Source organism: Micromonospora chalcea, assembly GCF_002926165.1.
GTDB classification, from domain to species: domain Bacteria; phylum Actinomycetota; class Actinomycetes; order Mycobacteriales; family Micromonosporaceae; genus Micromonospora; species Micromonospora chalcea.
In genome coordinates this window covers 1-56,036 of sequence record NZ_MAGP01000132.1, presented here as the reverse complement: position 1 = coordinate 56,036, position 56,036 = coordinate 1, and the positions used below count along the sequence as shown (strand labels likewise).

Below are 56,036 nucleotides of genomic sequence, written 5' to 3'. Positions count from 1 at the left end.
AGGTGGTCCACGTCGCTGATCAGTCCTGTACATCCCCTGCCCTCGAGACGAACCGGTGCGGGCGCATGCCGACCCGGCAGCCACGAAGCGCCTCGACGACAACGGTGTCGGAAGGAGCGCTGGTCTCGCGGCCGCTCCGAGGACTGGCCACCATCGCCACCAGGGAAGCCTCACCACCGGGAGTCTCAACCGCAAGTCGTAGGGTCATGCCCGGAAGCGCCGCATGCAGGCGTGCCGCCGTGGTGGGTAGGTGGATCCAGCTGTGGTCGATCTTGACCCAGTCGTCCGTCGCGCGGAACGACACGACGCCGGTCTCCGCGACGAGAGCGTCCGCGCTGAGCTCCGGTCGCAGGACCGCGGTGACGAGAATCGACTCGAACGCACGCAACCACTGCTCCGCCTCGGCGGGAGCGACATAGGCGGTGTCGACGAGCATCAGCACTTCGAGTATGTCGTCGCGGCGGTCCAGGTAGCAGAAGAGGGTGCTCGTGCTGCACTGGTCGCCGCCCAGCCACCGGACGGAGGTCCTGGCCGCTTCCTCCCGTATCCGCGCGGCGTTCGGTGCCTCCGCGGGGAGCGGCACGAACAGTCGGCTGTTGAGCCAGTAGGAGAGATCCAGCGGGAAGCCGCGTCGCTTCTCGACGCGCTCGCGCACCTCCATCAGGCCTCGGTGCGGGAAGCGCCCGGTCAGTGTCGCGTGGTGGATGGCGCCGGCGGATCGCCGCAGCAGTGCGTCGAAGTCGGCGTCGTCGATCGCCACGCAGGTGGGAACGTCCTGGGTGAGGCAACCCACCACGGCAGCCGTGTCCCGACCGGCCCGGTTGCTGACGCACACCTGGAGGTGGGCCCGGCTCAGCCCGCTGACGTGGGCCAGCACGAGGGAGAGGGCCGCGTGGCCGACCGCCGTCTCGCTGACCCCGTGCCGCTTGGCCAGGTGACTCAGGCACCACGCGCCGGCTGACGTCTGCATCACCACGTACCGATAGCGGGGATGCAACGGCTCGACCGGGAGCCGGGGCAGCATGCTCTGAGGCATGCGTGCAAGGCTCCGTTCGTGCCGGAGCAGCGCACGGGCCCCTTCCCGCCGGCCGGCCTCACTGCTCTCCCAGTGGCTGACATCGACGGGGTGGATCGCCGACGGCTCGCCGTCGGAGAAGTCAGCCTGGAGGACGTGGCGGAGGTGCCAGGTCATCCAGTGAGCGCCGAGGTAGTCCGACGCGAGATGGTTGATGGCCAGCAGGACGAAGGCCGGGCCACTCCGATCGGTCAGGATGCCCACGCGAACGGGGAGGTCGTCGGCCTCGAACGGGGTGCCCGCCAGCTCGGCTGCCGATTCGAGAGCCGATGTGAAGGTGGCTGTCACGGCGGTGATCACCGCGACGTGCAGGACTCCCTCGGTTGTGACCCTTTGCTGTGCGGAGGGCGCGTCCGGCTCGAACAGGGTTCGCGCGGACTCGCAGGCCTCGACCATTCCTCTGATGGCGGACGCGACCTCGTCGGCTTTCAGACCCGGCTTGATCCGGTGAGCGAACTTGAGGTTGAGCGAGGCGTTGTTCGGCTGGAGATCCGCCATCAGTTGCGCCATCCTCTGCTGTCCCCAGGTCAGATCGGCGGTTCGCCCGGACGGCGCACGAAAACGAATTTCCAATTTTTCTCCGTCCCGCAGTGACATCTTCTCCGTTGAACACAACACCGAAAACAATTCGATTCAGAGAGGGGCTCGCGTCGAAGGCTATCGCTGGCATCCGTGCGGGGCAAGGTGGTTGGCGCGGCGATGGAAATGGTGCATGCTCGTCCGGTGACATTGATCCAAGTCGCAGGACTGCGTAAGGTCTTCCGCAAGCCGGAGAAGGCGCCGGGGCTACGCGGTTCCCTCCGGCACCTGCTCCAGCGTAGATTCTCCGAGCACGTCGCTGTGGACGGCATCGATCTGTCTGTGGCACAGGGCGAGGCAGTGGCCTACGTCGGTCCGAACGGCGCCGGCAAGTCCACCACGGTGAAGATGCTTTCCGGGATCCTGGTTCCGACGGCTGGACAGGTCCTCGTCGACGGCTTGGTGCCGTACCGGGCGAGGGTGGAGAACGCGCGACGCGTCGGCGTCGTCTTCGGGCAGCGAACGCAGCTGTGGTGGGACCTGCCCGTACGTGACTCGCTCGAACTGCTGCGGGACATGCACGGTCTGGGCGCCGCGCGGTACCGGGAGACACTGGCCCGCCTCGACGACGTCCTCGGCTTGGCCGACCTTCTCCCGGTGGTCGCCCGTAAGTTGTCGCTGGGGCAGCGCATGCGGGCCGACCTCGCCGCGGCGCTGCTCCACGAACCCCGGATCGTCTACCTGGACGAGCCGACGATCGGCTTGGACATCGCGGTGAAGGACCGGGTGCGTTCCTTCGTGCGTCGGCTGGTGGCGGACGGGACGACGGTCATGCTCACCACCCACGACCTCGCCGACATCGAGGACATCTGCCGGCGCATCGTGATCATCGACGCGGGACGTGTGGTGTACGACGGTGACCTGCAGTCGGTGAAGGACACCCATGTCCGCGAGCGGTCGATGTCCTTCGAGCTGGCCGCCGGCTTGCCGGGCGTCGATCGGATCGCCGCGCGACTGCCGGGCGCTCAGGTCCGCGCGGGGTCGGACGACCGCGAGCTCACGGTCACCTTCGACCGGATGACGCTCGGCGCGCGAGAGGTGCTGGCGGCAGTGCTCGCCGAGGCGGAGATCGTCGACATGCACATCGACGAGCCGGCCATCGAGACGGTCGTCCGGAAGGTGTACGCGGGGCAGTTGCGGCCCGAGCCCGACGGCGGGGTCGATCGGGAGACCGTGTCATGACATTCGTGACCGCCGGTGCGGTGCCGTTGCCGGCTGATACCCGATCACGCCGGATACGTGCCTATCGGAGCATGGCCCGGATGGCGCTGAAGAGCCTTCTCGCCTATCAGACGAGCTTCCTCTTCGGCATGCTGGCCTCGGCGTTCGGGGTCCTGTCCATGCTGTACCTGTGGCGCTCGGCACTCGCCGCCGGCCCTCGGCAAGGATTCGACTGGCCGCAGATGAAGGCGTACCTGCTGGTGGCGTTCGTCGTCGGTTCGCTGGTGTCCAGCTATACCGACTATCGAATGGCCAACCGCATCCAGCAGGGCGACGTGGCCATGGACCTGGTTCGGCCGGTCGACTACCAGTGGTCGCGCCTGGCCGAGAGCGTCGGGTTCGCCGTCTACGAAGCCGGCACGGCGATCGTGGTCGTCCTGGCAGCCGCCGCGATCTTCGGCGGCATGCCGCCGCCGGACCGGGACACCGTGCCGCTGTTCATCCTGTCCGCCTTGCTGGTGCTGCCCCTGCGGTTCGGAATCGTCTACCTGAGCGGCCTGCTCGTCTTCTGGACACAGAACTACGTGGGTGTGCAGGCCGCCCGGATCGCCCTGATCACGCTGTTCTCCGGGGCACTCGTACCGCTGGCCTTCCTGCCCGAGTGGATGCGGGTCATCGCCACGTACCTGCCGTTCGTCGGAATGGCGTCGACCCCGGCGCTGCTCTACACCGGCTCACTGGACGGCAGCGACGCGACGACCGCCGTGCTGGTGCAGGCGGCCTGGGCGGTCGCGCTGTGGTGGCTGGCGCGGTTGATGTGGTCGGCCGCCGCTCGGAAGCTGACGGTCCATGGTGGCTGAAGCACGACGAGCGCTGTGGCTCTACCGCCGTCTGCTCGGTGCCCAGGTGCGCGCCACTCTCCAGTACGAGGCCGACTTCTGGATCATGAGCCTGTCGGCAGTTCTCGTGCAGGCCGTCGGCGTGGTCTTCCTGTGGGCGATCTTCCGGAGCATCCCGGAGATCAACGGCTGGCAGTTCTGGGAAGTCGTGCTCATCTACGCGCTCGTGGTCGTCGCGGAAGGGCTGAGCGTGCTGGTCGCGCAGGGAGCCTGGACTCTCGCGGTGACTGTCAACTTCGGACAGCTGGACGCGATGCTGTTGCGGCCCTATCCACCGGTCCTCCAGGTGCTCAGCTCCGCGGTGGGAATGAACGGACTGGGCAATCTCGTCCTCGGCACCGGTCTGCTGATCGCCGCGGTGCGGCACGTCGACGTCAGTTGGAACGTCGGTCGCGTCGCGCTCGGGCTGCTGCTCGTGGTTGCGGCGGCCGGTGTGAAGATCGGGCTCAACCTCCTCACGAACTGCGCCGCCTTCTGGTTGCGTTCCCCGTACTCCATGTTCGCGTTCTCCATGCACAGCTTCGGGGAACTGGCTCGTTTTCCGGTCACCATCTACGGCCTTGGGGTCCGGATCACCCTTACCGTCGTCCTGCCCTATGCGTTCATGAGCTTCTTCCCCGCCGCGGCTGTCCTCGCGCACGGGCCGGCTCGTTGGCTGGGGCTGCTGACGCCGGTCGTCGCCATCTACTGCCTGTGGATCGGGACGACCGTCTTCCGGTACGGGCTCTCACGATATGAAAGCTCCGGTCACTGATGTGCGAACACATCGGCCGCCACGCCGATTCCGTCGTCCAGTCTCTCGGAGCCCTCGGATGAGTCTCCTCGGAGGGCTGCGGGACGTCGTGCCGACTCCACCCGAGCACCGGGTGTGGATCAGCAGGGCCGAGGCGCTGGACACCTTGCGGTGTACGCCCGAGGAACTGGCGCAACTGGTTGCCGCCGGCCTCGTGGAGGAGGACGGCCGACACGACTACTGCGACGTGTGGAACGTTGGCCTGCTCAGCGGCACCGGACGCAGCAGTCCGGAGCGGATCATGATCTTCTTCGCGAGGATGCTGAAGTCGTACGGCGCGGACTGGGTCTCCGCGCGGGCCTACGAGATCGTCGGCTGGGCCCAGTGTCCCCGCGCGGAGCACTGCCCGTCGTCCGAGTGGAGCGCGCCTGTCCTACCGGACGTGCAGTGGCAGCATGAAGAGATCCAGGCCGGGAGGGCGGAGTGGCGCGGCAGGGTCGAACTGACCGGGAACACCGCCACGGTGCGAGATCCGAGGGTGCGGGAGGTCTGGGACGACCTGCTGCGGCGGTACCGCTTCCACTTCACACCCATGACCCTGTCCTCCGATGTCGCCGGCACCAGGCACCGGGGCGTCGGCGACTGCGACTCGCTGTGCCAGGTACTGATGTCTGAACTGCTGGACCGTGGTGTGGCGGCCGAGCAGGAGTCGGGTTACATCTTCGGAGGCGCACGCCTGGGCCTGCATTCCTGGGTACGGCTCGTGGACACCGACGGGGAGGTCAAGATTCTCGACCCGGCCATGGCCCTGTTGTCCGACCTCTTCTTCACGCCCGAGTACAAGGCGTTCTGCTGCGGGTCCGGCAGTAACCGGGTGCTACGTCGCGCGAGTCGCGAGGGCATGTTCGCGGCTCATCCGTGCGTCACCGAAGACGGCAGGATTTTCTACGAGTTCACGCTCCGGTCGATCCGCCCCGGTCGGGCGCCGGGCCCGCGGTGCAGTGAGGGAGCAGGATGAACGGTCCTGAGGTGGAAGTCGCAGACCATGACGGGACGCGCGGCGGAGCGGGGGCCGCTGCCGTCGGTCGTCCGGTCGTCATCGACGGCCGGTCTCCGCCGCTCACCTCGCACGACCTGCACGCTGACGTTCTCGGCCTGCGACGTCGCGTACCCCGGGGTGCGACCGTGGCCCTGGTGGGGCAGAGTTCCCGCCTGGTCGCCTCAGCCATCGTCGCACTCGAGGGCTGGGCCGCCCGGGTCGAGTTCGTGGGTGACCTGAGTCCGACCGTTGGCTCGGCGGAGGCGGTGGTCCTGCGCGAGGCCGGGGATGCTGCCCCAGCTGCCGGCCACGCATCCCACGGCGAACTGTCGGCCGGGGACGCGAGCACCGACGTGCGTACGCTCTGGCGTGTCTTCTCCTCAGGCACGACGGGGACGCCCACCCCGACCGACCACAGTCTCGACTCGCTGACGCGGCGGATTCGCCCGGTACGCCCGGCGCGGAATCCCGGCGACCGCGAGCAGCGGCGGTGGGGTCTCCTGTTCTCTCCCACCCGGATGGCGGGCATCCAGGTCGTCCTCCAGGCGATCCACGGCGACACCCTGGTGGACGCCCACCACGCCGCCGGGCTCGACGAGCGCCTCCAGCTGTTCGCCGGAGCCGGCGTCGACGCACTGTCCGCGACTCCGACGATGTGGCGGATGATTCTGCGCAGCAGGGCCTGTGACGACCTCCGGCTGCAACAGATCACGCTGGGTGGTGAGATCGCGACACAGTCGCTGATCAATGCGTTGCGGCGGCGGTTCGATGCGCGCGTCACGCATGTCTACGCGTCCACCGAGGCCGGCGCCGCCTTCTCGGTGAGCGACGGCAGGGAAGGTTTCCCCCGGCATTTTCTCGAGCCGGCTCCCGGCCGTGTGGCACTGGAGATCCGCGACGGCGTCCTGTTCGTCCGGGCGCCGGGAAGCAGCACGGCGCAGCCGGACGGATTCGTCTGCACGGGCGACCTCGTCGAGCCTCGCGGTGACCGGGTCTACTTCGTCGGCCGGAAGTCGCAGACGGTGAACGTCGGAGGGGACAAGGTCTCGCCGGAGCGGGTCGAGGAGCTGATCCGGCGGCATCCCGCAGTACATGATGCCGTGGTGACGCCCAGGCGCAGCCCGATCACGGGCTGGATCCTGACCGCCCGGGTTGTGCCTTCGCCTCTCGGCAGTGGGCTCGACCCCGACGAACTGCAGTCGGCCCTGCGGTCATTCGTCGCCGACCATCTGCCCCGGTCGCATACTCCTGCCTCGATCACCGCGGTAACCGAGTTCTTCTTGTCGCCCACCGGAAAGGTCAGCAGAGCGTGAACGAGGCGGAATCCCGCGGCGACTGCCCGTACGCGGTAGTGACCGGAACCAGCAGTGGCCTGGGGCGGGCGGTGGCCCGGCGGCTCGGCAGCGACGGATACCGGGTGGTGGGCCTGGCCCGCCGCGAGGTCGACCCGGACGAGGTGGGTCCGGGCTATGTCCACGTCCGTGCCGACTTGAGTGATCTGGAGTCCTTGCCCGGCCTGGCACGTGCAATCGTGGAGGCGCACGGCGCCCCCTACGCGTTGGTGAACAACGCCGCTCGCGGCACCGACGGTCTCCTGCCGCTGGTGAAGGACAGAACCATCTGGGAAACAGTGCAACTCGACCTTGTGTCGCCGATGGTTCTGACGAAGCATCTTGTCCGCTCGATGATCTCAGCGGGCCGGGGACGCGTCGTCAACGTCTCCTCGATCGTTGCCTCGACGGGATTCCGCGGTCTGTCCGTCTACGGGGCGGCGAAAGCGGGTTTGGAGGGGTTCACCCGTTCGCTGGCCCGCGACGTAGGGCGGCGCGGCGTGACGGTCAATGCGGTGGCGCCGGGCTTCCTTGACACCGAGATGACCGGCGCCCTGGGGGCGGAGAGCCAGGCGCGCATCAAGGGGCGCAGTCCGATCGGCCGGTTCGCACGTCTCGACGAAGTGGCCGCCGCAGTGACCTACCTTCTTTCCCCGGATGCCGCCGGTGTGACCGGAACGCTGATCACCGTGGACGGCGGCTCCACCGCATGAGGCCCGGACCGGAAATGTGGACGGACAAACACGTAGGGAAGGTGGCGCAGTGCTCGAGCGGGAACGTGTAGCGGAGATCGTTCTTCGTGAAGTGGTCAAGCTGATCAAAGAGGAAGGGGGCGAGGACGGCGACGTCAGCCTGCAGAGCGGCCTGGCCGACAGCGGCTTGGACAGTCTCGCCTTCGCCGTCCTCGTTACGCGGCTCGAACAGTCGATGGGATTTGATCCCTTCCTCGCGTTGGAGGACGAGATCTTCCCCCGGACGGTGGGGGAGTTGGTGGAGGTCTACGTCGGCAATCAAATGGAGAGCGTCCCACCTCACAGGTGATGACTGCCGCTCCCCGGCAGGTTGGACGACTTCCCAAGGGAGCCCATCGGCGCGCCGTCGTCACGGGCGACGGCCGGGCTACTCGGTGTCGCCGTCGCGGAGGTGGTCCAACTCGGCGAGGTACATCGCCTGCAGGCGGTCGTGGTGCCGGACCAGCAGCCGGACCTCCTCGGCGCTGTAGCCCTCGACGAGCCGTTCCGCCCGCTCGGCGAAACGCTCGTACGGCCGCTCCAGGTCGGCGATCCGTTCCGGCCGTATGGTGACGACGACACGCCGCCGGTCTGCCGGGTCGCGCTCGGCCGTCACGTAACCGGCCTGCTGGAGCCGGCGGAGCATGCTGGTGACCGCACCGGTGGTGAGGCTGGTCCGCTCGGCGATCTGCCCCGCGGTGGCGGAGCCGATGTCCGCCAGGTAGTCCAGGCACTCCAGGTCGCTCACGGCGAGGCCCAGCCGCTCCGCGATGGCGTACCGGAACACCATGGACAGCCGCGACGTCTCCCGCCCGGCGCGCATGAGGTCGGTGATCGCGGAGGCGCGGGCCGGATCGTGGGACATGCGGGCAATCATGCCTCCGGCACGGTGACCCGGTGCAGCCGAGGTAGCACGCGGGTCAGCACCCAGTGTGGCGCGGCCGCGCCCCCGGTGAGGCGGCGCATCAGTCCGGAGGCGGTGTCGACGGCGCGGAAGGCGTAGTCCGTCATCTCGTCCTGGTAGGCGGCGATCGCCTCCTCCGCCGAGGTGGCGCCCGCCCGCGCCTCGACCAGCCGGCGGCCGAGCAGGGCGGCGTCGCGGAGCGCGGTGTTGCCGCCGTGGGCGCCGAACGGTGGCATGACGTGTACGGCGTCACCCATCATCGTGGCCCGTGGCACCGCCCACCGGTGCGGCCGTCGGCCGGTGGCGAAGAGGTTGAGCACCGTGGCGTCCAGCTCGGCGGTGTCGACCAGGCGCCGGATGAGCGGATGGAAGTCCGTACTCAATCGGTCGGCCAGTTTCCACAGCGCCAGCAGGTTCCCGCGGACGTCGGCCGGCAGTTCCTCCTGCCGGAGCAGCAGGCCCCACATGACGTAGTCGTCGCCGCTGGGCGCGTAGTTGCCCGGGGCCAGGCGTGCGAACGCCGCCTGCGGGCTCTCGCCGAACCGCATGGAGGTGAAGAAGAAGGCGCTGCCGGGCCGGTCGGCGATGGCCAGGACCCCGCTGGTACGCAGTGCGTCGGGGATGACGCTCTCGCCGTTGCGTAGCAGGGGAGAGCGGCCGTAGATCCCCGCCATCGAGGTGTTCGCCGGGTCCGCGTCCGGCATGAGCTGTGGTCGCAGGGCCGAGCCGACGCCGTCCGCGCCCACCACGACGGTTGCCGCAGCGGCCTCGCCGTCGGAGAACCGCAGTCGAAGCCCTGCCGGGCCGCCGCTCTCCACCGCGACGGCGTCCTTGCCGTAGTGGATGCGCCCGTTCAACCCGGACTGCAGGATCGACCGCAGGGTCAGCCGGTCGACCTGGCGGGTCGCGCCCGGCTCGTCCTTGAACGTGATGGTGAAGGCGTCCCGCAGCCGGCTGTTGGTGAAGCGCAGGTGACCGCCGGGCTCGTCGCCGGTGGCCAGCGCCAGGTGGTAGAGCGAGCGGGGCAGGCTCTCGCGAAGCGCCTCCAGCCCGTACCGGTCGAGAATGATCCGGTAACCCTGCCGCCGGATGAAGGGGCCCGGGTCCCGCTCGTAGACGTGCACGTCGATGCCGGCGCGCGTCAGGTACTGGGCGAGGCAGAGGCCGGAGAGGCCGGCGCCGGCGATCGCCACCGAGAAGTCCGTCGATGTGCTCATGCAATTACCTTAATCATTAAGATAATTTGGGCAAGGGTCACTGTGAACAGTCACCTTGGACGGATACTCAAGTTGGTTGTATATTCGGCTCATGGGATCGGCTTCGCGTCCCGCGCTACGGGAACCGTCGTACTTCGTCCTCGCCGCTCTGCTCGGCGGGCCGCTCCACGGCTATGCCGTGATCAAGCGGGTCAAAGAGCTGTCCGACGGGCGGGTGACCCTCGCCGCCGGGTCGCTGTACTCCGTGATCGACCGGCTGCTCGGCGAGGGCCTCGTCACCGCCGACGGTGAGGAGATCGTCAACGGGCGTGCCCGTCGCTACTACCGGCTCACCGACGAGGGCTGTCTCGTACTCACCGAAGAGGCCGACCGGCTCGCCCAGGCCGCCCGGGTGGTCATGGATCGCCTGCCGCGCCGGGTCCAATCGCAGGCAAGTGCCCGTCACCCTTCTACCGCGAGGATCAGACCAGCATGAGTTCCGATGTCCTGGAGAAGCGCTACCGGATGCTGCTGCGGGCCTACCCCGCCGACTACCGCCGCGAACGCGCCGACGAGCTGATCGACACGCTGATCGGCGACGAACCCACCACCCGCCGCTGGCCCAGCGCCCGGGAGGCTGCCTCGCTCGTCCGGGGCGGCCTGCGGGTGTACGGCGGCGGCACCGCGCCCCGGCCCACCGCCGTGCTGTTCTGGCAGGGCATCCACCTCGGCGCCCTCGCGGTGCTGGCGCTGGGTGTCCTCATCGGCCTGGACGACATCGTCGAGGCGTTCCAGTTCGGCGGACTCTCGGACCCTCTGACCGTCCTGCGGAATCAGGGCATCCACGAGATCGCGCTGATCGCCGCGCTGGTGGCGCTCGTCGCGGGCCGCGCCCGTACCGCCGCCGTTCTGGCGGTGACCGCGGCGGTGGTGCCGACCGTGATCTCGCAGTACCTGTTCCTCAACGGCCTGCCGCAGTGGTGGGCGCCGGTCGTCGCCACGCCGCTGATCGTGCTGGGGCTGCGGCGTCCGGCGGACGTGCCGCCGGCGCCCCGGGCCAACGCCGTCCTGGTCACCGCCGGCATCCTCGCCCTGCATCTCATCCCCGCGGGCGGCCTCCGCATGGCCGACGCCGGTCCGCGGATCGTCGTCGCCGTCATGGTCGTCGCCGGGATTGCCGCATTCCTGTGGGTGGCCACGGCCGACCAGCGGCTGCTGATCGCCGTCGTCCCCACCCTCCTGCTGGGTACGCTCCACCAGTTGGACAACAGCGGGTTGACGGGGGAGTTGCTGCGCCGGCCGGACGCCCTGCCGTCCCTGGTCGTCGCGGTCCTGATGGCTGTCGTCGCGGTCGTGTCGACCCGGCAGCGGCAGCGCACCCGAGCCTGACCAACTCGCGGGTGGTCCACAACGGCGGCCGGCAGGGATCTGTAGCCGACTGTGGCACACGGCCACCGCACGTTCATCGGCGGTCCTCAGACCATCGATGAACGTGCGGTGGCCGTCCTCATGGCTCGCCACACCCAACGCCGAAGTCGAGCGACGCCGGAGTACTACGGCTTGCCTGTCAGTACAAGGTGCCCATCCCGGTAAGATCACCGCTTCGCTTGACTCGCTTATTCACTCCCGTGCCGAGCGTCGGGAACATCACCGGATAAGAGCTGCCCGTGTAGTGCGCCAAGCCAAAGCCGTGCCCAGCCTCATGCGTGGCAACGGAGATGAGGTCGAAACGCCCCGCAGGGACAGTCCCGGAAAGGCCGGTGAACCAGTTCGTGACCCGGTTGTTGAATGCTATGTCGACCTCTACCCTGAGGCCGGAGCCGTCGACCCACGAGTAGGTGGCTCCCAAGATGTCCGGATCAAATCCGGCCCATCCGACTACATTTCCGTTGTCCCTCGTTCCCCACGTGTAGCGGGTGGTTGACCCTCGATAGTCGGCGAAGGCGAACGTGTAGTACGTGCCGCATGCGGAAGAAGTGTCAGTTATGAATTGGAAGCCGTACTTGATGGCTTGAAGCGCGTCCGAGGCCGGCTGCGACCGGCTGTTGTAGGTCCACGGAAACACAGATTGCTGCCATACGCCGCCGCTGAAGTTGTATTCGTAGGAGCTTCCGCAGTACGCAGGCACAGCTGCGAGCCCAGATGACTGAGTCTTCGCTGCCCCGGCTGGTTCTGGGTGCTTGGTGGCTGGTTCTGCGCGTTTGGCGAGGATGCGCTTGAGAGCGCCCGCTGTGGCAGTGGATCCAAGCGCGGGCGTCTCGTCGATCTGCAACGCCAGCTGACCGTCGGTCGCCCGATAGACAGAAGCAGCGCTCGGGCCCGTCGAGCCGGGCGTCCGCAGAACCTGCACGATGGCGACCATGCCTGGCTCCGGAACTGCAACCTCGAGACCCTCGGCGACTCGGACGACGGTGTCCGAAGCCAATTGGCAAGAAGTGCCGACCGACTTGATCTCGCTTGGTGACAAGGTTGAGCTGCATGGAATCTCGGCAGCGAACGACGGCGTCGTCGGCATCAAAGCGACCGCAGGCATCAAAGCGGTTAATGCGATTACGGTGCCAACTGACCTACTACGGCCTTCTTTTCGAGCCATGGAACACCCAACCCCCGTTGAGAGACATAGTCTTAAATTTTTGGATGTCTGGACACTGTACGAGGCCGGGTTCCCTTAGTCAAGATTCAGGTCCTTCGCCCGTGCGCGACAACTGGACAGGACGAGGCAGCAGGAAGCTCCTCAGTGCGGAAATTGCGTCTGGTCGATCATGTGTCCACGCAGGAGCTTCGGCGGCACGAGCGACAGAGGGCTGTTCAGCGTGACGCTCCTGATAACCCCGTACGCGATGAGGCCGCCGCCTCCACCTGCCTTCGGGCGGACGGAGGCGGCGGCCTCTTTGGTCGTTTCCGCGCCGGCTGCCGCAGCATGCCCGCGCGCCATCTCCGAGCGGTGGGCGCGTAGCTGGTCGACGTGGGCGGCGACGATCGCGGCCACCCGGCTCCTGCGGCGCGCCAGCTGGCACCACCAGGTACCGGTCCGGGTCGGCGGTGCCGCCGGTTGAGCTACTGGATCACCGCAGCGCGCTGAAGAAGGCGCGCAGGTCTGCAGCGAGCAGGTCGGGCTCTTCCTGGGCGAAGAAGTGGCCGCCGACGGTGGGCTCGCGCCAGTGGGTGAGGTTGGCGTAGGTGCGTTCGGCGAACGACCGGGGCAGGCCGGCGTCCTCCACGCTGACCGTGATACCGGCGGGCACGGCGACGATCGGCAGTGGTGGGGCCAGGCGGTCGTCACGGTAGGGTCGGAAGGACGTGCCGATGCAGTTGGTCACCCAGTACAGCATCACGGTGGTCAGCAACTCGTCGAAGCCGAACCGGCGGGAGATGTCGCCGCCGCAGTCGCTCCAGCGCTGGTACTTCTCGATGATCCATGCGGCCAGTCCGGACGGCGAGTCGCTTAGTGCGGCCGCAAGGGTGTCGGGCCGTGTCTCCTGGATGATTCCGTAGCCCCAGTCGTCTTGGGCCTTCGCGTCGAGCATGGCGACGAACGCCTCCTCGGCTGGGCTGAGGTCGCCCCTGCGGTCCGCCGGCGGGAACTTGATGTGCTGCGAGAAGACCCCGATGACCCGATCTGCGTGACGGGCGCCGAGCCACGTCGACACGCCGGACCCGATGTCGCCACCGTAGGCGCCGAAGCGGTCGTAGCCCAGACGGGTCATCAGCTCAGCCCACACGTCCGCGACAGCCGCCTCGGTCGTCGGGCCCTCGGCGAGTGGCCCGGAGAAGACGAAGCCCGGCAGGCTCGGTATGACGAGGTCGAAGTCTGCGAGCCGGGACACCAGGGGCAGCATCTCCGTGTACGTGCTGGGCCAGCCATGGGTCAGGATCAGCGCCGTGGCGTCGGGCGATGCCGAGCGGACATGAACGAAGTGGACCGGCGCGCCTCGGACCGTGGTGACGAACTGAGGGTGCCGATTGAGGGCACGCTCGACCGCACGCCAGTCGAATCCGTCGAGCCAGTACCGCACCAGATCTGCCAGGTACGCAGGGTCGGTGCCGGCGCCCCACGGCTCTCCTGGGGCGGCCGGCGCGAGCCTTGTCCGCGAGAGCCGAGCCCGCAGGTCGTCCAGGACGGCTTCGGGCACATCGATGTGGAAGGGCGTCACCTGATCATGATTCCATCGCAAGGAGTCACTCGGCAGCCGCCCGAATGGGCAGGCTGCAGACTCGATCTCCGATCCGGGCGAGACATCCCCGACACCGAGGTCCTCGTCGACGGCTACGCCTACGGCTCGTTGTCCATGACGGCCTACACCCTGGGCATGTCCTGTCCACCGGCTGCCGGCCGGGGCGGATCCCCGCAGCCACCGCCCGGGCTGCCGCCGGACGGCTCCAACATCTGCGGAAGCGCCGGCTGCTCGGTGGCACCATCGATGAAGCCGACCTGCATCAGCAGCGCGAACACGGTCAGCGCCGGGGCGGGCCGGTCCGCGAAGTCCGCTGCGTCAACTCGGTTGTGTGCCGCTGCTCGGCCTGGCAGCCTGGCTGCCTCGATCTGACGAGAGGCGGCCATGACGCGGACCTTCCTGCAGCCGGACGATCTGCACGACCTCGTGTCGGACCAGTTCGGCTCCGACCGGCGGCTCGCTGCCCTGGACCGGCTGACGGGCGGCACCAAGAAGGGCGTCTACCGGCTCCGGCTGGACGACCGGACAACAGTGATGCTGTACGTGTGGGCCGCGGACGAGAACTACTGGCCCCCGTCACCGACCATCCCGGACGACCCGTTCACCGATGCGTCGGGCGCGGATCTCTTCGCCGCCAGCCACGCGGCGCTCACCGCGGCAGGTGTGCGTGTCCCGCATCTGATGATGATCGACCGGGACGGCCGTCACCTCGACGCCGACGTCGCGCTCGTCGAGGACGCCGGCGCGCGACGGCTGGAGGCGGTGCTGGAACACGATCCGGCCACCGCCGCCAGGCCGCTGTCCGCGCTCGGCGATGCCCTGCGCCGCATGCACACCGCCTTCGGACCGCACTACGGCAAGGTCGCGGCCGTCGCGCGAGGTGAGGCGTCCCAGACGCGGCGCGCGGAGGACGTGATCGTCGACCGGGCGCTCGGCCACCTCGACGCGGCAGCGGCCCGCGACGCCCGGCTGGCCGACGCCCATCACCGGATCACCGCCCACGTACGCCACCTCAGGAGCGCGGTCACCCCGCGCGTGGAGTACGGGCTGGTGCACGGTGAACTCGGCCCGGATCACGTGCTCGTCACGCCGGCCGGCGAGGCCGTCATGATCGATTTCGAGGGGCTGACGTACTTCGATGTCGAATGGGATCATGCCTGGCTGCAGATGCGCTTCGGCGAGTCGTACCCGGCGCTGCGCCCGGTCGATCTCGATCCCCACCGGCTGGAGCTCTACCGATACGCGCAGACGTTGTCCTTGATCGAAGGGCCACTACGGATCGCGGACACCGACTTCCCGGACCGGAAGTGGATGCTGGACCTGGCCGAGTGGAACATCACCAAGGCGCTCGCCGCGACCTGACGGCAGCCTCAGTCGGCCGCCGGTCTACCAGGGGAGCGGGCCCTCGGCGTCGAAGTAGCCGCCGGTGGGGCCGTCGGGGCCGACCAGTGCCATCCGGACGATGATCTCGGCGCCCTGCTCGACGGTCTGGATCCCGGTGTTCCCGTTCAGGTCGGTCCTGGTGAAACCGGGCTCGACCGCGTTGATCCGCATGTTCGGGAACGCCTTCGCGTACTGCACGGTGATCATGTTGACCGCGGCCTTCGAGGCCGGGTAGGCGACACCGGGGTACGCGTACGCCGGGGTGACCGGGTCGGTGACCCGCGTCAGCGAGGCCAGCCCGCTGCTGAGATTGACGATGACCGGGGCCGCCGAGCGCTGCAGCAGCGGCAGGAACGCGCCTGTGACACGGACGGTGCCGAAGACGTTCGTCTCGAACGTCTCCCGCATCATGTCGGCGGTCACCTCCGCGGCGCCGATCACCCGGTTGCCGGTGCCCCGGCCCTCGACGCCCGCGTTGTTGATCAGGACGTCCAGCCCTCCGTCCGCCTCGACGGCTCGCGCCGCGGCCGCCACTGACGCGCCGTCGGTGACGTCGAGCTGGACGGCCCGGGCACCCAGCAGCTCGGCGGCGCGGCGCCCGCGTCCGGCGTCCCGGCTGCCGACGTAGACGGTGTGGCCGGCGGCGACGAGCCGACGGGCGGTCTCGAAGCCGAGTCCCTTGTTCGCTCCGGTGATCAATGTCGTGGTCATGGCTCCATGCTGCGGCGCGGCGGCGCGGTGACCCAGTCGTCCGGTTTTCCTGGGACTGCCGGTACCAGGCAACGCCCCAGCTCGGCGGCGCACACTGGGGGCATGGCGACGGAGTTCGGGCAGGCGGTGCGCCGCTGGCGCGACCGGGTCCAGCCCGCAGCCGCCGGGCTGCCGGCCGGCGGGCACCGGCGTACGGCCGGCCTGCGTCGGGAAGAGCTGGCGCTGCTGGCCGGGGTCTCCGTGGACTACGTCACCCGGCTCGAACAGGGCCGCGCGTCCCACCCGTCGGGGCAGGTGGTCGAAGCCCTGGCCCGGGCTCTGCGACTGTCGGCGACCGAGCGCGCCCACCTGTTCCGGCTGGCCGGGCTGGCGCCGCCGGGCGCGGAGACGGTGCCCGCGCACCTCACCCCGAGCGTCCAGCGGATGCTGGACCGGCTGGCCGGTACGCCCGTCGCCGTCTACGACGCGTCCTGGACGCTGCTCGTGGCCAACGTGCCATATGCGGCGTTGATGGGGGATCCGTCCGGGTGGCGTGGTCACCAGCGCAACGCGGTCTGGCGGCATTTCCTGGGCCCGGGCACCCGGGCCCGGCACACGCCGCAGTCACTGCGAGCGTTCGAGATGGCGCTGGTCGCCGACCTGCGCGCGGCGGCGGATTGCTACCCGGCCGACCAGCGGCTCCGGCGGCTCATCGCGGAGCTGCGGGCCGGCAGCGACCGGTTTGCGAAACTGTGGAAGTCCGGCGCGGTCGGCCGCCACGAGGCCGCCCGCAAGACCATCGACCACCCGAACGTCGGCCCGCTGACGCTGGACTGCGACGTGCTCACCGTGGCGGGCAGCGACCTGCGCATCATGATCTACACGGCCGAGCCCGGCACCGAGGACGCCGACCGCCTCGCCCTGCTCACCGTCCTCGGCACCCAGGCCCTGGTCGGCTAGCCGCCGCTCGCCCGGGACGCCGTGGCATCGTCAGCGCTTGGCGACGGTGAGCAGCACCGCCGAGTCCTCGAGCGCCTCCAACGTGTGCCGGCGGTCAGCGCGATCACCGTCTGGCGGAGCCTGTGCTCGTGGCCGCCGTAGACGGTGGAGCTGCTGCGGCCGTTGGGCGCGGCGTGCGCGAGCTTCAGCTGTTCGCGGGCCAGTGCGGTCAGGGATGACTTCTGCACGAGGGTCACCTGCTCACGGCATGGTGGCTTTCGGGGCGCCCTTGCCCGGGTCGATCCGGGTCGGACCGGCCGCCGAGGGCCGGATGTCGAAGTCGAAGATCTCGGTGGGCAGGTAGACGGTCGCGCAGGAGTTGGGGATGTCCACCACGCCGGAGAGCCGGCCCTCGATCGGTGCGGCGCCGAGCAGCAGGTACGCCTGTTCCGGCTGGTAGCCGAAGCGGGTCAGGTAGTCGATGGCGTGCAGGCACGCGCGCTGGTAGGCGAGCTGCGAGTCGAGGTACCGCTGTTCGCCGTCGAGGGTGACCGAGAGCCCGGAGAAGGCCAGCCACTGGGAGTACTGCGGCGGCGTGTCACCCGGCATGAAGATCGTGTTCTCGGCGACGCCGTACGTCTGCATGCCGTTCTTGATCAGGTCGACGTGCAGGTCGACGAAGCCGCCCATCTCGATGGCGCCGCAGAAGGTGATCTCTCCGTCGCCCTGGGAGAAGTGCAGGTCGCCGAGGGACAGGTTGGCTCCCGGCACGTACACGGGGTAGAAGACCCGGCTGCCGACGGTGAAGTTCTTGATGTCCTGGTTCCCGCCGTTCTCCCGTGGCGGCGCGGTTCGCGCCGCCTCCGCGGCCACCCGGTCGAAGTCGGCGCCGGTGAGGCTGCCGAGGATCGCGTCCTGCGGCTCGGGGGGCAGGGCCAGGGGCGGCACCCGGTCGGGTGCGGTGGCGATCAGCGCCCCCTCCCGCTGGTTCCAGGTCGCGAGCAGCGACGCGGACGGGGCGGTGCCCATCAGTCCCGGGTGGGCGATCCCGGTGAACGAGACCCCGGGGATGTGCCGGGAGGTGGCCTTGCGGCCGGTGAAGTCCCAGACCGCCTTGTACGCGTCGGGGAACTGCTCGGTCAGGAAGCCGCCGCCGTTGCCGGTGGGGAAGATGCCCGTGTAACCCCAGCCCTGACCGGCCAGCGGACCGGACTCCTGCGGGATCGGGCCCATGTCGAGGATGTCGATCATGAGCAGGTCGCCCGGCTCGGCGCCCTCGACGGCGAACGGGCCGCTGAGCGCGTGGACCCGGGTCAGCGGAGCGTCCCGGATGTCCTCGGCGGAGTCGTCGTTGTGGATCGCGCCGTCGAACCACTCGCGGCAGTGGACGCGGAACGACTGTCCGGGCCGTACCGTCGCCACGGGCGGGATGTCGGGATGCCAGCGGTTGTGCCCGACCTTCTCCTGGTCGGTGAACCTCTTCGTGGAGTCGAGGGGGAACAGCAGTTCAGGCACGGTCTTGAGCCCTTCTCGTGGTCACCATCGGGGCAGTCGGGCGTGGGCCGGGTTCGTCGAGCGGCGCGCCGGGCGACGGCCGGGCACCTGCCCGACCACCGCCGGCTGTTCCGCGCTGCGTTCGGTCCGGTCGACGGCCTCGCGCAGCGCCGCGGGCGTGCGGGTGAGCCGGGGCGCGGAGAACACCCGGGTCGCCGGGCCGTCACATCGGGGGCAGCTCGTCGACGGGCCCGCGGTGCCGACGGGCATCACGACGTCGAAGCTGCCGTCCTGCGGGCAGCGGTACTCGAAGGTGGCCATCGCCGATTCCCGTCCGGCCTTCGTGCGTGCGGTGGCCGTTCCGCAGCGGCCCACCCTGTCGTTCCGATTGTGGCTGATTGCTCAGATAGGCGGTGCAAAACGGCGAATCAGGCGCTGCCGCTGACATCCGGCCGCCCCGACCGAGGCGTGGGACACGTTGGCGATCATCGATTCGTTGGCGGCATCGTCGGCGTATGGCTGCCGTCTCCTCGTCCTCACTTCTGCGCCGTCTGCGGCCGGGTCTGCCGGCGGCCGTCGTGGTGTCCACGGCGGTGCTCGGCACCGCCCTGACCGCGGTGCCGCCGGCGGGCGCCGGCGCCGCGTACCCCGCTGTCGCACCGGCGCCCGGCGGGGCCGCGGCGCCCGTCGCGGACCCGACCGGGACCGTCTCGCCGCCCACGTCGACGCCCAGCACGCCCAGCACCACGCCGTTCCCGCCGAGCCCGCCCACGAACCTGACCGCCACCCAGGTGCGGACCACCTCGGTCACCCTCACCTGGACGGCCGCCACGCGCGGCTGCTGCCCGGTCGTCGGGTACGACATCACCTACTACCAGGCGTTCGACGACGTGATCTACAGCCTCAGCCTCGGCGACGTCACCACCACCACGATCACCAACTACATCCAGCCGGGCCGGCAGTACTCGTTCCGGGTGTCGGCCCGCGACGGCGACGGCCGCCGCTCGGCCGCCACCGACGCGCTGACTGTGGTCACCCCGGTGACCGACACCGGCCCGGACACCACCCCGCCGAGCGCGCCGCAGAACCTCACAGTCGGCGAGGTGACCGGCTCCACCGCCACGCTGTCCTGGGCACCGTCGACCGACAACGTCGGCGTGCTCGGGTACAACGTCTACCGGTTCGACGGCTGGTTCACCTCGACGCTCGTCGCCACCGTGCCGGGGACCACGTACACCGGGCCGCTGCCCCCGTCGACGCCGCTGCGCACCCTGTACTACGTGCGGGCCCGGGACGCCGCCGGCAACGTGTCGATCGCCTCCAACACCGTCACCGTGCCCACGACGACCACTCCGCCACCACCGCCGCCCTCGACCTGCCGGGTGACCTACCGGAACCAGTCCGAGTGGGCCGGCGGCTTCGTGGCCACGGTGACGGTCCAGAACACCGGGACGGCGGCGGTCGACGGCTGGATCGTCACGTTCGGCTTCCCCGGCGACCAGCAGATCACCAACGCGTGGAACGCCACGGTCGGGCAGACCGGCGCCACGGTGACCGCCCGCAACGTCGACTGGAACCGCGTCATCGCCCCGGACGGATCCGCGACCTTCGGCTTCCAGGGACGGTGGGGCGCCAGCGACGCGCCGCCGACCGGCTTCTCGCTCAACGGCGCCCCCTGCACAGTCGGCTGAGAGGAAGTCCTGTGACCACACGCCACCGCCGCCGCGCCCTGGCCGGGGCCGTCACGGCCGTCGTCCTCGCCCTCACCACCACGATCGGGGGTACGCCGGCGCCCGTCGCCGCCGCGAACACGCTGAGCATGCGGGGCGCGGACGTCTCGTCGTTGCAGCGCAGCCTGGACCTGGGGGCGAAGTACTACGACGCGGGCGGGGTCGCCCGTGACCCGCTGGACATCCTCAGGTCCGCCGGCGTCAACTACGTCCGGCTGCGCGTCTGGAACAACCCGGCCAGCGGCTACAACAACAAGAGCAAGGTGCTGGTCCAGGCGAGAGCGGCCAAGGCGAAGGGCCTCAAGGTCCTCATCGACTTCCACTACTCCGACACCTGGGCCGACCCCGGCAAGCAGTACAAGCCGGCCGCCTGGGCCGGCCACAGCCTGAACCAGCTGCGCAACGACGTGTACGCCTTCACGTACGACGTCTGCGCCGCCCTGCGCGGGCAGGGCACGCTGCCGGACAGCGTGCAGATCGGCAACGAGATCAACGTCGGGATGCTGTGGAACGAGGGGAAGGTCGTCAACAACGACTTCGCCCCGCTGGCCGGCCTGCTGAAGCAGGGCTACAACGCGGTGAAGGCCTGCGGCGGCGGCATCCCGGTCATGATCCACACCGCCAACGCCGACAGCAACGCCAACGCCCGCTGGTTCTACGACGGCATCCGCGCCCAGGGCGTGCAGTGGGACATGACCGCGCTGTCGTACTACTGCATGTGGCACGGCAGCCTGGCGAACCTCTACAACAACATCGTCGACCTGCGGAACCGCTACGGGAAGCCGGTGGTGATCGTGGAGACCGCGTACCCGTTCACCCGGGACGACGCGGACGGCCAGCCGAACGTCATCGGCGACGTCACCTGCGACGGCATCAGCGCGACCTGGGCCGGGCAGGCCCAGCAGTTCGACTGGGTCCAGAACACCGCCCGCAACGCCGGCGCCATCGGGGTCTTCTACTGGGAGCCGACCTGGTACGCCGTCCCCGGCAACGGCTGGGACCCGGCGAACATCAACGGCACCGGGAACGGCTGGGACAACATGGCCGTCTTCGACTGGTTCGGGCGGGTGAACCCGGGGGTGCGCTGGACGCCGTGACCGGCCGCCGGCCGCACCCCGGGTGGACCCGCCTGCTCATCGCCTGAAGAGGCGGCCTATCGAGTCGCGCCGGCCCCAGGCGATGAACACGAACAGGAAGAACAGCACCACCGGGGTGATGACCAGCGCGCCGCCGTCCAGGATGAACGCCTGGGTGATGGCGGCGCCGACCATGAGCAGCGCCAGCCCGACGGCGGCCGGGCCGGCGAGCCGCGGCACCAGCAGCCCGATGCCACCGGCCAGCTCCACCAGGCCGATGAAATAGCGGAACCAGGGCGCGGCGCCCATGTCCTCGAAGGACTGGACGGTGTTCGTCTCGCCGAACAACTTGGGGCCGGCCGAGGCGACGATGAAGAAGACGCCGAGGAAACCCTGGAGCACCCACAGCGTGCGGTGCAGCCCACGGGCGACGGGCGGGGGAGTGGTGTCGACAACGCTCATGGCTCTCGTCCTCCTGAAGAATCAGCTGGTGCATCCGAACGGATGCACCAGCTGAGACCGGACAGGACATGTGAACTCATCGGTGATCCGGCGGACCGCTACCAGGCCTTGCCGCGGATCGGGGGCACGTCGAGATCGCGCTCGCCGCCCCGGTGCTCGGCGAGCAGCCGGCGGCGGATCGAACGCCAGGCGACGCGCTCCTGGCGGCGGCCGAGCCTGCGGCAGGACTGGAACGTGCAGAGCCGGCAGCCGCAGAGGTTGGGCGCCTGCGCCGACACCTCGCGGTGGCAGCGGGTGCGGATCCACTCGGGCGCGGCGAGGAACTCGGCCAGGTCGCACGGGCCGGAGCCGTGCCGGTGGATGTCGGTGAACCATTCGCGCAGGTACGGATCCCGCTGCTGCACACGCTCGGGTCGGTGGATGTCGGTACGGGCCATGTGACGACCGCCCTTCCGGCCGCCCGCGCACCATGCGCGGGACTAACGCCTCTCTGGCATGCCGGTCACCTCCCGTCGCCGGTGGACGCCCTCATTCTGCTGATCATGGATCGGGCCAGGCATCCGATTTCCGGGGCCGCCCAATGGGTCGATCAGGCCGTACCATCGCCCGGTGAAGCTGCGCCGCCGGCTCGTCGCCGCGTCTCTGCTGCTGGCGGTGGAGACGATGGCGCTCGCGCTGCTCGTCACCGAGTCCCTGACGGGTGCGATCGCCGCCGCCGGCCTCACCTGCCTGTCGTTGTGGCTGCACCTCGCCCTGCACGAGGGCGGCCACCTCGTCGCGGCGAAGCTGCTGCGCCTGCCGGTCGTCGCGGTCCACATCGCGCCCTTCACCGGATGGCGCAACGAGGTGTCGGTCCGGCCGTCGGCGTCGATGCCGGCGTTGCCGCTGCGGATGGCGCTGTTCCATCTCGGCGGCCCGGTGGCGAACCTGGGCGCCGCCGCGGCGCTCGTCGTCGTGGCGACGCACACGGCAACGGTGTCGACGCGCCTGGCGCTGTTCAGCGCCGCGTTCGTCGGAGCGCTGCTCGGCCTGGGCAATCTCGTTCCGGGGAGTTCGCCCCGCAGTGACGGCCGCAACCTGCTCCGCTGGCTCGGGGCTCCGGCGGCCGCCCGGGCCGGACTGCGGGCGTACTACCACCAGGACGTGCGGCGGCCCGCCGAGGACGGTCCGAAGATCATCGGGAGTCCGCCCGGGCGGTAGCGCGGTCGCGGCTCAGCCGAGCGGGCCGGTCACCGCGGTGACCGTGCCGCCGGGCAGGAAGCCGGACCGGCCGTGCCCACCGTGCGCCACCGGGCCGGGCAGCGAGACCGCGGCCGCCGCGTACATCCGGGCCGGCCCGGCGGGCGCGCCGCCCTGCCAGGCCAGGTAGCCGGAGACGGTGGCGGGTTCGCCGGGGAAACGGCGGGCCAGCTCCGCGACGTACCGGGACACCGGCTCCGCGCGCGGGTCGAACCGGAGCGCGAGCATCTGCCCGGTCGCGGGGCGCAGCACCGCGGCGGTGAGCAGCCAGGGCGCCAGATAGGTGCCGGCCGCCGCGCCCGGCCCCCGCGCGGCGTCGCGCAGCGCCGCCTCCGCCCCGGCCCAGCCGGTGACCACGAGCGTCGGATGCCGTCCGGACCCCGGGGGTACGACACGCAGTCCGGCGCGGCGCGCGGCGTCGGTGACGGCGGCGACCGCCGCGACGGAGCGGGCCGAGGAGTCGCCCACGACGCCGAGGGCGCCCTCGGCCCGGGGCGCGAGGAAGGCGACTGTGGCGTCGAGGTCCTCGCGGTCACCGGAGGTGAGGGCGTCCGCGGGGCAGCGCGACAGCGGCTGCGGGTCGTCCCGCAGGAGCACGCCGAGGGCCGCGCTGACGCACTCCGGCCCGTCCGGACCGCGCAGGTCGGGACCGGGCGCGTCGGCCGCCCCGGCGTCCAGCCGAATCACGGCCTGGCGTCCGCCGTACGCGACGTGCAGCCGGCTCGGGCCGGGCGGAAGGTGTACGAGGGCCCAGCCGTTGGTGGCACCGGGCAGCCGGACGGCGGGGGAGAGGCGGTCCGCCCGCGTCCCGACCGAGACTCCCTCCGCGCCGACGTGCACGAGGTTCCAGCCGGGCCGCTGCGGTGCCACCACCAGCGGGAGGCCCCGGCCGCCGTTGTCCACTGCGACCAGCAGCGGCGCGCCGGGGCGGCCGGGCGGCGCGGGCAGCGCCACGGCGGTCGCGGTGGCGGCGACGATGACGACCGCGGGCAGCACGACCGCCTGTCCCCGCAGCAACGCCCGGTCCGGCTGCCGTCGGCGTCGCAGGCCGGCGCCCAGGCCCACGGCTCCGGCCACGGCGACCGCAAGGCAGACCCAGCGTGCCGGGCCGGCCCATCCGGGGCCTTCCGGGCCGAGGGCGGCGTGGTCGGTACCGAGCCGCACCGCGCCGGCCGCCGCCTCGGCGGTGACGGCGGCGAGCATCCAGGGCGCCGCCCGGTGGGCGACGCGCCGCCGGGCCGAGTCCGCGCCGAGCACTGTGGCGACGCCGCCCAGCAGCACCGCGGCGGCGAGCCCGTGCCCGGCGGCGGCCGTCGCCTCCGCGACTGTCGCGGTGGGCAGCGCCAGCAGGCCGGCCCCGGCGGACACGAGCAGAGCCAGGGGTACGCCGACCGCGCGCCGCCCGGCGCACCCGGGCAGGGCGAGGCAGGCCGCCGCGAGCACGAGCGTTCCGGCGGCGGGGGCGTCCCCGCCCAGGCCGAGGGTGAGCAGGTGCGCGACGGCGGCGGTCACCGCCGTGGCGGTGAGGCGGCGGGGCGCCGGGGCGGCGAGCGGTCGCAGCAGCACAAGCCCGGCCGTGGTGGCCGTCGCGGCGAGGGCGAGCAGCGCGGCGAACCCGGTGGCGGCCGGCGCGACGCCGCCGCCGTCCGCGGCGTGGGCCGGCCCCGCCGCCAGCAGCGTGGCCGCCACTGCGGCGAGGGCCGCGCCGGTGAGCCGTCCGGCCGATCGGGGTACGCCCCGGCGACCGTCGGCGGTACGCGGTGTCGCGGTGCGGTCGGGCACTCGTGTCTCCTCGGCTGTCACACGGGTCGATCGGCCGGGTCGGCAACCGGGGGATACGTGTTGGCGGCGTACCAGTCGCCGCGGCCCCGCGGCAGCAGGTCGAGCACGTTCCACACCGGGGAGAGCAGGTCGATGCCGCGCTCGGTGCCGTCGACGAAGTTGGCCGGCTGGCTGTAGAAGTGCCGGACGCCGTCGCCGTCGCGGACCAGCACGCTGACCATCGGGCGCTGGTCGCCGTTCGGGTGCTCGGCGCGCAGGTCGGCGTTGAAGTCGGTGCCGTGGCTGGAGAGCAGCCGCAGGCCGGCCCAGCCGCGCCGGGCGCCCCAGGCGCGCAGCTTCTCCGCCGGGGCCTTGCCGACCACCACGAACGCGGTGTGCTGCTGGAGGTGGTGGGCGACGCCGTGGAACCCGTCCACCCACATCGAGCACATCGGGCAGGCGGCGTCGGCGTCCGGGTGGAACATCAGGTGGTAGACGAGGAGCGTGCGGTGCGCGCCGAAGAGCGCGGACAGCCGGACGGGGCGCAACGGGCCGGGCGCGGTCAGGTCGGCCGGTCCCTCGGTGAGCGCGACGTCGGCCACCGGCGCGCCGAGCGGCAGCTCCCGCCGGGCGGCGGCGACCTGTTCGATCTGGTCACACAGGCGGCGTTCGGCCTCGGCGAGGCGCAGCCGCGCGGCCACGTATCCGGCGTCGGCGCCGTCCGGCCACATCGGCAGCGCCGGCGCGCTCGCGTCCTCAGTCATCCTCTCGTCCTTCCTCGACCCGCGCTAACGCCGGCCGTCCGCTATAGGATATAGAAGTGATCAACGGGTAGGTGTCGACAAAGGGGGTACGCGCGTGACGGAGACGACCGCGCCACCAGGGCTGCCGCAGCACGGCCGGTTCGCCACCGCCGACCCCGACGCCGACATCCACGAGTGGCTCGCCGACTGGCGCCGCCAGGCCCCGATGCGTGTGGACGTCGTGCCCCTGGCCGGCCTGCGCGGCTGGCGCCAGGACGCCGACACCGGAGTCCTGGCCCACCGCAGCGGCCGGTTCTTCCGGGTGGAAGGGCTCTCCGTCGAGGTGCCGGGCGCGGCCGTGCCCCGCTGGGACCAGCCGGTGCTGCACCAGCCGGAGGTGGGCATCCTCGGGCTGCTCGCCCGCCGCGACGGCGACACGCTGCGGGTGCTGGTGCAGGCCAAGGCGGAGCCCGGCAACCAGGACGGCCACCAGCTCGCGCCCACCGTCCAGGCCACCCGGAGCAACTGGACCGGCGTCCACGGCGGCCGCCCGGTGCCGTTCCTGCACCACTTCCGCGACCCGGACCCGCGCCGGGTGCTCGTGGACGTCCGCCAGTCCGAGCACGGGTCCTGGTTCCTGCGCAAACGCAACCGCAACATGGTGGTCCTCACCGACGAGGACATCGTGCCGCCGCCCGGGTTCCGCTGGCTCAGCCTCGCCCAGCTGCACCGGCTCCTGCGCCACGACGACCTGGTCAACATGGACATCCGTACCGTGCTCTCGTGCCTGCCGGCGGAGCTGACGGCCCGGGCGGCCGGCCCGGCCGGGGACGCCTTCACGGCCGCGCTGCGCCGCTCCTGCCGGCCCGGGCCGGGCAGCCGGCACCACACCGGCGAGCTGCTGCACTGGATCACCGACGTCCGCAGCCGGACCGAGGTGGACGCCGACCGGACGGCGCTGCGCGGACAGGCGGCGTGGCATCTCGGCGAGGTCTCCCTGCGACACGACAGTGGGCTGTTCTTCGAGGTCATCGGCGTGGACGTGGACGCCGAGGGGCGCGAGGTGGCGAGCTGGTCGCAGCCGATGCTGCGGCCCTGCGGCCAGGGGGTGGTGGCGTTCCTGGCCACCCGTCTCGACGGTGTGCTGCACGTGCTGGCGCACGCCCGGGTCGAACCGGGCTTCGTCGACGTGGTGGAACTGGCGCCGACGGTCCAGTGCACGCCCGCCACGCTCGACTACCTGCCCGCCGCCGCGCGTCCGCCCTTCCTGGACCAGGTGCTCGGCGCGCCGCCGGAGCGGGTCCGGTTCCGCGCGCTCCTCTCCGAGGAGGGCGGACGGCTCTACCGGGCCCGTAGCAGCTATCTGGTGGTGGAGACCGACGACGTCGACCTGGAGAGCGACCAGTACCGCTGGGTGACGCTGCACCAGCTCTCGGAACTGCTGCGGCACAGCAACTACGTGAACGTCTCGGCCCGCAGCCTGATCGCCTGCCTGCGCGGGCTGCTGGACGCCGGCTGAGCGGGCGGACCGGGTCACGCCCGGTCCGCCCGCCGCGACGGCGGTCAGTCGCCGAAGCCGGTCGGGTGGGCGTCGCCGACCGCGTTGAGCAGCACACCCTGCTCCAGCAGCGCCTTGCAGGCGCAGAGCACCATGGTGAACCCGCCCATTGAGTCGATCGCCTTCGCCACGGCCTGGTCGGCGCTGCCGGCGAAGCCGGTCTCGGTGACCCGGACCAGCGTCGTGTCACCCTCGCCCGGCAGGAACCGCCACTCGAGCTGGGTGGGGGACTCCGGGTCCCACTCGGCCAGGATGCGGCTGTTCTTCTCGACGTCCTTGACCGTGACGACGGTGGAGACGCCGTACATCTCCCAGTCCCAGGTGACGGTGGCGCCGGGTTCGAGCCGGCCGCTGCTCTTGGTGAACCAGAACTTCGTGGTCACCGCCGGGTCCGCGAACGCCTCGAAGACCTCGGCGGCGGGCCTGCGGATGAGCATCTGCGCGGTGACGGCAGGCGGTTGAGTCAAACGGTCGCTGTCCACGGGGTAGCCGTGTTCCCTTCTCGTGTTATCGGCACTGCGTACAAACGGTGGCGGGGTCAGGCCCGCCGGCGGTACAGGAACATGGAGAGCGGGGCGAAGACGGCCACCAGCGCCGCGCAGCCGACCAGCGCCGCGCCTACCTCACCGGCGGTCGCCGTGCCATGGGCCAGGCCGCGCGCGGCGGTGACCGTCAACGCGAACGGGTTCAGGCCGACCACGGCCTGCAGCCAGCCGGGAAGCGTCTCCTGCGGCACGAAGAAGTTGCTGACGAACGACACCGGGAAGACGATCGCCTGGCAGGCGCTCAGGGCGGCGGTCGGTGACTTCAGGGCGAGCCCGAAGACCACGTACACCCAGGAGAAGGAGAAGACGAAGACCAGGGTGATCAGGATCGTGGCGAGGACGCCGAGCACGCCACCGTCGGGCCGGAAGCCGACCGCGAGCCCGACCGCCACGGCGACCGCGCAGCCGACGACGTAGAGCACGTTGTTGCCGAGCAGGGTGCCGACGATCGCGGCGGGCCGCCAGATGGCCAGCGCGCGGAAGCGGTCGGTCACCTCCCGGGAGTTGTCCAGGTTGACCACCGCGCCGATCCGCATGCTGATCATGATCCCGGTGAACACCACGATGCCCGGGATGTAGAACTGCATGTAGCTCGACGTCGAACCGGCCAGCGCGCCGCCGAACAGGAAGCCGAAGACGAGCGTGAACATGACCGGCACGCCGAGCGCCTCGAGGATCTGCGTCGGGTCGCGGCGTACCTTCTGCACCGCCCGCCACGCGAAGGTCAGCGTGGACGACAGCGCGCCGGGACGTGCCGGCCGCGCCGCGGACGGCGCCGAGGCGCCACGGCCGGTGCCGGTCTCCACCATGCTGCTCACGCCGCCTCCTCGGTCTCGGTCCGCGAGCCGTCCGCCCGGTGCCCGGTGAGGGCGAGGAACACCTGGTCCAGGGTGGCGTGGCCGAAGGCGTACTCGGCCAGGCCGACGCCGGCCCCGGTGAGGGCGGCCAGCGCCCGGGTGGCCTCCTCCTCGGCCGCGACCTGCGCGGTCAGCTCCATCCGGTCGGCGCCGGCGTGCACCGCCGTGCCCAGCGCCTCCGCCAGCATCCGCTCGGCCGTCTCCCGCTGCCCGGCGTCGCGCAACCGCACCCGCAGCACGCTCGCACCGATCGACCGCTTCAGCTCCACCGGCGTGCCCTCGGCGATGACCCGGCCGTGGTCGACGACCGCGATCCGGTCGGCGAGCTGGTCGGCCTCGTCGAGATACTGCGTGGTGAGCAGGACGGTGGCGCCCTCGCCGACCATGCCCCGGACGAGTTCCCACACCTGGTTGCGGCTGTGCGGGTCCAGCCCGGTGGTCGGCTCGTCGAGGAACATCAGGTCGGGTGTCACGATCATGCTGCTGGCGATGTCGAGCCGACGGCGCATGCCGCCGGAGTAGGTCCGCACCAGCCGGGCGGCGGCCTCTTCCAGGCCGAACGTGGCGAGCAGCTCCTCGGCGCGGCGGCGGGCCGCGCTCCAGGAGAAGCCGCGTAGCCGGGAGAGCAGGACGAGATTGTCCCGGCCGGACAGTTCCTCGTCGACCGACGAGTATTGCCCGGTCAGCCCGATCCGGTCGCGGATCGCCCCGGCCTCGCGCACCACGTCGTGGCCGAGCACGCGGACCTCGCCGCTGTCGGGCGGGACGAGCGTGGCGAGGGTGCGGACGATCGTCGTCTTCCCGGCGCCGTTGGGGCCGAGCACGCCGAACACGCTTCCGGCCGACACGCGCAGATCGATCCCGTCGAGCGCGCGCACCTCGCCGTAGGATTTGCGCAATCGTGTGATCTCGATGGCGGGAGTGTCGGTCTGCTGTGCGGACAACCCAGCCGTACGCGACATTGTGTTCACAAACATATAGTAGCAGGACGTTTCGCTCCGGTCACGCCTCTTGATCCGCGCGTCGCGCGCGTTCCGCCACCACGTGATCGTCGCATGGACACCCGTCGGTCGATAGCTATAACATTCTCAAGCAGCAACTTGCCGCCGAGAGTGGAGGAGCGGACGTGTCCACACGCGAGCTGACCGAAATCGACGAGGTAGCGGAGATCTACGACGACGGCGCCTGGGCCGTCGAGGTGCTCGGCGGAAACATCCACTTCGGATGGTGGGAGGACGACGACGACCGCACGCCCTTCCTGGAGGCCATCAACCGGTTCACCGACATCGTCGGCGACCGCCTCGGCCTGCGCCCCGGCGATCGGCTGCTGGACGTCGGCTGCGGCGCCGGCGAGCCGGCCATCCGGCTCGGCCAGCGCAGCGACGCCGACATCACCGGCATCACCAACAGCGCCGAGCACCTCAAGCGGGCCCGGGAACGGGTCAACGAGTCCGGGCTGCGTGGCCAGGTCCGCTTCGAGCTCGGCGACGCCGCCGCGCTGAGCTACCCCGACGCCTCCTTCGACAAGGTGCTCGCCTTCGAGTCCCTGGTGCACGCGCAGGACCGCCGGCAGTGGCTCGCCGAGATCCGCCGCGTACTCAAGCCCGGCGGCCGGCTCGTGCTCACCGACCTCGCCGAGGACGCCCCGCTCACCGAGCGGGACCGGCAGATCCTCACCGACTTCACCCTCGCCCCGCCCGGCCCGCCGATGGCCGCGTTCGACCTGGTCCGCGACGCCGGCGTCGTGGTGGACGAGTTCCTGAGCTGCGGCGACAAGATCAGCCGTTCGTTCCCCGCCTACCACGAGCGGGTGCAGCAGCGGCGCGACACGCTCGCCGCCGCGCACGGCGCCGAGAAGATCGACGCCTTCCTCGCCGAGATGCCGGCCGTGCTCGACGTCCTGCGCACCAAGGTCGGCTGCGTCGTCATCGCCGCCCACAAGCCGCGCTGACCCGCCCGGCACCGGTGACCGGAAGGAGCAGGCAGATGACCGCCCCCGCCGTCACCGGCTGCCGGATCTGCGGCGGCCCGGTGACCGAGATGCTCGACCTCGGCCGCCAGCCCCTCTCCGACGCGTTCCCCCGCCCGGCCGACCTCGACGGCGAGTTCTTCTACCGCCTCGCGGTGGGCCGGTGCGCCGACTGCACGATGGTCCAGCTCGTCGAGGAGGTGCCGCGCGAGCGGATGTTCCACCACGACTACCCGTACCGCTCGTCGCTGTCGTCGGTGATGCGCGCGCACTTCACCGGCACCGGCCGGGAACTGCTCGCCACCGAGCTGACCCGGCCCGGCGCGTTCTGCGTCGAGCTGGGCTGCAACGACGGGGTGATGCTGCGGACCGTGGCCGCGGCCGGCGTACGCCACCTCGGCTTCGAGCCGTCCGCCGGGGTGGCCGAGCTGGCCCGTGGGCAGGGCGTACGGGTGCGTACCGACTTCTTCGAGGAGGAGACCGCCGCCGACGTGCTCGCCACCGACGGGCCGGCCGACGTCATCTACGCCGCCAACACGATCTGCCACCTGCCCTACCTGGACTCGGTGCTGCGCGGCGCGCGGCTGCTGCTCGCCCCCGGCGGCGTCCTCGTCTTCGAGGATCCGTACCTCGGCGACATCCTCGCCCGGACCGCCTTCGACCAGATCTACGACGAGCACTTCTACTACTTCACCGCCCACTCGGTACGGGCCGCCGCGGCCCGCTTCGGGCTGGAGCTCGTGGACGTGCGGCGGCTCCCGGTGCACGGCGGCGAGGTGCGCTACACGCTCGCCCGCGCCGGGGCGCGTAGCCCGTCCCCGGCCGTCGCCGACCTGCTGCGCCAGGAACGGGAGCAGGGAGTGACCGGGGAGGCGGCGCTGCGCCGGTTCGCCGCTGCCGTCGCGCGTACCCGGTCCGAGGTGGTCGCGCTGCTGCGCTCGCTGAGGGAGGAGGGCCGCACCGTCGCGGCCTACGGGGCCACCGCGAAGAGCGCCACCGTCACCAACTACTGCGGGCTCGGGCCGGAGCTGATCTCGTACGTCTGCGACACCACCCCGGCCAAGCAGGGCCGGCTGACCCCGGGCGCGCACATCCCGGTCCGCCCGCCCGAGGCATTCGCCGACCCCTACCCGGACTACGCGGTGCTCTTCGCCTGGAACCACGCCGAGGAGATCATGGCGAAGGAGACCGGCTTCCGGGCCGCCGGCGGCCGGTGGATCCACTACGTGCCCACCGTGCGCGTACGGTGACGGCATCGGTGGCGCGCGGCTTCTACCGCGCCGGATACCCGGAGATCTACGACCTGGTGATGCGGCACCGGGGCCGCGACCACATCGCCGAGGCCGCCACGCTCGCCCGGACGGTCCGGCGCCGGAACCCGGCCGCCGCCTCGCTGCTCGACGTGGCCTGCGGCACCGGGCTGCACCTGGAGCACCTGCGGACCCACTTCGCCCCGGTGACCGGCGTGGACCTGTCCGCGGAGATGCTGGCCCGAGCCGGCGCCCGGGTGCCGGACGTGGCCCTGCACGAGGGCGACATGCGCGACCTGGACCTGGCCGACACCTTCGACGTGGTGGTCTGCCTCTTCGCGGTGCCGCACCTGCGCGGCGCCGCCGAACTGGACCGGACCGTCGCGCGGCTGGCCGCCCACCTGACGCCGGGCGGCGTGCTGGCGGTCGAGCCCTGGTACACGCCGGAGACGTTCGTCCCCGGCTACGTGGCCCGCGACATGGTGCAGGAGCAGGACCGGGTGGTGGTCCGGCTGTCCCACTCGACGTGGCTCGACGACGCGCGCGACCGGATCCGGATGACAGTGCACCAGGCGTACGCCGACCCGGAGGCCGGTATCCGGCACGACACCGCGACGACCGATCTGACGCTGTTCCGGCCGCAGCACTTCGCCGCCGCGTTCGCCCGGGCCGGGCTCGCCGCCGCGCACGTCACGGCGCCGCCGTTCCGGTGGGGCCTGTGGATCGCCCGGCCCGCAGGTGCGCGGTGACCGGCGACCGGCCACGCGTGGTCGTGCTCGGCGGCACCGGGTTCGTCGGCGCCCATGTCGCGGACGCCTTCGCCGCCGCCGGCCACGACGTGCTCACGGTGGCCCGCCGCGCCCCGGCCGGCCACCGGCACCGGTTCACCGCGCTCGACCTCGGCGGCACCGGTCCGGGGACGCTGGCGCGGCTGCTGGACGCCGAGGACCCGGTCGCCGTGGTCGACTCCACCGGCAGCAGCTGGGGACTGGGCCCCGGCCGGATGGCGGAGCGCTGCACCCGGCTCAGCGCGCTGCTGCTCGACGCGCTGCGCCGCGCCGCCTGCCGCCCCCGGCTGGTCCATCTCGGCTCGGTGCTGGAGTACGGGCAGCCGGTCGCGCCGGCCGATCCGCGCCGTACGCCCGCGCCGGACACCGCGTACGGCCGGGCGAAACTGGCCGCGACCCGGGCCGTACTGGCGGCAGCCGACGCCGGTGAGGTCGACGCGGTGGTGCTGCGGCTGGTGAACGCGCTCGGCCCGGGGCTGCCCGCGACCAGCCTGCTGGGCCGGGTCGCCGCCGCGCTGGCGCCGGCCGCGCGGGCCGGCGTCGCCGCGCGGGTGACGCTCGCCCCGCTGGAGGCCCGGCGTGACTTCGTCGACGTCCGGGACGCCGCCGAGGCCGTGCTGGCCGCCGCCGGGCGCCCGGTGACCGGCCGCGTCCTCGACATCGGCCGCGGCGAGGCGGTGCCGGTGCGGACGCTGGTCCGGCTCCTGGTGCAGGTCAGCGGGGTGCAGGCGACAGTGGTGGAGCGTGCCGGCCCGGCCGGCTGGCGGGCCGGGACCCGGTGGTCGTGCGTCGACCCGACGCCCGCCGCGGCGGCCCTCGGCTGGCGGCCGCGCCGCGACCTGCGCCGGGCGGTCACCGACTTCTGGCACGACGAGCTGCGCCGCTACTCCGGCGACGGGGAGCCGGCGGCGGCGGGGCCGCCGCGTCAGCGGGCGCCGTAGCGCCGGCGGGGAATCGACAGGTGGCGCGACCGGCGTCACCGGCTCGGCGGTACGGCGTCGGCCGTGCCGCCGCGACGACAGGGAGGGCAGGAGTCATGCGCGTACTGTTCATGCCGGGTCCGGCCATCGGCCACGCGTTCCCGCTGGTACCGCTCGGGTGGGCGTTCCGCGCCGCCGGGCACGAGGTCGTCTTCGTCACCGCCGGTGACGCGCTGGCGGTCGCCCGGGCCGGGCTGCCGGTCCTGGACGCCGTGCCCGGACGCACCACCTCGGACATGCAGGCGCAGTTCATCCGCGACGTGCCGCGCCTCTTCGAGCCGATCGGCGCCGACCCGATCGCGGAGATGGAGGAACGCAAGCCGTACATCGTCTCGGCCTGGGATCCGTTCGTCGACGCCCACGTCGCGCTCGGCGAGTGGGTCCAGCCGGACCTTGTGGTGTACGACCCGATCTTCGCGGTCGGCCCGGTCGTCGCCGCCCGGCTGAAGGTGCCGGCGGTGGCGCACAGCCTCGGGCTGGCCCGGTTCACCCCCGACCTGCTGCGCGAGCTGCCCGGCGCGGTGGCGATGCGCCGGCACGGGGTGACGCTGCCCGAGGGCATCCGGACCGTCGACATCGCCCCGCCCAGCCTGGTCGAGGGCGGACCGGCCGACATCTCCATGCGCTACGTGCCGTACAACGGCGGCGGGGTGCTGCCCGACTGGGTGCGGGAACCGGTCGCGCGGCCCCGGATCGCCGTCACGTTCGGCACGCTCGGCGGGCCGGACCGGTTCGCCGCCGGCATCGCGCGGGTGCTCGCCGCCGCGCCCGGGCTGGACGCCGAGTTCGTGCTGGCGATCGGGGAGTCGGCCGCTCCGCCCGACCTGCCGCCGAACGTGCGGACCACCGGCTGGGTGCCGCTGAACCAGTTGCTGCGCGGCTGCGCCGCCGCGATCCACCACGGCGGCGACGGCACGACGCTGACCTGCGCCGCGCTCGGCGTCCGCCAGCTGGTGCTGCCCGGCTCGCCGGACGAGCTGGTCACCGGCGAGCTGCTGCGCGCCCGGGGGCTGGCGCACGTGCTGGGCTCGGTGGACGAGCTGGACGCCGCCGCGATCGGCCGGCTGCTCACCGACGCGGAGCTGGGCCGGGTGACCGGCGAGGTGCGGGCCGAGATCGCGGCGCTGCCGTCCCCGGCCGAGGTGGTGCCCCGGCTGACCGCGGCGGTGTGAGCCCGGCGGCGGGCGGCTCGTCGCCGCCCGCCGCCGGTTGCGGTCAGCGCAGTTGCGCGTCGGCCACCGCGAAGAGCAGCCCGTGCGGGTTCGCCTTGCCGGTGTCGCCGTGCGGCCAGCTCGTCCGGTCGAAGCTCACGCAGCGCCGGCCGGTGTGTTCGTCGCGGAACGCGCGGTCCTCGGTGAGCCGGCCCGCCGGGTCGACCAGCGCCATGCAGATCCGGGCGTCACCGTCGAGTCCGGTGGGCGCCACGAAGTAGTTCGAGGTGACCACCCGGGAGACCTGGTCGGTCTGGCGGAAGTGCTTCCCGCCCGCCACCGGCCGGAACGTGTCCATCGCGCCCCAGTGCGGCCCACCGAGCGTGGTGTCCACGATCGGCAGCGCGCTGACCAGCGCGGGACAGTCCGGCTCGGCGCCGCCGCGTACGGTCTCCGCGATCGTGTCGATCCGGCACGAGGTCCGGCTGCCGGCGGCGAGGAGCCGGCGGATGTCCAGCACGTACACCATGCCGGACTCGGCGTTGACGGCCGGTGAGTTGTTGCCGCCGAACATCACCGTGTGGAACAGGAAGCGGTCGTCCGGGCTCACCATGAGCCAGCTGCCGCCGTCGGCCGCGCTGGTCGGGGTGTCACGCGGGTAGATCCGGCGGAAGGCGGTCGCGTCGTCGAACACCTGCCGCCAGGTCAGCTCCCGCTTGGTGATGTCCGGCGTGTAGTAGACCGCGCCCATCCCGGTGGCCACGAACGCTCCCTTGTGCCGGGGCTGGTGCGTCACCGCGGGCTCCATGGCCAGCAGACCCTCGCGGCTGTACTCGTCGTCGACCCGGGGCCCGTCGGGCAGGTAGGACAGGGAGAGCAGGCGGGGCCGGTTCCGGTCGCTGATGTCGTACGTGCGGACCGTGCGGCGCTGCAGGTTGGGGTCGGTCACCAGGCCGGCGACGACGTGCCGCACCTCGACGAAGTCGCTGGTGACCAGCCGGTTCAGGTCCTCGCGCAGCGCGATGCCGTGCGGGTTGGCGCAGGTCGGCACCGGCAGCGCCGGCTGGTTGGGGCAGGAGACCGGGTCCTCGGCGGTCTTCTTCGCCGCCGGCATCTCGGCCAGCACCCGGCCGTCGGCGCCGAGCCGGACCACCTCGCCGGGGGAGCCGGCGAAGCCGTTGCCCACGCGGGTCTGCCCGTCGGAGTAGGTGCAGGGCCCGGCGACGTCGGGCCCGCCCATGTACGACCCGTACGCGGTGCCGTCGCGCAGGACGGTGAACGCGTCCGGCACCGAGCCGCACGGGGTGTCGTGCGGCAGCGTCACGCCGCTGAGCGAGACCCGGGGCAGCCGGCTGACGTCGAAGACGTAGACGGTGTCGCTGAGCAGGCCGCCCGCGTACACCTTGTCGCCCTTTCGCCAGGTGTACTGCATGTGGTGCGGCTCGTTGCCGAAGACCGAGTCGACGGTGACGGTGTTCGCCACCCGGCCGTAGTCGGGGGAGCCGGGGGTGGCGTCCACGACGGCGAGGAAGTCGGGGTCGGGCCTGCCGTCGGGGCCCGGCGCGGCGTCGCCGGTCCAGACCAGCAGCCACTGGCGGGCGGGCGCGCCCGGACGTTCGGCGGCCTGAGCCGTGCGGGTGAGGTGGTTGGTGATCCGGTACTGCTGGCCGTCGCTGCCGGTCACCGTCGAGGTGACCCGTCGCACGGACGCCCCGGCCGCGGCCGGGGGTGGCACCAGGCCGCTGCTGACGGCGACGAGCGCGATCACTCCGATGTGGGCGGCCCGCCGGAGCGGACCGCGCAGTTGTGGACGGGGCATGGACGTCCTCCTGGTCACGTGCGGGATTGAGGCCGGAACATGCCAGGCGTCGCGGTCGAGGGGGACGGAGAAGTGCCGGGGAGCGGCGCCCGCGGCAGCGAGCCTACTATCCGAATTGCAACTGTCAATTGACGGGAAGTCGACTACAGGGAGATCCACTGCGCGCAATTTCCATCGAGTGCCGGAGGTGCCGCGATGGTCGACAGTGGCCGATGTCGGGGCAGGTCAGCTCGGTCCCGAGGGCTTGCCGGGAAAGGCTGTTCGCGCGCCCCGCAGGGTTGGTGCCAAGCCCGCGGCGACGGCGTCGCGGCGCGGGTGATTCCGTCCGTTCGGGCCAGTGGCCGGGAGCCGCCGGTACCGACGTCGGTTGACGAACGTGTAGCTAGCCGATGGGGCGGCGACTAGGATGCGGGGTGGTGATGCCGGGGTGAGGCGCCGCGGCGACGACGCTCCCGGGGAGGTCCGCCGCCATGACCGTCGGAGTCTGGAACTACCTGGCCGAGTACGAGAGCGAGCGGGAGGACGTCCTCGGCGCGGTGGACCAGGTCTTCTCCTCCGGCCGGCTGGTGCTCGGTGAGAGCGTGCGCGGCTTCGAGCGGGAGTTCGCCGCCTACCACGGCGTGCCGCACTGCGTCGGGGTGGCCAACGGCACCGACGCCATCTCGCTGGCCCTCTGGGCGCTGGGCGTACGCCCCGGCGACGAGGTGGTCACCGTCGCCAACACGGCCGCGCCGACCGTGCTCGCCATCGACGCGGTGGGCGCGGTGCCGGTCTTCGTCGACGTGGACGAGGCGACCTGCCTGATGCGCGTCGACCGGGTCGCCGACGTGATCACGCCGCGTACCCGGGTGCTGCTCCCGGTGCACCTCTACGGGCAGTGCGTCGAGATGGCGCCGCTGCGGGCGCTCGCCGCCGCGCACGGCCTCGCGGTGCTGGAGGACTGCGCGCAGGCGCACGGCGCGCGCCACCACGGCCGCGTGGCCGGGTCGCTCGGTGACGCCGCCGCCTTCTCCTTCTATCCGACCAAGGTGCTCGGCGCGTACGGCGACGGCGGCGCGACGATCACCGCCGACCCGGACGTGGAGCGGCGCCTGCGCCGGCTGCGGTACTACGGGATGGAGGACCGCTACTACGTCGAGGAGACGCCCGGCCGCAACAGCCGCCTGGACGAGGTGCAGGCGGAGATCCTGCGCCGCAAGCTGCGGCGGCTGGACCGCTACGTCGCCGCCCGCCGCGCGATCGCCCGCCGCTACGACGAGGGGCTCGCCGGCACCGGCCTGGGCCTGCCGGTCACCGCGCCCGGCAACGAGCACGTCTACTACCTCTACGTGGTGCGGCACCCGCGGCGCGACGAGATCCTGGCGGCGCTGCGTCGCCACGGCATCGAGCTGAACGTCAGCTACCGCTGGCCGGTGCACACCATGCGCGGCTTCGCCCACCTCGGCTACACCGAGGGGTCACTGCCGGTGACCGAGCGGCTGGCCGGGGAGATCTTCTCGCTGCCGATGTACCCGTCGCTGGACGAGGGCGCGCAGACCCGGGTGATCGACGCGCTGCGCACGATTCTGCGGGCCTGGTGACGCTCCGAAGCGGGCACCGCAAGAATTGAGAATCATATAGCAAACTGCGCTCGCGCGGATCTACCATCTCGGCATGGAGCCTTCCACGTTCAGCACCCCGGTCGGCGACTTCGCCGACCTCCGTGACGACTTCCTGCGGCTCACCACCGAGATCGGCTGGTGCACCGTCGCCACTGTGGACGGACGCGACCGGCCGCGCAGCCGGATCATGCACGTCTCCTGGGAGGTCGGCGACGCCGGCCCGACCGGCTGGGTCAGCACCTCCCGCACCCCGGTCAAGACCGCCCACCTGGCCCGCAACCCGTACGTCTCGTGCAGCTACTGGACACCCGCGCACGACGCCGTCTTCGTCGACTGCCGCGCCACCTGGCTGGAGCCGGGCGACACCAAACGCCACGTCTGGGACCTCGTCGCCGCCGAGGCGACCCAGCGCGGCTTCGACCCGTACGCGGTCTGGCCCGACGGCCCCGCCGACGCCGGCTTCGAGGTGCTCCAGTTCGACCCCTGGCGGGTCCAGATCACCCTTCAGGACCTGGCCAACGGCCAGACCATCGGCTCGTCGCGGGTCTGGCACGCCGCCGGGCGGCCCGCGTCCACCGGCGCGCTGCTCTCCCGCTGATCCCGACCGGGCCGCCGCCGCACGACGGACCGGCCGCTCTCCGCCGACGCGGCGAGCCGCGCGGCCCGACACCGAGGGAACGCACCATGACCACCACCCTGCGCACACCCGCGTCGGCGCCCGGCCGCCTGCCCGTGCTCGGGCACGGCCTGCAGATGAAACGACGACCCGCCGAGTTCCTGCTCGAACTCCAGTCCGGCGAGCCGGTCGTCACCATCGCGCTCGGCAAGCGCCCGGCGTACGTGGTGAACGACCCGACCCTGATGCGGGAGCTGCTGCGCGACGGCGACACCTTCGTCCGGGGCGGGCCGATGACCGAGCGCTTCCGGTCCATGTTCGGCAACGGCCTGGGCATCTCCGAGGGCGAGTTCCACCGCCGGCAGCGGGCGCTGATCCAGCCCGCCTTCCACCGCAACAAGGTCATCCACTACACCGAGCTGATGAGCCGGACGGTCGCCGGCAAGCTCGACTCCTGGCGCGACGGCCAGCGCCTCGCGGTCGAGAAGGAGATGGACGAGCTGGCCCTCACCAACGTCGTCGAGGTCGTCTTCGCCGGTGACCGAAGCCTGGACCGAGCGCGGTTCATGGCCGCGACCACCACCGTCCTGGGCGGACTGTTCCGCCGGATCACCGACGTGACGGGCGTGCTGACCCGCCTGCCCACCCAGGCCAACCGCGACTACGACGCCGCGGCCGAATACCTGCGGGCGACCATCCGCCGGGTCATCGCCGAGTACCGCGCGGCCGGCACCGACCACGGCGACCTGCTGTCGATGATGCTCTTCGCCCGCGACGAGGACGGCCGGCCCGCGATGAGCGACGAGCAGGTCCACGACGAGGTGATGACGTTCTTCATCGCCGGCAGCAACACCATCGCCAACACGCTCTGCTGGGCGCTGCACCACGTCGGCGCGGACCCCGAGGTGCAGCGGCGGCTGCACGCCGAGGTCGACCGGGTGCTCGACGGACGGGCCGCCGGCTACGCCGACGTGCCGGCGCTGGAGTACACCCGCCAGGTGCTCTCCGAGACGCTGCGGCTGCGCACCCAGGGTCTGTTCAACAACCGGGTCACCGCCCGCGACGCCGAGCTGGGCGGCTACCTGATCCCGGCCGGCTCGGACGTGCTCTACAGCTTCCACGCCGTGCACCACAACCCGCGCATCTACCCCGAGCCCGAGCTCTTCGACCCGGACCGGTGGCTGCCGGAACGGGCCCGGACGCTGCCCCGCGGCGCGTTCATGCCGTTCGCCACCGGCGTGCACGGCTGCATCGGCGACCAGTTCGCCTGGACCGAGATGATCGTCTCGCTGGCCAGGCTCGCCGCCCGCTGGCGGCTGGAGCCGGTGCCCGGCCACGAGCCGAAGCCCGTGCCGGCCATGACCATGCCCGTCGACGCGCTGCCGATGACCGCGCGCCGCCGTACCCGCTGAACGACCGACGCCCGGCCACCGGCCCACACGGACCGGCGGCCGGGCGTCCGGCCGCTCAGAGCTCCCCGGCGATCACGTTGCCCGGCGCGTCCGGGTCGGCGCTGAGGTAGAACTCGTGCGCCGCCCGGCCGTACTCCTCGGTGGTGAGGTAGCCGTCCCGGTCGGTGTCGAGCCGGTCGAAGATCCGTTGCGTGTCCTCCGAGCGCATGCCGCTCTTGCTCTGCGCTGCGAACATCTCCGCGTGGTTGATGCGCCCGTCCCGGTCCGCGTCGGCCACGTCGAACACGGCCAGGCTGAACGGCACCGCCGCGTTCGTCACGAACTCCGGGAACTCCGGCTTGTCGGCCCACGCCACCCACTCGGCGACCGTCACCCGCTTCTCGCCGTCGGGCCCGTCGCTGCCGCGCATCCCGCGCCACATCCGGGCCGCCGCGCCGTGGATCCGCCGCCAGCCCGGCGAGTACGGCGCCACGCCGTACGTGTCGCACCAGATCTGGGCCATCGCGGTGATGTCCAGCCCGTCGATGACGCCGTCCCCGTCGGCGTCGTACGAGGCGAAGACCTTCTCCAGCTTGCGGCGTTGCAGTTCGGTGGTCATCTCGGTCCTTTCGTAGCGATGGATGGGGGTCAGGCCGGGGCGACCGCGCGGACGGTGAGCGCGGTCGAGGTCAGGTCGACCAGTCCGTCCGGGCCGGCGCGTCCCTCGGCGGCGGCGGCCACCTCCGCCCAGAGCGCGTCCCGCCCGGCCGGATCGAGCGCCTCTACCCGGCGGCGTACCGGTGGCGGCGCCACCGCCCGGGTGAACCGCGCGTACTCGGCCGGGTCGTGGAACCGGAACGGGACCGGGTACTCCTCGACTGTCACGTCCCGCAGGCCGGCGTCGGTCAGCCCGGCCGCCAGCGCCTCTGGATCGCACAGGCGGTACGGGCCGGGGGCGTCCGGTGGCCCGGACGGCAGGTCCAGCCGGCGCGCGAGCACGCCGTACCCGAGCGACATCAGCGGCACCCGCGGCGGTGGCGCCCACACCGCCGCGGCGCGCACGCCGCCCGGGACGAGCAGCCGGGCGATCCGGCCGAACGCGGCGCCGGGGTCGACGGCGAACATCAGGCCGAGCCGGCTGAGCACCACGTCGAACGCGTGCGGCGGCAGCTCCACCGTCTCCAGGTCGGCGACGAGGAAGTTGACGTTGCGCCGGCCCTCGGCCCGGCGGCGGGCCACGGCGAGCATGGCGGGGGAGAGGTCGACGCCGGTGACCGTGCCGGCCGGGCCGACGATGTCGGCGGCGCTGAGCGCCGGCTCCCCCGGACCGGTCGCGACGTCCAGGACGCGGTGCCCCGGCCGTACACCACCCAGGGCCAGCAGCCGCGCGGTGAGCGCCGCGCCGCCCCGCTCGAAGGTCTCCCACTCGCGGGTCCAGCCGTCGCTGACGGCGTCCCAGGTCCGCCGCTGTTCGGCCTTCACCGCGGCGGCATCTGTCGATACGGACATCGCTTTCCCTCCTGTGGTCCGTCAGGTCACCCGCCCGGCCGGGCCGGTTCGCGGTCGGCAGGCCGGCCGCCGGCGTCCTCCGGCTCCCGCAGCACCCAGGCCCGCCGTCGCCCGCCCGGCCCCGGACCGGCCGACGAGGGCGTGCCGCCGGCGGGCCGGTCACGCCGTCCCCGCGCCATCAGCACGAGCAGGACCGCTCCGGTGACCACCGGCGCCAGCAGCAGGGCCAGGCCGGCCGCTCCGCCCGTACCCCCGTGGTGGCCGCCCCCGGCGGACCCGTCCGGCGGCGCGGTGGCCGGCGGGGACGCGGCCGGGGCGGCCCGCGGCGGCGCGCCGAGCCCGGCGGCGACGGTGAACGGGACCACGCCGGTGGCGGTCTGCCCGGTGGCGAGCTGAGCGTGGTAGCCGACCCGGTAGCGCCCGTCACCCACGACCGTCACCGGCACCTCGACGCCGTTGTCGCGGTAGCGCGGCGCGCCCGTCGCGCCGAACGCGCCGCCCGGGCCGATCAACCAGACATGGGTCCGCTCGGCGTCGAGCGGGCCGTTGAAGGTGAGCGTCACCGCCGCCGGGGCCGTGGTCAGCCGGGCGCCGGCCGGCGGGTCGGTGGTCACCAACCGCGCCGGCCGCAGCTGCGCCGCCAGGGTCAGCCCGGCCAGGCCGAGCGCGAGCAGCGTGAGCAGACCCGCCGCCAGCCACCTCAGCCCCGGCCCGCGCCTCACCGGACTTCGGCCACCCGGCGGCAACTGCACCGCATCCGGGCCAGTTCGTCGGCGAGCGGCGTGCGGTGCAGGTACATCGCCACCACCATCGGCAGGAACACCACCGCGTTGTAGAACAGGTGCAGCTCCACCCGGGGCGCCACCAGTTGCAGCAGGCTCGTCGGCACCGGCTGCCCGGCCAGGTTGCTGCCGGTCAGCGACTGCACCAGCAGCAGCAGGTGCTCCAGGTGGTGCCACACCTGGATCAGCAGCGCCGCCATCCACCAGGTCCGGGCGCGGCCGACGAAGCCGCCGCGCAGCAGCCAGAAACCGGCGAGCATGACCAGCGCGTACCCGTAGTGCAGCCACTCGCTCTCCACCAGCCACGGGAACGGCATGCCGAGTACGCCCCGGGCCTCCGGCCGGGACCAGCCGAACACCCAGATCTGCGCGGCCTGCACCAGGTGCTCGGCCCAGTGGGCGATGACGACGACGAGGAAGATCTGCAGGGCAGCCCGGTGCCGGCTGCCGTTCAGATCGAGCCCCGAAGCGCCCGCGTCGCGCTTGTCCGACAGGGTCACTGCGCCTCCTTCAGGAGCGGTTGGACGTGCCGGCGGCCGGCGGCCGGGTGGGAGTTCCCGTACCTGTCGAACCGGCCCCGCCGGAAGATCAGGGCGTCGCTGTCGGCGGCCGTGCGCGCGACCACCAGCCGGCCCACCACGATCACGTGGTCGCCGCCGTCGTGGCAGCGCCACGGCCGGCACTCCAGCCAGGCCAGCGCCCCGTGCAGCAGGGGCGCTCCGGTCCGCTCGCCCGGCGACCAGCCGACAGTGGCGAACTGCGCGCGCCCGGGCCGCCGGCGCCGGTCGGCGAAGTGCCGAGCCAGGCGCTCCTGCCCCCCGGCCAGGACGGAGATGCCGAACCCGTCCGCGTCGGACAGGCAGGCGGACATCAGGCTGTCCCGGCTCACGCAGAGCAGCACCAGCGGCGGGTCCAGCGAGACCGAGGTGAACGAGTTCGCCGTCATCCCGTGCGGCAGCGGACCACCGACCGTCAGCACCGTCACGCCGGTGACGAACTCGCCGAGCACCGTACGCAGCGCGGCGGCGGCCGGCGGCGCGTCCACGGCGCGCTCAGGCACGGCCGGCCACCCCCTCGGCCGCCCGGTACGGCGCCAGCGCCCGCACCAGCGGCGTCGGCACGCGGGTCGGCACCACCTGCCCCGCGACCTCCCGCATGCAGGCGATCCGCTGGTGCCCCCGGGCCACCGGGACCAGCCCGCCCGGGCCGTCGCGCAGGTAGTCGAAGGCCAGGCCGAGCTGCGTCTGGGTCAGCTCGGTCAGGCTCATCCGGATGCGCAGCTCGTCGAACGCGTCGAGCTCGGCGAGGTACTCGCAGTCCACCCGCAGCGTGAACAGCTTCAACCCGGCGCGCAGGTCGTCGACCACCGCCGGGGCGTGCTCACGCAGGAACATCTCCCGGCAGCGGCCCTGCCAGCGCAGGTAGTTGACGTAGTAGACGTTGCCGACGAGGTTCGTCTCCTCGAACCCGACCACGTGGCGGTACTCGTACCAGGCGGACATGTCACACCCCCGTCGCGGTGAGGACGGCGACGACCACCGGCTGTGGCTCGCCGGTCATACGGACCGGGCCGGTGGCCACCGTGACCCGGCCGCTGCGCACCAGCACCCACTCGCCGTCGCCGCCGGCCACCGTGAGCGGGGCGTCCACCGGCAACCCCGCCTTGACCAGGCACTCCTTGGCGCACCAGACCCGGGTGGCGGCGACGTCGGCGTCCTCGCCGAGGTCGGCGGCGATCTGCCCGGCCAGCCCGGCGTGCCGGCCGAGCAGGTCGGCCCACACCTCGGCGGGCCGGGGCCGGACCACCTCCAGGTCGCAGGCGAGCGGCCCGGCGCCGGCCACCAGCAGGCTGGCGACGTCGCTGTGGGCGGCGGAGACGTGCCGGCCGTTGACCTCCTCGGGCCGCCCGTCCGGCCGGTACCGCAGCCGTACCGGCCGCCCCACGGCCCGTCCGACGGCGACGGCGGTGACCTCCCGTCGTGCTCCGCCGGTCCGGTCCGGACGCGGTTCCACCACCACCGCCAGGTCGGCGTCGAGCAGCCGGCCCAGCCGCCGCTCCAGCGCCGGTCCGAGCAGCGCCGGCGGCCACGGCAGGGCGGCCGGGCGGTGGCGCACCGCGCGCAGGCGCAGACCGAGCCAGCGTTCCACCACCGTCCCGGCCGCGCCGAGGACCGTCACGTCGTACCGGTAGGTGTCGTCGCGGTGCTCCCGCTCCACCGCCACGAAGCGGACCTGCTCGGTGGCGGCGAGCTTCGGCCCGGCCGGCTCCACCCGGTCCACGGCGATCGGCAGCAGCGTCGCGTCCGGCACGCAGACCTGGATGCCGTGCAGGAAGGCGTCCCGCGCGCCCGCGTCGCCGAGCAGCAGCCGCTGCGGCAGGAACGCGTGGAACCAGCGCATGTCCTCGGTGGTGGCGACGTCCGCCTCGGCCCGCCGGGACGCGACCCGGTGGTAGCGCACCAGCCGGCGGAACCGGTCGCCCTGGAAGAGCAGGTCACCGTAGAGGTCCCGGCCCGGCTCCAGCGGCACCGGCGGCAGCCCGCCGGTCACGCCCGGCGCCTCCCGGTCGCCCTCGTCCGGCTCGAAGCGGACGGTGCCCCGGAAGTGGTCGGCCGCGAAGCCCGTCTCGTCGCTGCGGATCGCCACCTCCACCACGCCCGCCTCGGCCTGCACCGCGGCGATCCGGACGGTGACGCGCCCGCCGCGGGCCACCACCACGGGCCGGGGGAAGCTGACGCCGGTCAGCACGGGCACGCCGGTGGCGCCGGCGAGCGCGGTGGCCACCTGCGCCATCGCCTCCATGCCGAGCACCGCGGGCAGCAGGAGGTTGCCGTCCAGGTCGTGCTCGGCGAGGTACGGGTCGCTCTCGGCCGACAGGTCCGCCTCGACCACCAGCTCCACGCCGTCGTACTGCACCAGCGGACGTTCCAGGAAGCGCAGCAGCGGCAGCTCCCGCCGCTCGTGCCGCAGCGTGTCCAGCCCGTCGGTGCGGCCGGTGACCACCACCGAGGCGGGCAGCCGGGGCAGCGCCAGCACCTGGCGCAGCAGCCGGACGCCCTCGTCCGGCGGGATGGGGGTGATGCCGGCGCGCAGCAGCGACTCGACGGCGGAGAGCCGTTCACCCATGCCGACGCCGGACCAGACCGACCATTCCAGACAGACGGCGCGGCATCCGGTGAAGCGCCGGCCGGCCTCGGCGGTCAGCCGGGCCAGCCAGTCGTTGGCCAGCGCGTAGTGCGCCTCCCCGGGCAGGCCGCCGCGCCCGATCACGCTGCCGAACGTCACCAGCAGCCGCAGCTCGTCCGGCTCGACCGCGGCGAGGACGTGCGCCAGGCCGTCCACCTTCGGCGCCAGCGTGGCGCGCAGGGTGTCCGGGTCCAGCGCGCCGAGGGCGGCCGGCCGGTTGACCCCGGCGCCGTGCAGGACCCCGGCGACCGGGCCCAGGTGCGCGCGTACCTGCGCCACCGCGGCGCGTACCGCCTCCGGGTCGGTGACGTCGGCGCGCACGTACCGCAGGCGCACCCCCGCCTCCCGCATCCGGGTCAGGTTCGCGGCCAGCTCCGGGTCCGCGGCCGGGTCGGCCCGGCCCAGCAGCGCCAGCCGCGCCCCGGTGTCCCGGGCCAGGGCGAGCGCGCACTCGGCGGTGATGCCCTTCCCGCCGCCGGTCACCAGCAGGACGTCGTCCGGCCGCAGCGGCGGACCGGCCGGACCCGGGCGTGCCGGGCCGGGCGGCGGCAGCGGCCGCAGCAGGGGGACCCGCCGCCGGCCGTCCGGGCCGAGGTGCGACTCGGCGTACCCGTCGGTGGCCGCCACCTCGCGCACCACCCGGTCCACCAGGTCGTCGGCCGGGGCCGCCTCGACCAGCGTCACGTGCAGACCCGAGCCCTCCAGCCGGGCGGTACGGGCCAGCCCGGCGACGCCCCGGCCGTGCTGGACGACCACCAGGCGGGCACCCGGAGGCTGGGCCACCGCCGCCTGGACGGCGCGCAACGCGAGGTCCAGGTCCACCTCCTCGCCCGGGCAGAGCAGCACGCCGCCGCCGACGCCCGCACCGGCGAGCGCGTCGCGCAGCGCCTCCGCGTACGGGTGCCCGGCCGGCGCGTACCACTGCCAGGCACCCGGGCCGCCGGGGCCGGCGCCGGCCGGCTCCACCGGTTGCTCGACCAGCTCGACTGTGAAACCGCGCACCCACGGGGCGACGCCGTCCACCCGCCGGTCGGCGGGCGGGGCGGCCGGGTCCAGTTCCCGCAGCGCGTCGGCGATCTCCCGCAGCGTGGCGGTGGCGAAGTTCGTCGGCGCCTGCACCGCGGGCAGGCCCAGTTCCCGGGCGGCCTCGTTCACCAGCTGACCCACGGCGATCGAGCTGAGGTGCAGACCGTCGAGGAGCCGGGTGTCCGCGCCGACGCTCTCGGGCGGCAGCTCCGCGCGGGACGCGGCCAGCCGGCGCAGCACCGCCAGCGGGTCGGCCGCCGGTCCGCCTCCGGCCGGGGCCGTCTCGTCGACGGTCACCGGCCCGCCCGCGGCCTGCGGGGTGGCCCCGGTCGGGGACGCCGCCGCCACGGCCACGGCGGGCGCGGCCTCGCACGGGTTGGCGAAGAAGCGCCGCCGCGCGGCCAGGTCGAGCGGACGGATCGGACGGTCGCTGACCAGCGCGGCGTGGTCCACGGGCGCGCCCAGAGCCCAGAGCGCGCCGACAGTGCCGAGGAACCCGGCGAGCGTCGGCGCGTCCGTGCCGGTGGCGAACACCGGCACGTCGACCAGCTCCCGGGCCATCCGGGCGAGCACCTGGCCGGGACCGACCTCGACCAGCGCGTCCACCCGCCGGCCGGCCGCGGTGACCGCCGCGGCGAAGCGCACCGGCTCGGTGATCTGCCGGCGCAGCAGCGCCGCCAGGTCGGTGCCGGAGGTCAGCTCCGCGCCGGTGACTGTGGAGACCACCGGCCGGCGCGGCGGGGCCAGGCGGACCCCTTCCAGCCAGTCGCCGAACTCGCGGGCGGCCGACGCCATCAGCGGGGAGTGGAACGCGTGCGAGACGGCCAGGTCCGCCCAGTGCACACCGGCGTCGGTGGCCCGCTCGCACACCCGCCGGACCGCGTCGGACGGGCCGGCGACCACCGTCTGCCGCGGCCCGTTGTAGCCGGCCACCACCACCGGTTCGGCGCCGATCAGCCGGGTGGTGGCGGTGTCGTCGGCGGCGATGCCGGCCATCGTGCCCGGTTCCCGGCAGCCGGCCATGACCGCGCCGCGCGCCGCGGCGATCCGCAGCAGCGCCTCCGCGTCGACGGTGCCGGCCCAGTGCAGCGCGGTGATCTCGCCGAGGCTGTGCCCGACCGCCACCCGCGCCTCGACGCCCAGTTCGGTGAGCACCCGCAGGCCGGCCAGGGAACCCGCGGCGATGCGCGGCTGGGCCACCTCGGTGGCCACCGGGTCCGCGTCGGCCGGCAGCGCCGCCAGGCGGTGCACCTCGGCGGCGGCCGGGAAACGCCGGGCCAGCGCGCCTCCGTCGACGCCGCGGCCGGAGCCCTGGCCGGGGAAGAGGAACCCGAGCCGGGCCGGGCGCAGCGTGCGCCGCAACGCCAGCCCGTCGGCGAACAACTCCTCCTCGCCCCGGTCGAGCGCCGCCAGGGCACGCTCGAACCGGTCCACCGCCTCGGCGGGGGAGGCGGCGACCACCGCCAGCCGCATCGGCCGGCCGCGTACCTCGCCGGCCAGAGCGCCGGCCAGGTCGGTCAGCTCGCCGTACGACAGCCGGGCCAGCGGATCCAGCAGCGCGGCCACCCGTTCCCGCAGCGCCACCGGGTCGGCCGCGTCGAGCAGCAGCAGCTCGGCGTCCTGGGTGTGCCGGGCCAGCCGCAGCTGCTGCCGCCGGACACGTTCCGGCACGGCGGACGGGCCGGCCTCCAGCACCAGGTGGGTGTTGATCCCGCCGAAGCCCATCGCGGTGACCCCGGCGCGCAGCGGCGCCCCGTCCGGCCACGGCTCGGCCACCGGCGCGGCGCGCAGCGTACGGTCCGCGGCGGTCAGCTCCGCGCGGGGACGGGCGCACCCGGCGGTGGGCGGGACGATGGCGTGCCGCAACGCCATGGTCGCCTTGATCAGCCCGGCCACCCCGGCGGCGGCCTTGGTGTGCCCGATGAGCGCCTTGATGGAGCCGATGGCGGCCGGATCGGTGGCCCCGGCGTCGCGCCGGGCGGCGGAGAGGGCACGCAGCTCGGTGGCGTCGCCGACGGCGGTGCCGGTGCCGTGCCCCTCGAAGAGCGGGACCGTGCCGATGCCGAAGCCGGCCCGCTGGTACGCCCGGTCCAGCGCCAGCCGGTAGCCCTGCGCCTCCGGCCGGGTCATCCCGCCGCGCCCGTCGGAGGAGACACCCCAGCCGGCGATCGTCGCGTGCACGACGCGCCCCTGCGCCACCGCGTCGTCGTGGCGCATCAGCACGACCATGCCGCAGCCCTCGCCCGGCCAGAAGCCCTGCGACCGCTCGTCGTACACCCGCATCTCGTCGCGGGCCAGCGCGCCGGCCTTGGCGAAGCCGACCATCTCGAACGGGTCGATGGACAGGTCCACCCCGCCCGCCACCGCCACGTCGGCCTCGCCGTCGGCCAGGGCGCGCGCGGCGGTGACCACGGACAGCAGGCTGGAGGCGCAGGCGGCGTCCACCGTCCAGCCGCCGCCACCGAGGTCGAAGTGGTTGCAGATCCGCCCGGCGATGGTGTTGGAGAGACCACCGGCGAGCGTGTCCTCGTCGATCGGCGGGAACGGGCTCTTGTACCGCTCCTCGGTCACCGCCAGGAACTCCGCGATCCGCCGGTCGGGCCACCCCTGCTCCTGCAGCCCGGCGGCCAGCACCCGGCGCACGTACGGCCAGCGCAGCCGCAGCACGTTGGCGCGGGAGAACTCGCCGGTGAGGGTGTTGCCGACCACCACGGCGGTACGGTCCCGGGGCAGCCCGGCGCCGTCCGGCCAGCCGGCGTCGGCGAGCGCCTCGCCGGCCACGTCCAGCGCCAGCCAGTGGGTGAGGTCGGTGGAGCGGTAGGTGCTGCCGGCGATCCGGTGCCGGATCCGGTCGAACGTGTACCCCTCGATGACGGCGGCGTGCCGGTTGTAGAAACGGTCCGGGGTGGCCGGGTCGGCGTCCCAGTAGTCCTCCAGGCTCATCCGCTCCGGCGGCAGCCGGCGGAACGCGCGGCGTCCGCTGAGGGCGTTGCGCCACAGGTCGGCCACCGAATCGGCTTCCGGGTAGCGGCAGCTCATGCCGACGACCGCGATTCTGCTCATGTCGTCACTCCTGGGGTTGTGCGATTCGCGGATCAGGCGGGCACGGGCCGCTTGCCGTTGTCCGCGGAGACGGGACCGGCGGTGGCCGGTGTCCCGGGCGTTGCGGGCGAGACGGGTTGGTCCTGCTCGCGGCGCCGCTGCTCGCGGCGCGAGGCGTGCAGCGACCAGAGGAAGGTGCCGCGGACCAGGCAGACGATCGCGGTGGCGAAGAAGAGCCCGTACGTCACCGAGGCGCCGGTCAGCACGCCGTACACCAGCGCCACGCCGCCACCGAACGCGAACTGGGCGGCGGGCCGGCTCGGCGTGGTGCCCGGATCGGTGATCATGTAGTTGGTGAACAGGACGAACGCGGTACCGGTCATGGTGGCCAGCGCGGCCACGATCGACGTGTCCAGCACCAGGCCCCGGACCACCGACTGCACCACGAAGATCGACAGCCAGCCGGCGATCAGCCACATCCGGCGGGTGAGCTTCGCGTTGAGCATCGTGCCGAGGACGAGGATCACGGCCACGATCGCCCAGTCGGCGGGGCCGGAGAGGTTCTCGGTGAAGTGGTACGGCGGCGCGATGGAGACCCACGGGAACAGCAGCAGCACGATCGCGATGCCGAAGTTCGACGGGTTCATGAAGTGCCGCAGCCGCCCGTTGACCGGCGCCCGCAGCAGCCACTTGCCGCTGATCGCCACCAGCACGCCGAAGAGCATCACCAGCACCCGGTCGTTGGTGTAGAGCAGCATGTTCACCGCCAGCGCGGTGATGTGCGCGGGGAAGAGGAACTCGACCAGGTTGCGCACGCCGCCGGCGTACCGGGGGGCGCGGCCCTCACCCCGGGCGCCCACCGCCTCCAGCAGCAGCTCGGCGGCGTACGCGGTGAGCACGGCGTACACCGGCCAGAGCGCGGGCTGCTCGAAGCCGAGGACCGTGTAGCCGAGGATGTTGAGGACGGTGATCGAGATCGCGAAGCGGCGCAGCGCTGTCACTCGCGGGTCGCGTGGCTTCGTCATGAACTCGCCTCCTGTGCCTGGGTGCCGAGGGTGAGCGCGTGCCGGCCGGGGGCGAGCGTCACCGTCTGCGCGCGTGGCGCGCCGGTGCGGTCCCGCCAGGCCAGGTCGACCTGGACCAGCCCGGTGACGTCGCCGAGGCCGATGTGCACCTCGAAGCTGCGCCGGCCGGAGTGGCCGCTGCCGCCGTCGACCCGGCCGCGCAGCACACGGCCGTCCGGGGTGCGGACGGTGACGTCCGCGCCGATCACCGGGGAGCCGGTGGCGGCGTCGCCGGCCGGCGGCCGGTTCAGCTTCAGGGACAGCTGCGATCCGGTGCCGGGGCTGTCGTTGCGGTAGAACACCGGCGCGTCCCACTGCCGGGCCACCGCCATGTCCAGCCGGCCGTCGCCGTCGGCGTCGCCGAGCGCGATGCCCCGGGTCGGGATGGGCACCGCCAGGCCGAGCTGGCCGGCGATGTCGGCGTAGGCGCCGCCGGGCATCCGGGCGTGCAGGCGCAGCGGCTGGCCGCCGGCGATGTCGTCGCCCTGCCGGACCCGTGGCCACGCCGAGGTGTGCTCCAGCAGCGTGTCGTTGGCGGTGGCCAGCTCCTGCAGCTGCGCCCACCGGTTCACCTCGCCCTTGACGAAGCCGCTGGTCTGCACGATGTCGGGCCGGCCGCTGTTGGTCAGGTCGGCGATCTTGACGTCCCAGCTCCAGCCGCTCCAGGCGAGGTTGAGCGGGGCGCTGCGGTCGACGAACGGCGCCCGCCCGTCGGCGAGCCGCTGCCGCAGGTCGTCGGTGTCCCGGGCCTGGTTGACGAAGGCGAAGTTGCTCTCCTGGATGCCGAACGAGGTGGTGATGTTGCCGACGTACATGTCGTAGAGGCCGTCGCCGTCCAGGTCGCCGACGTCCACGCCCATGCCCTTGAAGGAGTCGTGCCCGAGGATCTTCGACTTGGGCACGGTGAGCCGGCTGCCCTCGCCCTCGACCAGGGCCAGCCGCACCCGGCCCGGCGTGGAGCGGTTGTGCAGCAGCCGGTCGGGGCCGAAGTCGTTCGCCACGTACAGCTCGGGCAGCAGGTCGCCGTCGAGGTCGGTGGCGGTCGACGCGAGTGCCCAGCCGCGGGAGACGTCGTCGTCGAAGAGGTCCGGCACGTCGGCGAAGGTGACGCTGTCGGCGGTCGCGCCGGTCCAGCGCAGGACATGGTCGCGCCCGCCGTTGTACGCGGCCGACATGGACCTGTTCATCGCCACGCCGCCGCTGACCGTGTGGTCGAGCACCGGGCCGTCGGGGAAGTAGTTGCCGACGAACACGTCCTCGTGACCGTCGCCGTCGAAGTCCGCCACGCTCACCGTGTTGGTGTTCCACCGCGGCCCGGTGTAGCCGCCGTCGGCGGCGGCGGGCCGGGGGACCAGCTCGACCGGCTGGAACGCCGCCGCGGACAGACCGGTGGCGTCCGGGCGGGCCAGGAAGATCACCGGTGTCCGGCCCCACCAGTAGACCAGCAGGTCGGTGCGACCGTCCTCGTTGAAGTCGCCGGGCGCGCAGCCCATCGGCGCCATGTGCGGCCCCATCGGCAGCGGCGCCGGGTCGAGCACGAACGGCTGGTACCGCTCCTGGCGCGCCCCGGGCGTCGGGGTGACCACCACCCGGTCGATCCGCGGGTCGGTGACGCAGAGGTCGTTGGCCAGGCCGTCGCCGTCGATGTCGTTCATGGCGACCCCGGCGCCCACCGACGAGATCCACGCGTCGATGTGCGTGTACTCCTTGTTGACCCGGCGGATGCTCTGCTGCGGCAGACCACCCGGGATCGCGATGGACAGCGGCGTGAACCGGTAGCCCGCGGCCACCCGTCGCCGTTCCTCGTCGGTAGCAGTGGCCGGCTCGGCGATCAGGAACAGGCCGACGATCAGCAGCAGGGCGGTCAGCCCGGCGAGATGACGTCGGCCCCAACCCAGGATCATGGACACCCGGTCAGCACCTCCCCAGCAGTACGAGATGGTCGGCGATCCGCTGACGCCACACCGCGAAGGCGGGCAGCGACGCCGAGTCGGTCAGATCGGTCAGGGCGGCATCGGTGATCGCGGCGGCCTGCTCGATGCTGGTGACGCAGAACGCGCCGACCGCGACAGCGGTGTGCGTCGGCACGTGTCCGGCCCGCATCCGGGCCTTGGCCGCGAACGCGGCGCCCTGGCCGAGCGCCGCCCGGTGCTCGCCGGCCGCCTCGCGCAGCGTTCGCAGTTCCGTCAGATCGGCGCCACCGGCGTAGCTGGCGGCCAGGCCGACCCCGCTCCACAGGTCGGAGTGCCGGTCGGCGGGGAACCGGTGGAGCAGCCGGACCAGTTCGGCCGGGTCGGCGCCGGCGACGAACCACAGCGCCCGGCCGATGCCCTGGTCCACCGCGTGCGGCGCGTAGTGCCGCAGCTCCGCCGGCCAGATGTGCGCCGGGTCGCGGTGCCGTTCGTGGACGTACCGGCCGGTGTGGAAGTAGGCCTGGTGGAAGCCGTAGCCGTCGAGGGCGAGCCAGCGCAGCAGCGGGTCGGGCGGGAGGATCGCCGGCCGCCGCCAGCGGGGCAGCCGGGCCATGGCCCAGCCGGCGCCCACATGGGCCATGTAGACGTGCGCGTCGCCGCGCCCGGCCAGGAACCGCGCCATGCCCCGGCCGCCGCCGGGGCGGAGGCCGTCCATCAGGGCGTACGCCATCGCGGCGCCCTCGTAGGCGAAGCCGCGCAGCGGCGCCGGCCGGCTTTCCAGCAGTTCCTCGGCGGCCCGGGGCTCCGGCGCCCCGGCGGCGTCACCGAAACCGCCGATGAAACTCTGCCCGGCGCTTTCCAGGGCCTGCCGCGCGGCGTCGTTCTTGACATGGAAGCCGCGTGTGTCAAACAGCGCCTCGCGCTTATCCGGCGTCAGGATTCGTTGTCGCAGTGCCAACAATATTCGGGCCATGGCAAGTCCAATTCGCCGTGGGGTGTACGCGTGCGGATCCTGCTCGCCTGCAGAGAAGTTCTTCGATTGGCGTGCCCGCTCTGGCCAATACTCGCGGAACGCCTCGGCGACTGTCTTCTCGCAGGTTGCTGTGTTGCCTCAGGTGACCGTCGGCACCGCTTCGGCGGGCGCGTGAAGCCGGGTGCGCGCAAGCCTGGAAGTGGGTCCCGCACCGGCTCCGGCCAGCACGTATCGCCTGCCGCCGAGGGCGCCCGAGCGGCCCGCGTGCGGCAAATCAAGACTCGTTCAAGAGCCGCACAGCACTATTGGTCACGGTTTCCGGGTAGCGATGGAGGGGCCATGGGGCAGTTTTCAGGTGCCGACTGCAAGGAACATGACGGCCGGTCGGCCGCCATTGTCCGGGTGATTGAGCACATGAAAAGAGAGCTCGGCAGGCCGTTGCCGCTGGAAACGCTGGCGCGCCTTGCCCCGTTCAGCCCCTTCTATTTTCATCGCGTGTTCAAGCAGGCCACCTCGATGACACCGGCACGTTTCCTGGCCGCCCTGCGGATGGCCGAGGCGCGACGGCTGCTGCTGCGTTCCTCGCTCACCGTCACGGCGATCAGCGCCCAGGTCGGGTACTCCAGCGTCGGCACGTTCACCACCCAGTTCCGGCGCTGGGTGAGTTTGCCCCCGGAGCGGTTCCGCCAGCTCGCCCGGCAGTTGGCGGGCGTGTCGGTGGCGGCGCTGCTGCCGGTGATCCGCAGCCGCGCGATAGTCGCCGGCCAGGGCCCCCGGGCGCTGATGCACCTCGACACCGTGGACCTGCCGGGGCTGCTGCTCGCCGCGGTGGCGCCCCACGACGGGGGGCGCAACGAATGGTGGACGGCCGCGCCGCGTCCACTGCCGGCCGCGCTGCCCGCCACCGTGCCGCCGGGCGAGCACCGCGCCCGGGTCCTGCTGCTGCGCCCGGACCGGGACGCCACCTCGGCGCTCGTCGACGGCGCGCCGGACAGCTTCCTGATCGGCGACGCGGACCTGCGGATACCGGCCGAGACGGGCAGCGCCCAGCGCATCACCGTCGCGCGGGCCACGCTCACGGTGCCGGTGCGGCAGGTGCGGGTCACCGATCCGCCGTTGCTCTCCGCCACGCCGCTGCGCTGGCTGCTGGGCGTGTCGCAGGCCGGCTGGCGGGGGCGGACGCCGGTGATGGCCGAGCGGCGCGCGCTCCGAACCGCCTGATGGCCGTGCCGGCCCCGAAGATCGAGCTGCACGTCCACTTCGAAGGGACGGTGCGGCCGGAGACGCTCCTGGTCATCGCCCGCCGCAACGGTCAGCGGCTGCCCGCGGAGACGGTCGAGGGTCTGCGTCAGCTCTACGAGTTCACCGACTTCGACCACTTCGTCCGCACCTGGGTGTTGACCACCAACTGCCTGCGTACGGCCGACGACTTCCGGCGCGTCGTGGTGGCGTACGCCGCCGAGGCGGCCACGCACGGCGCTGTCTACCTGGAAGGCATCTTCTCGCCGGCCGAGCGGGTGCGCCGGGGCGTCGGCTGGGCGGACATCTTCGAGGGGTACGCCGACGGCGCGGCCGAGGCGTACGAGCGGCACGGCGTACGGGTGTTGCTGACGCCCGACGTGGACCGCGAGTTGCCGCCGGCGGACGCGGAGGAGTGCGCCCGCCAGGCCGTGCGGTACCGGGACCGGGGCGTGGTCGGGTTCGGTCTGGGCGGGCCGGAGCTGGCCGCGCCGGCGAAGGCGTTCGCCCGGGCGGTGGCGATCGCCCGCGACGGCGGTCTGGCGTTCGTCCCGCACGGCGGCGAGGCGGGCGGGCCGGATTCGGTACGCGACCTGCTGGAGCTGGCTCCGGCCCGGATCCGGCACGGCATCCGGGCCGCCGAGGACGACGACCTGCTCGCCGAGCTGCGGGACCGGGGTGTGGTGCTGGACGTGTGCCCCACGTCGAACCTGCGGACCCGGGTGGTGGAGTCCGAGGCCGCGCATCCGTTGCCCCGCCTCGTCGCCGCCGGTCTGCGCTGCTCGGTCGGGACCGACGACCCGGCGATGTTCGGTACCGATCTGGGCCGTGAGCACGAGTTGGCGGCGCGTCTCGGGCTCGGGCCCGAGCGGGCGTACGCCGCCGGGGTGGCCGGGGCGCTCTGCGACGACGCGACGCGTGATCATCTGGTGGCGGTGGGCCGGCGGGCCTACGGCTGACCCGTCGGCACCGGCTTGCCGGCCCGGAAGACGAGTGTGGACGTGTCGGTGTCGTCGGGGTCGCCTTCGCAGTCCACGACCACGATCTGACCCGGGGTCAGCTCGTTGAACAGGATCCGCTCGGACAGGTTGTCCTCGATGTCGCGCTGGATCGTGCGACGCAGCGGCCGCGCGCCCAGCACCGGGTCGAAGCCCTTCTTCGCGAGGTACTTCTTCGCGTTGTCGGTCAGCTCCAGACCCATGTCCTTGTTCCGCAGCTGGGTCTCGATCCGGGCGATCATGATGTCGACGATCGACAGGATCTCGTTCTGACGCAGCTGGTGGAAGACGATCGTGTCGTCGATCCGGTTCAGGAACTCGGGCCGGAAGTGCTGCTTGAGTTCGTCGTTGACCTTCTGCTTCATCCGGTCGTAGTTCGACTCGGAATCCTCCGACGCCTGGAAGCCCAGCGACACCGCCTTGGCGACGTCGCGCGTAC

At 72.5% G+C, this 56,036-nt stretch carries 52 protein-coding genes and 1 pseudogene; 25 read left to right on the top strand and 28 right to left on the bottom strand.

The window, feature by feature from the left end; genetic code table 11:
• Positions 1 to 19: 19 nt before the first annotated feature.
• On the bottom strand, positions 20 to 1,672 hold the full coding sequence (locus tag BAW75_RS21715; RefSeq protein ID WP_104114717.1) for a condensation domain-containing protein: 1,653 nt from the start codon (positions 1,670 to 1,672) through the stop codon (positions 20 to 22).
• A 75-nt stretch (positions 1,673 to 1,747) separates the two neighbouring features.
• Between BAW75_RS21715 and BAW75_RS21710 the strand changes: the two genes are divergently transcribed.
• The 7 genes from BAW75_RS21710 to BAW75_RS21680 all read left to right on the top strand — a co-directional run bounded on the left by BAW75_RS21710 (position 1,748) and on the right by BAW75_RS21680 (position 7,858).
• A complete protein-coding gene (locus BAW75_RS21710) occupies positions 1,748 to 2,836 on the top strand; it encodes an ABC transporter ATP-binding protein (RefSeq protein WP_244206209.1) in 1,089 nt (362 codons plus the stop codon).
• Between the two features lie 80 nt (positions 2,837 to 2,916).
• Complete coding sequence (locus BAW75_RS21705) at positions 2,917 to 3,675, top strand: ABC transporter permease (protein WP_244206208.1); 759 nt, start codon at positions 2,917 to 2,919, stop codon at positions 3,673 to 3,675.
• Complete coding sequence (locus BAW75_RS21700) at positions 3,665 to 4,468, top strand: ABC transporter permease (RefSeq protein ID WP_064447346.1); 804 nt, start codon at positions 3,665 to 3,667, stop codon at positions 4,466 to 4,468. The genes BAW75_RS21705 and BAW75_RS21700 overlap by 11 nt, the downstream gene beginning before the upstream one ends.
• 112 nt (positions 4,469 to 4,580) lie before the next feature.
• Positions 4,581 to 5,465: a hypothetical protein gene (locus BAW75_RS21695; RefSeq protein ID WP_104114715.1), complete on the top strand. Its 885-nt coding sequence runs from the start codon at positions 4,581 to 4,583 to the stop codon at positions 5,463 to 5,465.
• Positions 5,462 to 6,799 carry an AMP-binding protein gene (locus BAW75_RS21690; RefSeq protein ID WP_104114714.1) on the top strand — a complete coding sequence of 446 codons (1,338 nt, stop codon included), beginning with the start codon at positions 5,462 to 5,464 and terminating at the stop codon, positions 6,797 to 6,799. The genes BAW75_RS21695 and BAW75_RS21690 overlap by 4 nt, the downstream gene beginning before the upstream one ends.
• Positions 6,796 to 7,530 carry an SDR family NAD(P)-dependent oxidoreductase gene (locus BAW75_RS21685; protein WP_104114713.1) on the top strand — a complete coding sequence of 245 codons (735 nt, stop codon included), beginning with the start codon at positions 6,796 to 6,798 and terminating at the stop codon, positions 7,528 to 7,530. Before BAW75_RS21690 ends, BAW75_RS21685 begins: the two co-directional genes overlap by 4 nt.
• Positions 7,531 to 7,579: 49 nt before the next feature.
• Complete coding sequence (locus BAW75_RS21680; protein ID WP_158559989.1) at positions 7,580 to 7,858, top strand: phosphopantetheine-binding protein; 279 nt, start codon at positions 7,580 to 7,582, stop codon at positions 7,856 to 7,858.
• 78 nt (positions 7,859 to 7,936) lie between these two features.
• Here the strand turns inward: BAW75_RS21680 and BAW75_RS21675 are convergent, their stop codons facing one another.
• Together BAW75_RS21675 and BAW75_RS21670 are read right to left on the bottom strand one after the other, a co-directional pair.
• Complete coding sequence (locus BAW75_RS21675; protein ID WP_231915556.1) at positions 7,937 to 8,413, bottom strand: MarR family transcriptional regulator; 477 nt, start codon at positions 8,411 to 8,413, stop codon at positions 7,937 to 7,939.
• 8 nt (positions 8,414 to 8,421) lie between these two features.
• On the bottom strand, positions 8,422 to 9,669 hold the full coding sequence (locus BAW75_RS21670; RefSeq protein ID WP_043325312.1) for an FAD-dependent oxidoreductase: 1,248 nt from the start codon (positions 9,667 to 9,669) through the stop codon (positions 8,422 to 8,424).
• 91 nt (positions 9,670 to 9,760) lie between these two features.
• Here BAW75_RS21670 and BAW75_RS21665 point away from each other — a divergent pair, with 91 nt between their 5' ends.
• Positions 9,761 to 10,144 carry a PadR family transcriptional regulator gene (locus BAW75_RS21665; RefSeq protein ID WP_043325311.1) on the top strand — a complete coding sequence of 128 codons (384 nt, stop codon included), beginning with the start codon at positions 9,761 to 9,763 and terminating at the stop codon, positions 10,142 to 10,144.
• Positions 10,141 to 11,037, top strand: coding sequence for a hypothetical protein (locus BAW75_RS21660; RefSeq protein WP_104114712.1), 897 nt, complete (start codon positions 10,141 to 10,143; stop codon positions 11,035 to 11,037). Before BAW75_RS21665 ends, BAW75_RS21660 begins: the two co-directional genes overlap by 4 nt.
• 178 nt (positions 11,038 to 11,215) lie before the next feature.
• Here BAW75_RS21660 and BAW75_RS32120 read toward each other — a convergent pair whose 3' ends face one another.
• From BAW75_RS32120 to BAW75_RS21645, 3 genes are all read right to left on the bottom strand, one after another.
• Complete coding sequence (locus BAW75_RS32120) at positions 11,216 to 12,163, bottom strand: matrixin family metalloprotease (RefSeq protein WP_146074879.1); 948 nt, start codon at positions 12,161 to 12,163, stop codon at positions 11,216 to 11,218.
• A gap of 219 nt (positions 12,164 to 12,382) precedes the next feature.
• Entirely contained in the window at positions 12,383 to 12,637 is a 255-nt protein-coding gene (locus tag BAW75_RS21650) for a hypothetical protein (protein ID WP_104114710.1), read from the bottom strand.
• 76 nt (positions 12,638 to 12,713) lie between these two features.
• Positions 12,714 to 13,802 carry an epoxide hydrolase family protein gene (locus tag BAW75_RS21645; RefSeq protein WP_064447354.1) on the bottom strand — a complete coding sequence of 363 codons (1,089 nt, stop codon included), beginning with the start codon at positions 13,800 to 13,802 and terminating at the stop codon, positions 12,714 to 12,716.
• Positions 13,803 to 14,207: 405 nt separating this feature from the next.
• On the opposite strand from BAW75_RS21645, the gene BAW75_RS21635 reads away from it, so the two are divergent.
• Positions 14,208 to 15,185 (top strand): phosphotransferase family protein, encoded by a 978-nt coding sequence (locus BAW75_RS21635; RefSeq protein WP_104114709.1) that lies wholly within the window; start codon positions 14,208 to 14,210, stop codon positions 15,183 to 15,185.
• Between the two features lie 24 nt (positions 15,186 to 15,209).
• Here the strand turns inward: BAW75_RS21635 and BAW75_RS21630 are convergent, their stop codons facing one another.
• Positions 15,210 to 15,917 (bottom strand): SDR family NAD(P)-dependent oxidoreductase, encoded by a 708-nt coding sequence (locus BAW75_RS21630; RefSeq protein ID WP_104114708.1) that lies wholly within the window; start codon positions 15,915 to 15,917, stop codon positions 15,210 to 15,212.
• 102 nt (positions 15,918 to 16,019) lie between these two features.
• Here BAW75_RS21630 and BAW75_RS21625 point away from each other — a divergent pair, with 102 nt between their 5' ends.
• Positions 16,020 to 16,856 (top strand): helix-turn-helix transcriptional regulator, encoded by an 837-nt coding sequence (locus BAW75_RS21625; protein WP_104114707.1) that lies wholly within the window; start codon positions 16,020 to 16,022, stop codon positions 16,854 to 16,856.
• A gap of 240 nt (positions 16,857 to 17,096) precedes the next feature.
• On the opposite strand, the gene fmdA is transcribed toward BAW75_RS21625, so the two are convergent.
• Positions 17,097 to 18,350, bottom strand: coding sequence for a formamidase (gene fmdA / locus BAW75_RS21615; protein ID WP_104114706.1), 1,254 nt, complete (start codon positions 18,348 to 18,350; stop codon positions 17,097 to 17,099).
• Positions 18,351 to 18,371: 21 nt separating this feature from the next.
• Positions 18,372 to 18,650, bottom strand: coding sequence for a zinc ribbon domain-containing protein (locus tag BAW75_RS21610; RefSeq protein ID WP_104114705.1), 279 nt, complete (start codon positions 18,648 to 18,650; stop codon positions 18,372 to 18,374).
• A 194-nt stretch (positions 18,651 to 18,844) separates the two neighbouring features.
• On the opposite strand from BAW75_RS21610, the gene BAW75_RS21605 reads away from it, so the two are divergent.
• The gene (locus BAW75_RS21605; RefSeq protein ID WP_043325296.1) at positions 18,845 to 20,020 is read left to right on the top strand and encodes a cellulose binding domain-containing protein; all 1,176 of its coding nucleotides are present in this window, start codon (positions 18,845 to 18,847) and stop codon (positions 20,018 to 20,020) included.
• 11 nt (positions 20,021 to 20,031) lie between these two features.
• Positions 20,032 to 21,156, top strand: coding sequence for a glycoside hydrolase family 53 protein (locus BAW75_RS21600; RefSeq protein WP_104114704.1), 1,125 nt, complete (start codon positions 20,032 to 20,034; stop codon positions 21,154 to 21,156).
• Between the two features lie 36 nt (positions 21,157 to 21,192).
• On the opposite strand, the gene BAW75_RS21595 is transcribed toward BAW75_RS21600, so the two are convergent.
• Together BAW75_RS21595 and BAW75_RS21590 are read right to left on the bottom strand one after the other, a co-directional pair.
• Positions 21,193 to 21,597 (bottom strand): DoxX family protein, encoded by a 405-nt coding sequence (locus BAW75_RS21595; protein WP_104114703.1) that lies wholly within the window; start codon positions 21,595 to 21,597, stop codon positions 21,193 to 21,195.
• A 98-nt stretch (positions 21,598 to 21,695) separates the two neighbouring features.
• Entirely contained in the window at positions 21,696 to 22,034 is a 339-nt protein-coding gene (locus BAW75_RS21590) for a hypothetical protein (RefSeq protein ID WP_104114702.1), read from the bottom strand.
• Between the two features lie 172 nt (positions 22,035 to 22,206).
• On the opposite strand from BAW75_RS21590, the gene BAW75_RS21585 reads away from it, so the two are divergent.
• The gene (locus tag BAW75_RS21585) at positions 22,207 to 22,797 is read left to right on the top strand and encodes a hypothetical protein (protein ID WP_223201166.1); all 591 of its coding nucleotides are present in this window, start codon (positions 22,207 to 22,209) and stop codon (positions 22,795 to 22,797) included.
• Between the two features lie 12 nt (positions 22,798 to 22,809).
• Here BAW75_RS21585 and BAW75_RS21580 read toward each other — a convergent pair whose 3' ends face one another.
• The gene (locus BAW75_RS21580) at positions 22,810 to 24,618 is read right to left on the bottom strand and encodes a hypothetical protein (RefSeq protein ID WP_064447362.1); all 1,809 of its coding nucleotides are present in this window, start codon (positions 24,616 to 24,618) and stop codon (positions 22,810 to 22,812) included.
• 17 nt (positions 24,619 to 24,635) lie between these two features.
• Positions 24,636 to 25,361, bottom strand: a complete 726-nt coding sequence (locus BAW75_RS21575; protein WP_051611111.1) for a DUF899 family protein — start codon at positions 25,359 to 25,361, stop codon at positions 24,636 to 24,638.
• A 94-nt stretch (positions 25,362 to 25,455) separates the two neighbouring features.
• On the opposite strand from BAW75_RS21575, the gene BAW75_RS21570 reads away from it, so the two are divergent.
• The gene (locus BAW75_RS21570; RefSeq protein WP_064447364.1) at positions 25,456 to 26,859 is read left to right on the top strand and encodes an NDP-hexose 2,3-dehydratase family protein; all 1,404 of its coding nucleotides are present in this window, start codon (positions 25,456 to 25,458) and stop codon (positions 26,857 to 26,859) included.
• Between the two features lie 44 nt (positions 26,860 to 26,903).
• Here the strand turns inward: BAW75_RS21570 and BAW75_RS21565 are convergent, their stop codons facing one another.
• The 3 genes from BAW75_RS21565 to BAW75_RS21555 form a co-directional block, all read right to left on the bottom strand.
• Positions 26,904 to 27,335, bottom strand: coding sequence for an SRPBCC family protein (locus BAW75_RS21565; protein ID WP_176722772.1), 432 nt, complete (start codon positions 27,333 to 27,335; stop codon positions 26,904 to 26,906).
• A 101-nt stretch (positions 27,336 to 27,436) separates the two neighbouring features.
• Positions 27,437 to 28,252 carry an ABC transporter permease gene (locus BAW75_RS21560; RefSeq protein WP_205798118.1) on the bottom strand — a complete coding sequence of 272 codons (816 nt, stop codon included), beginning with the start codon at positions 28,250 to 28,252 and terminating at the stop codon, positions 27,437 to 27,439.
• Positions 28,253 to 28,257: 5 nt separating this feature from the next.
• Positions 28,258 to 29,262, bottom strand: coding sequence for an ATP-binding cassette domain-containing protein (locus BAW75_RS21555; protein WP_051611109.1), 1,005 nt, complete (start codon positions 29,260 to 29,262; stop codon positions 28,258 to 28,260).
• A gap of 164 nt (positions 29,263 to 29,426) precedes the next feature.
• Here BAW75_RS21555 and BAW75_RS21550 point away from each other — a divergent pair, with 164 nt between their 5' ends.
• From BAW75_RS21550 to BAW75_RS21530, 5 genes are all read left to right on the top strand, one after another.
• Entirely contained in the window at positions 29,427 to 30,251 is an 825-nt protein-coding gene (locus BAW75_RS21550; RefSeq protein ID WP_104114701.1) for an SAM-dependent methyltransferase, read from the top strand.
• Between the two features lie 35 nt (positions 30,252 to 30,286).
• A complete protein-coding gene (locus BAW75_RS21545) occupies positions 30,287 to 31,519 on the top strand; it encodes a class I SAM-dependent methyltransferase (RefSeq protein WP_104114700.1) in 1,233 nt (410 codons plus the stop codon).
• Positions 31,516 to 32,268, top strand: coding sequence for a class I SAM-dependent methyltransferase (locus BAW75_RS21540; RefSeq protein WP_233514704.1), 753 nt, complete (start codon positions 31,516 to 31,518; stop codon positions 32,266 to 32,268). The genes BAW75_RS21545 and BAW75_RS21540 overlap by 4 nt, the downstream gene beginning before the upstream one ends.
• Positions 32,265 to 33,248 carry an NAD-dependent epimerase/dehydratase family protein gene (locus BAW75_RS21535; RefSeq protein WP_104114699.1) on the top strand — a complete coding sequence of 328 codons (984 nt, stop codon included), beginning with the start codon at positions 32,265 to 32,267 and terminating at the stop codon, positions 33,246 to 33,248. The genes BAW75_RS21540 and BAW75_RS21535 overlap by 4 nt, the downstream gene beginning before the upstream one ends.
• 95 nt (positions 33,249 to 33,343) lie before the next feature.
• Positions 33,344 to 34,459, top strand: a complete 1,116-nt coding sequence (locus BAW75_RS21530; protein ID WP_104114698.1) for a nucleotide disphospho-sugar-binding domain-containing protein — start codon at positions 33,344 to 33,346, stop codon at positions 34,457 to 34,459.
• A gap of 43 nt (positions 34,460 to 34,502) precedes the next feature.
• Here BAW75_RS21530 and BAW75_RS21525 read toward each other — a convergent pair whose 3' ends face one another.
• Complete coding sequence (locus BAW75_RS21525) at positions 34,503 to 36,257, bottom strand: hypothetical protein (protein WP_208635287.1); 1,755 nt, start codon at positions 36,255 to 36,257, stop codon at positions 34,503 to 34,505.
• A 470-nt stretch (positions 36,258 to 36,727) separates the two neighbouring features.
• On the opposite strand from BAW75_RS21525, the gene BAW75_RS21520 reads away from it, so the two are divergent.
• From BAW75_RS21520 to BAW75_RS21510, 3 genes are all read left to right on the top strand, one after another.
• A complete protein-coding gene (locus BAW75_RS21520) occupies positions 36,728 to 37,837 on the top strand; it encodes a DegT/DnrJ/EryC1/StrS family aminotransferase (protein WP_104114697.1) in 1,110 nt (369 codons plus the stop codon).
• Between the two features lie 73 nt (positions 37,838 to 37,910).
• On the top strand, positions 37,911 to 38,456 hold the full coding sequence (locus BAW75_RS21515) for a pyridoxamine 5'-phosphate oxidase family protein (RefSeq protein WP_030503323.1): 546 nt from the start codon (positions 37,911 to 37,913) through the stop codon (positions 38,454 to 38,456).
• Positions 38,457 to 38,542: 86 nt separating this feature from the next.
• Positions 38,543 to 39,886: a cytochrome P450 gene (locus BAW75_RS21510; protein ID WP_104114696.1), complete on the top strand. Its 1,344-nt coding sequence runs from the start codon at positions 38,543 to 38,545 to the stop codon at positions 39,884 to 39,886.
• A 55-nt stretch (positions 39,887 to 39,941) separates the two neighbouring features.
• On the opposite strand, the gene BAW75_RS21505 is transcribed toward BAW75_RS21510, so the two are convergent.
• From BAW75_RS21505 to BAW75_RS21460, 10 genes are read right to left on the bottom strand one after another with little or no spacing between them, the layout of a single operon-like run.
• On the bottom strand, positions 39,942 to 40,484 hold the full coding sequence (locus BAW75_RS21505; RefSeq protein WP_104114695.1) for an EF-hand domain-containing protein: 543 nt from the start codon (positions 40,482 to 40,484) through the stop codon (positions 39,942 to 39,944).
• Between the two features lie 29 nt (positions 40,485 to 40,513).
• Complete coding sequence (locus BAW75_RS21500) at positions 40,514 to 41,374, bottom strand: class I SAM-dependent methyltransferase (protein WP_104114694.1); 861 nt, start codon at positions 41,372 to 41,374, stop codon at positions 40,514 to 40,516.
• 26 nt (positions 41,375 to 41,400) lie between these two features.
• On the bottom strand, positions 41,401 to 42,096 hold the full coding sequence (locus BAW75_RS21495; RefSeq protein WP_167435598.1) for a copper resistance CopC family protein: 696 nt from the start codon (positions 42,094 to 42,096) through the stop codon (positions 41,401 to 41,403).
• The gene (locus BAW75_RS21490) at positions 42,093 to 42,656 is read right to left on the bottom strand and encodes a hypothetical protein (RefSeq protein WP_051611104.1); all 564 of its coding nucleotides are present in this window, start codon (positions 42,654 to 42,656) and stop codon (positions 42,093 to 42,095) included. The genes BAW75_RS21495 and BAW75_RS21490 overlap by 4 nt, the downstream gene beginning before the upstream one ends.
• On the bottom strand, positions 42,653 to 43,216 hold the full coding sequence (locus BAW75_RS21485; RefSeq protein WP_244206207.1) for a flavin reductase family protein: 564 nt from the start codon (positions 43,214 to 43,216) through the stop codon (positions 42,653 to 42,655). Before BAW75_RS21485 ends, BAW75_RS21490 begins: the two co-directional genes overlap by 4 nt.
• Positions 43,209 to 43,658 (bottom strand): acyl-CoA thioesterase, encoded by a 450-nt coding sequence (locus tag BAW75_RS21480; protein ID WP_030503316.1) that lies wholly within the window; start codon positions 43,656 to 43,658, stop codon positions 43,209 to 43,211. The genes BAW75_RS21485 and BAW75_RS21480 overlap by 8 nt, the downstream gene beginning before the upstream one ends.
• Position 43,659: 1 nt before the next feature.
• Positions 43,660 to 49,431: a type I polyketide synthase gene (locus BAW75_RS21475; RefSeq protein WP_104114691.1), complete on the bottom strand. Its 5,772-nt coding sequence runs from the start codon at positions 49,429 to 49,431 to the stop codon at positions 43,660 to 43,662.
• Positions 49,432 to 49,463: 32 nt separating this feature from the next.
• Positions 49,464 to 50,435: a hypothetical protein gene (locus BAW75_RS21470; protein ID WP_043325264.1), complete on the bottom strand. Its 972-nt coding sequence runs from the start codon at positions 50,433 to 50,435 to the stop codon at positions 49,464 to 49,466.
• On the bottom strand, positions 50,432 to 52,384 hold the full coding sequence (locus BAW75_RS21465; protein ID WP_104114690.1) for a CRTAC1 family protein: 1,953 nt from the start codon (positions 52,382 to 52,384) through the stop codon (positions 50,432 to 50,434). Before BAW75_RS21465 ends, BAW75_RS21470 begins: the two co-directional genes overlap by 4 nt.
• 4 nt (positions 52,385 to 52,388) lie before the next feature.
• The gene (locus BAW75_RS21460; RefSeq protein ID WP_104114689.1) at positions 52,389 to 53,360 is read right to left on the bottom strand and encodes a DUF1702 family protein; all 972 of its coding nucleotides are present in this window, start codon (positions 53,358 to 53,360) and stop codon (positions 52,389 to 52,391) included.
• Between the two features lie 414 nt (positions 53,361 to 53,774).
• Here BAW75_RS21460 and BAW75_RS21455 point away from each other — a divergent pair, with 414 nt between their 5' ends.
• Both BAW75_RS21455 and add read left to right on the top strand, forming a co-directional pair.
• Complete coding sequence (locus BAW75_RS21455) at positions 53,775 to 54,581, top strand: helix-turn-helix domain-containing protein (RefSeq protein WP_223201160.1); 807 nt, start codon at positions 53,775 to 53,777, stop codon at positions 54,579 to 54,581.
• Positions 54,581 to 55,558: an adenosine deaminase gene (add, locus tag BAW75_RS21450; RefSeq protein ID WP_208635286.1), complete on the top strand. Its 978-nt coding sequence runs from the start codon at positions 54,581 to 54,583 to the stop codon at positions 55,556 to 55,558. Before BAW75_RS21455 ends, add begins: the two co-directional genes overlap by 1 nt.
• Here add and BAW75_RS21445 read toward each other — a convergent pair.
• Positions 55,549 to 56,036 (bottom strand): annotated as a pseudogene (locus tag BAW75_RS21445) (AAA family ATPase); the annotation flags it as partial. The gene add and the pseudogene BAW75_RS21445 sit on opposite strands and share 10 nt — an antisense overlap.

Excerpts from the sequence above, each read along its gene's own strand:
- BAW75_RS21715 (WP_104114717.1), bottom strand. The coding sequence starts at position 1,672 with ATGTCACTGCGGGACGGAGAAAAATTGGAAATTCGTTTTCGTGCGCCG.
- BAW75_RS21705 (WP_244206208.1), top strand. The coding sequence starts at position 2,917 with ATGGCGCTGAAGAGCCTTCTCGCCTATCAGACGAGCTTCCTCTTCGGC.
- BAW75_RS21700 (WP_064447346.1), top strand. The coding sequence starts at position 3,665 with ATGGTGGCTGAAGCACGACGAGCGCTGTGGCTCTACCGCCGTCTGCTC.
- BAW75_RS21690 (WP_104114714.1), top strand. The coding sequence starts at position 5,462 with ATGAACGGTCCTGAGGTGGAAGTCGCAGACCATGACGGGACGCGCGGC.
- BAW75_RS21675 (WP_231915556.1), bottom strand. The coding sequence starts at position 8,413 with ATGTCCCACGATCCGGCCCGCGCCTCCGCGATCACCGACCTCATGCGC.
- BAW75_RS21670 (WP_043325312.1), bottom strand. The coding sequence starts at position 9,669 with ATGAGCACATCGACGGACTTCTCGGTGGCGATCGCCGGCGCCGGCCTC.
- BAW75_RS21665 (WP_043325311.1), top strand. The coding sequence starts at position 9,761 with ATGGGATCGGCTTCGCGTCCCGCGCTACGGGAACCGTCGTACTTCGTC.
- BAW75_RS21660 (WP_104114712.1), top strand. The coding sequence starts at position 10,141 with ATGAGTTCCGATGTCCTGGAGAAGCGCTACCGGATGCTGCTGCGGGCC.
- BAW75_RS32120 (WP_146074879.1), bottom strand. The coding sequence starts at position 12,163 with ATGCCGACGACGCCGTCGTTCGCTGCCGAGATTCCATGCAGCTCAACC.
- BAW75_RS21635 (WP_104114709.1), top strand. The coding sequence starts at position 14,208 with ATGACGCGGACCTTCCTGCAGCCGGACGATCTGCACGACCTCGTGTCG.
- BAW75_RS21630 (WP_104114708.1), bottom strand. The coding sequence starts at position 15,917 with ATGACCACGACATTGATCACCGGAGCGAACAAGGGACTCGGCTTCGAG.
- BAW75_RS21625 (WP_104114707.1), top strand. The coding sequence starts at position 16,020 with ATGGCGACGGAGTTCGGGCAGGCGGTGCGCCGCTGGCGCGACCGGGTC.
- BAW75_RS21610 (WP_104114705.1), bottom strand. The coding sequence starts at position 18,650 with ATGGCCACCTTCGAGTACCGCTGCCCGCAGGACGGCAGCTTCGACGTC.
- BAW75_RS21605 (WP_043325296.1), top strand. The coding sequence starts at position 18,845 with ATGGCTGCCGTCTCCTCGTCCTCACTTCTGCGCCGTCTGCGGCCGGGT.
- BAW75_RS21595 (WP_104114703.1), bottom strand. The coding sequence starts at position 21,597 with ATGAGCGTTGTCGACACCACTCCCCCGCCCGTCGCCCGTGGGCTGCAC.
- BAW75_RS21590 (WP_104114702.1), bottom strand. The coding sequence starts at position 22,034 with ATGGCCCGTACCGACATCCACCGACCCGAGCGTGTGCAGCAGCGGGAT.
- BAW75_RS21575 (WP_051611111.1), bottom strand. The coding sequence starts at position 25,361 with ATGACTGAGGACGCGAGCGCGCCGGCGCTGCCGATGTGGCCGGACGGC.
- BAW75_RS21565 (WP_176722772.1), bottom strand. The coding sequence starts at position 27,335 with ATGCTCATCCGCAGGCCCGCCGCCGAGGTCTTCGAGGCGTTCGCGGAC.
- BAW75_RS21560 (WP_205798118.1), bottom strand. The coding sequence starts at position 28,252 with ATGGTGGAGACCGGCACCGGCCGTGGCGCCTCGGCGCCGTCCGCGGCG.
- BAW75_RS21555 (WP_051611109.1), bottom strand. The coding sequence starts at position 29,262 with ATGTCGCGTACGGCTGGGTTGTCCGCACAGCAGACCGACACTCCCGCC.
- BAW75_RS21545 (WP_104114700.1), top strand. The coding sequence starts at position 30,287 with ATGACCGCCCCCGCCGTCACCGGCTGCCGGATCTGCGGCGGCCCGGTG.
- BAW75_RS21530 (WP_104114698.1), top strand. The coding sequence starts at position 33,344 with ATGCGCGTACTGTTCATGCCGGGTCCGGCCATCGGCCACGCGTTCCCG.
- BAW75_RS21525 (WP_208635287.1), bottom strand. The coding sequence starts at position 36,257 with ATGCCCCGTCCACAACTGCGCGGTCCGCTCCGGCGGGCCGCCCACATC.
- BAW75_RS21520 (WP_104114697.1), top strand. The coding sequence starts at position 36,728 with ATGACCGTCGGAGTCTGGAACTACCTGGCCGAGTACGAGAGCGAGCGG.
- BAW75_RS21515 (WP_030503323.1), top strand. The coding sequence starts at position 37,911 with ATGGAGCCTTCCACGTTCAGCACCCCGGTCGGCGACTTCGCCGACCTC.
- BAW75_RS21510 (WP_104114696.1), top strand. The coding sequence starts at position 38,543 with ATGACCACCACCCTGCGCACACCCGCGTCGGCGCCCGGCCGCCTGCCC.
- BAW75_RS21505 (WP_104114695.1), bottom strand. The coding sequence starts at position 40,484 with ATGACCACCGAACTGCAACGCCGCAAGCTGGAGAAGGTCTTCGCCTCG.
- BAW75_RS21500 (WP_104114694.1), bottom strand. The coding sequence starts at position 41,374 with ATGTCCGTATCGACAGATGCCGCCGCGGTGAAGGCCGAACAGCGGCGG.
- BAW75_RS21480 (WP_030503316.1), bottom strand. The coding sequence starts at position 43,658 with ATGTCCGCCTGGTACGAGTACCGCCACGTGGTCGGGTTCGAGGAGACG.
- BAW75_RS21475 (WP_104114691.1), bottom strand. The coding sequence starts at position 49,431 with ATGAGCAGAATCGCGGTCGTCGGCATGAGCTGCCGCTACCCGGAAGCC.
- BAW75_RS21470 (WP_043325264.1), bottom strand. The coding sequence starts at position 50,435 with ATGACGAAGCCACGCGACCCGCGAGTGACAGCGCTGCGCCGCTTCGCG.
- BAW75_RS21460 (WP_104114689.1), bottom strand. The coding sequence starts at position 53,360 with ATGGCCCGAATATTGTTGGCACTGCGACAACGAATCCTGACGCCGGAT.
- BAW75_RS21455 (WP_223201160.1), top strand. The coding sequence starts at position 53,775 with ATGAAAAGAGAGCTCGGCAGGCCGTTGCCGCTGGAAACGCTGGCGCGC.
- add (WP_208635286.1), top strand. The coding sequence starts at position 54,581 with ATGGCCGTGCCGGCCCCGAAGATCGAGCTGCACGTCCACTTCGAAGGG.